This window comes from Halomonas sp. B23F22_20, assembly GCF_043496985.1.
GTDB lineage: Bacteria > Pseudomonadota > Gammaproteobacteria > Pseudomonadales > Halomonadaceae > Halomonas.
In genome coordinates this window covers 56125-110438 of record NZ_JBIEKH010000017.1, presented here as the reverse complement: position 1 = coordinate 110438, position 54314 = coordinate 56125, and the positions used below count along the sequence as shown (strand labels likewise).

Below are 54314 nucleotides of genomic sequence, written 5' to 3'. Positions count from 1 at the left end.
CTTCTAGACCGGCATCCCCATCCAGGTATTGCTGCACCACTTGCAACTTAAACTGGTCGCTGTACTGATTCCGCATAGAAACACCCCGAAGGTTGGATTGGGTGTCCAACTTTCGGGGTGCAGTTCAAAATGCCCGGGCGTCTTGCGTGGTCGACCTGTCGTGCGCGGTGATCAGCCGAGCCAGGTCCGGGCGTTGCGGAACAGACGCATCCAGGCCCCGTCCCGGGTCCACTCGGTGGGGCGCCAGGAGTTGGTCACCGCACGCACCACACGCTCGGGGTGCGGCATCATGGCGGTCACGCGGCCGTCCGGCGTGGTCAGCCCGGTAATGCCCGCAGGCGAGCCGTTGGGGTTGGCCGGATAGCGGGTGGTCACCTGGCCGTAGTTGTCCACGTAACGCAGCGCCACCTGGCTGGAGCCCTGCATGCTGCGCAGGTGGCCGCTGTCACGGAACTCGGCCCGGCCCTCGCCGTGGGCCACGGCGATCGGCAGCAGCGAGCCCTGCATGCCAGACAACAGGATCGACGGGCTATCCTCGACGCGCACCATGGCCACCCGGGCCTCGAACTGCTCGGACTCGTTGCGCACGAAACGCGGCCAGGCCTCGGCCCCGGGAATCAGTTCCTTGAGCTGGGACAGCATCTGGCAGCCGTTACACACGCCCAGGGCGAAGCTGTCGTCGCGACCGAAGAAGCCGGCGAACTGCTCGCGGGCCCGGTCGTTGAACAGCACCGACTTGGCCCAGCCGCCGCCGGCGCCCAGCACGTCGCCGTAGGAGAAGCCCCCGCAGGCCACCAGGCCCTTGAAGTCTTCCAGGCCGACGCGCCCTTCCAGGATGTCGCTCATGTGCACGTCGACGGCCTCGAAGCCGGCGTGGTCGAAGGACCAGGCCATCTCCAGGTGGCCGTTGACGCCCTGCTCGCGCAGCACCGCCACCGCCGGCCTGGCGGTGTTGACGAACGGCGCGGCGATGTCCTCGTTCACGTCGAAGCTCGGCTGGGCGGAGAGGCCCGGGTCGCGGCCGTCGAGCAGGCCATCGAATTCGCTCTTGGCGCACTCGGCGTTGTCGCGCAGCGCCTGCATCCGGTAGCTGGTCTCGCTCCAGGTGCGCTGGGCCAGCAGCCGGGTGGTCTCAAGCAGCGGCTCCTCGAACAGGGTCACGCGGACCTGGTCGTCGTAGCGCGGCCGGGCGATCACCCCGCAGGTCTCGATCCCGGCGCCGGCGAACTGCGCGAGCACCTCTTCGGTGTGCTCGCGGGCCACCTGGATCACCGCCCCGAGCTCCTCGGCAAAAAGCGCGTTGAAGGCCTCGGGGGTCTCGTCGATCAGCCAGTCGAGCTTGATCTCCAGGCCGGCATGAGCGGCGAAGGCCATCTCCAGCAGGGTGACCAGCAGGCCGCCGTCGCTACGGTCGTGGTAGGCCAGCAGCTTGCCGTCGGCGTTGAGGCCCTGGATCACCGAGAAGAACGCCTTGAGGTCCTCCGGATCGTCCAGATCCGGGCACTCGTCGCCCACCTGGCCATAGACCTGTGCCAACGCCGAGCCACCCAGGCGATTCTTGCCGCCGCCCAGGTCGATCAGGATCAGGTCCGACTCGTCCTGCTCCAGGTTGATCTGCGGGGTCAGTGTCTTCATCGCATCGGTGACCGGGGCGAAGCCGGTGGTCACCAGCGACAGCGGCGCGGTGACGCTCTTCTCCTCGGCCTCACCCTTGTCATTCTCTTGCTGCCAGGCGGTGCGCATGGACATGGAGTCCTTGCCCACCGGCACGGCGATGCCGAGCGCCGGGCACAGCTCCATGCCCACGGCGTGGACAGCATCAAACAGCGCCTGGTTCTCCCCCGGATGGCTGGCCGCGCTCATCCAGTTGGCGGAGAGCTTGATGTCGCCGAGCTTGGCAATGGGCGCCGCCGCCAGGTTGGTGATGGTCTCGGCCACCGCCAGCCGGGCGCTGGCCGCCGGGTCGATCAGCGCCACCGGCGGGCGCTCGCCCATAGCCATGGCTTCGCCGGCATGGGTGTCGAAGGTGGCGGTGGTCACCGCCACGTCGGCCACCGGCACCTGCCAGGGGCCGACCATCTGGTCGCGGGCCACCTGCCCGGTGATCGAGCGGTCGCCGATGGTGATCAGGAAGTTCTTGGAAGCCACCGTGGGCAGGCTCAGCACCCGGTCCATGGCCTCGCGCAGATCCAGGTTGTCGAGCATGATGCCCGGCAGCTCGCGGCTCTCGCGAGTAAACTCGCGAGTCATCTTGGGCGGCTTCCCGAACAGCACGCTCATCGGCAGGTCGACCGGCTTGGTGTCGAAATGGCCGTCGCGGACCTCCAGATGGTGGGCCTCGGTGGCCTCACCGACCACCGAATAGGGGCAGCGCTCACGAGCGCACAGGGCGTCGAAGGTGTCGAGATCCTGCGGGGCCACGGCGAGCACATAGCGCTCCTGGGCCTCGTTGCACCAGATTTCCAGCGGGCTCATCCCGGGTTCGGCGTTAGGCACCTCGCGCAGTTCGAAGCGCCCGCCCCGCTCGCCATCCTTGACCAGCTCCGGCAGGGCATTGGACAGCCCGCCGGCGCCCACGTCGTGGATGAAGCGAATCGGATTGTCGTCGCCCAGCGACCAGCAGCGGTCGATGACTTCCTGGACGCGACGCTCGATCTCGGGATTGTCGCGCTGCACCGAGGCGAAATCCAGATCGGCGCTGGAGGAACCGGACGCCATGGAGGAGGCAGCGCCGCCGCCCAGGCCGATCAGCATCGCCGGACCGCCCATCACGATCAGCTTGCCACCCACCGGGATCTCGCCCTTCTGGACGTGCCCCTCGCGGATGTTGCCGTAACCGCCGGCAAGCATGATCGGCTTGTGGAAGCCGCGGCGCTCGACGCCGTCGGCCCCCAGGGCATCCTGCTCGTAGCTGCGGAAGTAGCCGGCCAGGTTGGGACGGCCGAACTCGTTGTTGAAGGCCGCCCCGCCGATCGGCCCCTCGAGCATGATCTCGAGCGCCGAGACGATGCGTTCGGGCTTGCCGTAGTCGAACGCCTCCCAGGGCTGGACGAACTCGGGGATGCGCAGGTTGGAGACGGTGAAACCGGTCAGGCCGGCCTTTGGCTTGCCGCCGATGCCGGTGGCACCTTCGTCACGGATCTCGCCGCCGGCGCCGGTGGCCGCGCCCGGATGCGGGGCGATTGCCGTCGGGTGGTTGTGGGTCTCCACCTTCATCAGGATATTGACCGACTCCCGGTGGGTGCCATAGACGGCCTTCTCGGCGGCGGCCCCGGTCAGCGGCGTGGCGAAGAAGCGCCCCGCCTCGCTGCCGCGAATCACCGCGGCGTTGTCGCTATAGGCGGAGAGGATGTCGTCCGGCGAAGCCTCGAAGGTGTTCTTGATCATCTTGAACAGCGAGCGCGGCTGGGCCTCGCCGTCCACCACCCAGTCGGCGTTGAAGATCTTGTGGCGGCAGTGCTCGGAGTTCGCCTGGGCGAACATCATCAGCTCGACGTCGGCGGGGTTGCGCGCGAGCCCCTGGAACGCCTCGCAGAGATAGTCGATCTCGTCCTCGGCGAGTGCCAGGCCGAGGGCGACGTTGGCCTCCTCCAGCGCCGGACGGCCACCGCCGAGGATATCCACCTGACCCAGCGGTGCCGGCTCGTGATGGGCGAACAGCCGAGCGGCATCGGAGGCGTCGAACAGCACCGTTTCGGTCATGCGATCGTGGAGCGCCGCGACGACGGCCTCATAGGCCTCCTCGGATAGCTCACCGGCGAAGCGCACCCGATAGGCGATGCCGCGCTCCAGGCGCCGCACCCGAGCAAGGCCGCAGTTGCGGGCGATGTCGGTGGCCTTGGACGACCAGGGGGACTGGGTGCCGATGCGCGGCACCACCAGGAACAGGCGACCATCGTCCTGGGCACCGGTGTCATGAGCCGGCCCGTAATCCAGCAGCCGCTCGAGCAGGCGCAGATCCTCTCCGGCCAGCTCCCCCTCGTGGTCGACGAAGTGCACATAGTCGGCGCCGAGCGCCTCGACCTGGGGAGCCACGGCGTGCAACGCTTCGAGCAGCTTGGCATGACGGAAGGCGGATAGGGCGGGCGCGCCACGCAGTTCGAGCATATCCTGGGGCCTCTGAAACTAGCAGAATGCAGTAAAGACGGGGGCCGCGGCCGGCGGCAATGAGCGCACATGATACTGGAAAGCGCCGGCCGCGAGAAATCGGCGTGGATGACAGCCGTCGAGGGGCTGGGTAAGGTGGCACCACTCTTCGCATCCTGACATCACTATGCTGTCATCCCTTCTCGATCACCTCCGTCGCCGGCGGCGAGGCTACGCGGCCCTCTGCGTACTACTGGGGCTGTGGCTGTTTACCGACCGACCGAACCGCGCTCCCGGGCCACTGCTCGAGGACGTGCTGGCACGGGATTTCCTGAGCATCCAGACGCGCAACACCCCCACTACCTATTACGAGGGTCGCCAGGGCCCGACCGGCTTCGAGTATGAACTGATGCGTCGTTTCGCCGACCATCTCGGCGTCAGCCTCAATCTCGATGCCGACCAGAACATCGACGAGGTGCTCGCGGCGGTGCGAGAAAAGGGCGATCTGGGGGCCGCGGCCCTGCCCCTGGAGCCGACCCGTGACGGTTTGATGTACAGCCGGCCGATCATGCCGCTGCAGCCGCTGCTGGTCTATCGCCGCGGCCTGCCGGCACCGAGCGAGCTCGACGATCTCGAGGGCCTGGAGATCGGCACGCTGAGCGGCACGGGCACCGACCGGGTCATGCGCGAGCTGCAGGACGAGCATCCCTGGCTGAGCTGGCAGGAATCCGACGACATCGAGGTCTCGGCGCTGCTTGGCCGCGTGGCCGAGGGATCGCTGGACGCCGCGGTGGTCTTCGAGCACCAGTTCCGCCTCAACCGGCTGTTCTTTCCCGAGGTCGAGGATGGCTTTCGGCTCGGTCGGCCGCTATCGCTGGCCTGGGCCTTCCCCACCGGCCAGGGCCTGGGACTGCTGCGCGAAGCCAACCGCTTCCTCGACGGACTGCAAGGTAGCGGCCTGCTGGCCCGTCTCGAGACCCGCTACCTGGGCCGCGACGACTATCTGGAATACGTCGGCGCCCGCACCTTCATCGGCCACGTCCACGCGCGACTGCCAAAGTACGACAGCCTGTTCCGCGCCGCCGCCCGAGCCAGCGGCTTCGACTGGAAGCTGCTGGCGGCGGTGGGCTACCAGGAATCCCACTGGCGCCCCGACGCCACTTCACCGACCGGGGTGCGCGGCATGATGATGCTGACCAACGCCACCGCCGCCGACCTCGCCGTCGACAACCGACTCGACCCGGCCCAGAGCATCGACGGCGGCGCCCGCTACCTGCGCGAGCTGAAGGAACGACTGCCCGAATCCATAACCGGAGAGGACCGTTTGTTCATGGCCTTGGCCGCCTATAACGTGGGCCTGGGCCACCTCTACGACGCCCGCCGCATCGCCGAGATGCGCGGCGGCGACCCCGATGCCTGGCGCGATGTCCGCGAAGCTCTGCCGCTGCTGCAAGAGCGCGAATGGCACAGCAAGACCCGCTACGGCTATGCCCGGGGCGGTGAGCCGGTGATCTATGTTCGCAACGTCCGCCGCTACTACGAGATCCTCGCCTATGTGGACCGCAGCCGACAGCAATTCCACCAGCTCAACACTCGGCGATCGCTGTCCGAAGAGGACGGCCTCTTCGACCGGGTCCCGCCGAGCGGTTGAGGGCCAAGCATGAGGCACCGTGTCATCGCCTTGTCCCTGACGATCGCCGCCCTGCTGGTGGCCCTGCTCGGCCTGTTGGCAGGCGGCTCCGATGCACAGGGAAGTGCGGCGAGCGTCGTTCTGTGCGGCCTGCTCGGCGCCAGCCAACTAGCCTGGCACAGCCGTCGCCTGCGCATGTCGCGACTGCTGCTGTGGCCGGCACTGGGGTGGCTGGTCCTGGGCCTGCTCAGCTACCTGCTGCCTGAGCATTGGGTGGCACACGCCAGCTGGAATCGCTGGGCGACCCACCTGATACCGGGCAGCCACATCGACGACTGGCGCCCCCCGCTGCTGGTGATGCTGTGCCTGACACTGCTCGGGCTGGTGCTGCTGGTGCGTACCCGTGCCAATCTCGGCGCACCGCTGCTGTTGGGGGTCGCCGCCCTCTCGCTGGTGGGCCAGGGACTCGAGCAGGCCCACGACCACGAGCTATTGCCGCTGATCGCCGGCGGTCCGATGTTCGTCGCCCAGGCCTGTCTTCTACTCGGCCAGTTGGTCGATATCCTCGGCGGCTGGCGTGCCACCCGCGGCAGCGTCCAGCGTGCGCTGTGGCCCTCGCTGCTACTGGCGCTGCTGACGCTGGCGCTGTGGCACCACCAGCGCGAGGCCGACGAGCACCGGCTGAGAGCCGACATCGAAGCTCAGGGTCAGCGCCTGGCCGGTCGGCTATCGTCCGAGATCGACGCCCATCTGGCCGCCATGCGTCGTTTCACGGCCTCATGGGGCTGGCGCGACTCACCGCCCACCGCTACGCAGTGGACCCGTCAGGCCAAGCTGTATCACCATGATTTTCGTTATTTCCTGAACATCGCCTTCATTACCCCGGACAGCCGCATCCTGCGCGTGCACCCGGGTTCCAGGCTCAATAACGAACTGCTCGGCACCCGCCTGTTCGACGCCCAGCCAGAGGGGCGGGAAGCCCTGGGCCGGGCACTTCACGACGGGCGCATCGGCCGCACCGGCATCATCGGCCTACTGCAGGAGCAGCCCGGCCTCATCCACTATCTGCCGGTGATTCAGGACACCAGCGACCGGATCCTGGGAGCCGTGGGCGTGGTGGTAGGCCTGCAGGCAATGGCCGACCCCCTGTTCCGCCAGGTCGGTCCCGAGGCCACGGCGCTCTCGCTGCTCGATGGCGAACGACTGCTCGCCTACCAGGGCCCCGCCGAGCGCCAAGGCCCCTGGCGCCATGCCGCGACGCTGGACCTCAGCGGCCTAACACTGACCCTGGTCACTCGCCCCGGCCGCGACACCCTACTCGCCCGCCGCTCACGGCTGCCGGGCATCACCCTGACGGCAGGGCTCTCGCTGGCCTACCTGCTCTATCTGTCACTGTTCGCCCGACACCGCATGCTGGTGCAGCATCGCCAGGTCCGCCGCTCCAACCGCGAGCTGCGCCGCGAGGTACGTAGCCGCACCCAGCTGCAGCGGGAGATCGAGTGGCTGGCCGATCATGACGACCTCACCCGCCTGCCCAACCGCCGCCGCTTCATGCAGGTACTGGCGGAGCACGCCGAGACCCGGCCGCTGAGCGTGCTGCTGTGCGACGTCGACCATTTCAAGCTGATCAACGACCGCCATGGCCATCTGACCGGAGATCGTTACCTCGCTGAACTGGGCCGACTGGGTCAGGAAGTGATCGAGACAGCAGGGGGAACTTTCGCCCGCTTCGGCGGCGAAGAGTTCGTCGCCTGCCTGCCGGGCCAGGACGCCGATGGCGCAGCAGCCGTGGCCGAGCGGCTGCGGCTCGCCTTGACTGAGTCCGGGCTGCGCCACCGGAATGGCGCGTCCCTGACCCTCAGCGTCGGTGTCGCCACCCTGGAAACGGGATCGCTGGTCGCCGACGACCTGCTGCAGGATGCCGACGAGGCCCTGTATCGCGCCAAGTCTCGCGGACGTGACCGGGTCGAGCGGGCCGCGCCGCGCCCCGGGCTATCCACCAACAGTGTCTGAACGGCGTTCGGCGAAGAAGGCCTTGAGCAGCTTCGACACCCGAGAGGCCAGCACGCCGCCCTCCACCTCCACCCGATGGTTGTACCAGGGCTGGGCGAAGAGGTTGGCGCGCGACTCCACCATGCCGGTACGCGGCTCGGCAGCGCCATAGACCACCCGGGCCAGGCGCGCATGGATGATCGCCCCGGTACACATCAGGCAGGGTTCCAGCGTGACGAAGAGGGTACAGCCATCCAGGCGGTAGTTGCCGAGGCGCGCCCCGGCGTCGCGCAGGGCGCGAATCTCGGCGTGGGCGCTGGGATCGTGACCGGCCACCGGGGCATTGTACCCCTCGCCGACGATCTCCCCGGCCGCATCCACCACCACCGCGCCCACTGGCACCTCGCCGGCTTCCCCGGCCAGGCGAGCCTGGTCCAGAGCACGGTGCATGTAGAACTCGTCGCTGCGCATCGCCGTCGACTCCCGTAGACTGATCGCCATGAAACATGCGTATGACATCCTGGCGCCATCGTGCGCCATGCCTCCAGGAGGATACCCGCAATGAACGATGCCCTGAACGCCTTGGTGGATCTGCTGGGCCTCGAACCCCTGGAGGAAAATCTGTTCCGCGGCCGTAGCCAGGACCTGGGGCTGCCCCAGCTGTTCGGCGGACAGGTGCTCGGCCAGGCGCTGTCTGCCGCGACCCATACCGTGGACGCCAGCCGACGCGTCCACTCGCTTCACGGCTATTTCCTGCGCCCCGGGGATGCCAGTCGACCGGTCGTCTACCAGGTCGATGCGGTGCGCGACGGCCGCAGTTTCACGACCCGCCGGATCACCGCCATCCAGAAGGGACGCCCGATCTTCTTCTGCAGCGCCTCCTTCCACGGCGAGGAAATGGGCCTCGACCACCAGCCGCAGATGCCCGATGTACCCGATCCGGAAACGCTCGACGAAGCCGACCTGAGCCTGCGCTTCCCCGGCCACCCCATCGAGTTTCGCCACGTGCGAGACGAGTCCGAGCCCGGACAGCCGGCCCGCAAGCGGCTGTGGTTTCGCCTGGCCGGGGAGCTCCCCGAGGACCCCGCGCTGCATCGCTACCTACTGGCCTACAGCTCCGACTTCAACCTGCTGACCACCGGCCTGGTGCCTCACGACATCGGCTTCGGAGACCCCGGCCTGCAGATTGCCAGCCTCGACCATGCCCTATGGTTTCATCGTGACGTTCGCGTCAACGACTGGCTGCTCTACGACATGGACAGCCCCTGGGCCGGCGGCGCCCGCGCCTTCACTCGCGGCAGTATCTATGATCGCCAGGGGCGCCTGGTGGCCTCCAGCGCCCAGGAGGGGCTGACACGCCTGCGCGCCCCACAACAGTGAAATAGCCCCGCCGCCCTTGCGCACCGCTCCTCGTGTCGTCGCCGGGACACCCGGCGTCGTCACCGGAACACCAGCGACAAACGCCCTGCCTACCTTGAAAATAGCGGCGACCTTTCCAGTCGGTCGTCGCCGCACGGGTCAGGAACGAGGGTGCCTCGTCGACGGTCCCGAATGGCCGCCTCTCGCCCCTCGCTGCCCCTAGGCAACGAACGGGCGAGGAGTGCCGAGCCATGTCCCATCGAGCAAACGTGAACTATCAGGATTCCATCGACCAGGGCGACCGTCTGGTGCCGGTCAACCTGCGCCAGAGCGGCGATCCGGGCATCCAGATGCTGATCTCCAACCGCGTGCGCAAGTCGCCCTACTGGCACCTCTCGGTGGAAGCCGGCTGCTGGAAGGCCACCGTCTACAACCGCATGTACCACCCACGCGCCTACGTGCGCCCCGAAGACGGCGGGGCCATGGAGGAATACCGCGCGCTGGTCAACGACGTGACCCTGTGGAACGTCGCCGTCGAGCGACCGATCCGCGTCAAGGGGCCCGATGCCGAGGCCTTCTGCAACTATGTCTGCACCCGCGACGTGACCCGGGTTCCACCGATGATGGGCCGCTACGTGGTGCTCTGCGACGAGCAGGGCCACGTGCTCAACGACCCGGTGATGCTGCGCGTGGCCGAGGACGAATTCTGGTTCACCATCAGCGATTCCGACCTGGCCTACTGGTTCAAGGGCATCAATCACGGGCTGCGCTACGACGTGACCATCGACGAGATCGACGTCAGCCCGCTGCAGGTGCAGGGCCCGAAATCCGAGGACCTGATCGCCGACCTGGTCGGCGAGGCCGTGCGCGAGGTGCCCTACTACGGGCTGATGGCAGGCACCATCGAGGGCGCCGAGGTGCTGATCTCCCAGACCGGCTTCTCCGGCGAGAAGGGCTACGAGGTCTATGCCTTCGACTCCAGCCTGCATGCCGAAACCGTCTGGAACGCCATCCTCGCCAAGGGCGAGAAATACGGCCTCAAGGTCATCGCCCCGGCCCACCACCGGCGCATCGCCGCCGGCATTCTCTCCTACGGCCAGGACCTGGACCACGAGACCAATCCCTTCCAGTGCAATCTCGGCCACATGGTCCCCAAGGCCAAGGAGGCGGACTATATCGGCCGCGACGCCCTGGAACGCACCCGCGAGCTGGTCCAGCAAGGCACACCGCCCTTCACCCACCAACTGGTGGGGCTCAAGCTCGGCGGTCGCCCCATCGAGGACTATGCGCCAGATTTCTGGCTGGTCGGCCCGGATGCCGATAGCGCCCCCAGCGGCTGGATCACCTCGCCCTGGTACTCCCCCGAGCTCGGCACCAACATCGCCATGGCCTACGTGCCGGTGGCGTCGGCGGTGGTCGGCACCGTGCTGGTGGCCTGGCTGCCCGACGAGTTTCTCGACATCCCCGGGCAGCCGGTCGACGCCGTGGTCTGCGAGATGCCATTCCGCGCCTCGGTGAACCCCAGCTCCCGGGAACGCGCCAAGGCGGCAGGACGCGACTACGCCTACTGACGCGCCTTCGCTCACGACACAAAAAACCGCCACCCGTTCGGGTGGCGGTTTCGCGTGTCATGGTGCCGGTGAGTGGACTCGAACCACCGACCTACGCATTACGAGTGCGTGAACCCCATATTTCACCAGAAACCGAAAGAAACAAGAAACGCCTTTTATCACAGCAAAAACAAAAGGATATACATATATTGTAGATTGCTGCTTGTTGCCCGTTTAGGCCCGTCTTATCCTACCCGTGGAACCTATTTGGAACCTAGAAGCCGAGGCCAAGGGTATGAGCAAGAAGACAGAACGGCTGACAACGCGGGCGCTGGACCGTCTCGCCAAGGAGCTGCCCGAAGGTGACGAGGTGTGGGACAGCGAACAAACCGGCTACCACGTCCGCGCCGGCAAGCGTGGCCTTTCCATCCGGGTTTCCTACTACAACCTGTCCGGCAAACGCCGCGTGCTGACCCTTGGCCGCTATGGCGTCGGCAACATGACGGCCGCCAAGGCTCGCAAGGATGCCGGCGAGGTGCTGGGCATCGTGGCCCAAGGCGACGACCCGCGCGCTGTGCTGGAGGAGGCCAAGGCCGAGGAGAAGCGCCAGCAGCAGCAGACCTTGGGCGCCTACCTATCCGGCCCCTACACCGCCTACCAGCTTCGCAAGAAGGATGGTGCCGCCAACCTGCGTCGCATAGAGAAGGACTTTGCCGACTGGCTCGACAAGCCCATGGGCAGCCTGACCCGCGCCGATGTCGAGCACTGGCAAGCCCAGCAGGAGGCTGTGAAGGTACCGAAGGACAAAGATGCGCCGTCAGCCAGACCCCGCGCCCATGGCACCCTGAAGCGCTCCTATGACGCGCTGTGTGGTCTGCTGGCGCACGCCGCCGAACGCAAGGTGATACCGGCCCACCCGTTGAAAGGTATCAAGCTGCAACGGCCGGCCATGAGCGAGGAGGAGATGGCCGAGCAGGCATCCCAGCGGCGCTACCTGGAACCCGAGGAAGTGGAGGCGCTGTTTGCCGGCCTGGAGGCGTACCAGGAGGCCAAACGCGCCCAGCGCCGTAGCAGCCGCGCCCACGGCAAGGCGTATCTACCCGACTTGGAGAGCGTGGCCTACGTGGATCACGTTACCCCCTGGATTCTGGCCATGTACTACACAGGCTTCCGGCCCGGCGACCTGTTCGGCCTGCGATGGGATCACGTCAACCTGGCATTCCGCACCGTCCGTAAGGTGGTGGAGAAGACCGCCCACCATCGACCCGAACCGCAGACCTTCCCACTGTCCACCGATGCCGTGGACGTGCTCAAGACCTGGCACCGCCAGCAGGACGAGCCGAAAACCGGCCTGGTCTTCCCGTCTGGCAAGCATGGCAAGCGTATGAGCGCGACTGCGATGCAAAAGCCGTGGGCTGCCGTTCGCAAGCTGGCCGGCCTGCCCGAAGACTTGCAGTTGTACACCCTACGCCACAACTTCGCGTCCCAGCTTGTCATGGCCGGCGTCGATCTGCTGACCGTCTCCAAGCTGATGGCCCACGCCGATATTCAGACCACTATCAAGTATTACGCCCACCTGCGCCCCGACCATTCTCGCGATGCGGTCGAGGCGTTCGCCAAGGCGGTGCCCAGGGCGCCAGCCAAGGAAGCTGCCAGCAGCGAGGAGAGCGCCGCCCCGCTCAAGGTGGTGGATCACACCAAGGCCGCCCACACCGGCAATTGACGAGGAGAGACGACATGCAGCAGCCGATGACCACTTTCACCGTTCACCTGGCCCGCAGCGGCGAGTGCCAGCAAGTAGCCGCCCAGGATTGGCGATCCGCGCTCAAGGCCACCAGCCGGACTGACGCCTGCTGGCTCGAGCCGCAGGGCGATGGCGCGATTGATGCCACCTTCGACCCTGAGGCGCCAACCATGATCACCACCCGCTGCCGACAGGGCACCGCCGCCGAGCGCCTGGCCTTCGCCCTGGCCTGTGTCGCCAACCAACTGGATGCCGAAGCCAACGGCCGAGGGGATACAGCATGAACCATATCGACAGGGTCCCGAGAGCCTACCGGCTGCGTATGGTGGGCTCCAGTATGGTGCCGCGTATCAAGCCTGGTGAGCATGTCTATGTTGATCCAAACCACGAATACCGCCCCGGCGACGAGGTGATGGTTCAGACCCGGAACGGCCAGATGATGGTCAAGCTGTTCACCTACTGGCGCGATGGCCAGATTCGGCTAGATAACGTCAACTCCGGCTATGAGCCAATCTTCCTCCCGGATGAGGAGGTCGATTACGTCCACGCTATCGTGGCCATCGAGCGAGCAGCGCGCCGTCAAAGCAGTAAAGGCGGGAGGTGCGCTGATGACTGCCGAGACCTGCCCGCGTGAGGTGCTGGCCGGCTGCGGATTCTGCGGACTTGCGGAAACCCGCAGCACTACCGACCGCGCTGGGTGCGGACGTTCTGCGGACGATTGCGGAGAAAACCAGCTGACCGATCAAGGCCCAGTGATGGCGCTATTTTGCCTTCGGCCCCAGCAGAAGGCTGCCTACCGCCGATCACCACCACTCGACCTGCCGAGTATGAGGAAAGAGACTCATGGACAGCAGTGCCCCAAAGGTTAAGGACGCTTATCGGCGCTTCGCTGTTGCCGTAAGCCAGCATTTCGGATTATTCGAGTCTGAGGTTTCAGCGATCCAGGACGACTACTCCGAGAGGGTTGAGGCCGCATGCAATGGCGACCCTGTTGCAGCCAAGAAGCTGTTAGCCTACCTGCGACATTGCCTGATAGCTGGTAATGCGCCTGATCAGTCCGTTGCACGCTGGGCATCGCGATGCCTGTTCGAGATCGTTAACCACGGGATCAGTGCCGATAAGGCTTTTTCTCTGAAGCCTGAGACGGGCAGGCCGCCGAAGGGGCATGACTTGCTGGGCGCCTTGATCGTTTGGGAGTGTGTTGAGGTCATCCGCCATACTCATGGAGTCAACAAGACAGAAGCCGTAGCCGCTTATCGAGAAGACCGGGACCGGCTTGCCGCCACCCTGTGGGAGCAGTGCCGAGAGACCATGCATGTCCAAAGCGAAACCACCCTGACCCGCCTATATCGCCAGGGAGCGCGACTAGCGGGGAAGTTTGAAGCAGAGACCGGACAAAAACCCCCTACCTTTTAGTACGCCTAAAACCTTCGCGATTCACGAGCCTTGAAGCGTCAACCATCCACATGGGGACGCTTCCATGCCCACCAAGACGCAAGACCCCGGCGACATTCTCGCCAACGCCCTGGCCCGCTATCACGACGGCTTCGACCCGGCCCTGATCGAGCTGCCCGAGGCCGCCGTCTTCCCTGGCCTGATTCCTGCCCAGCCGGCCACCGCCCGTAAGGCCCGAACTACCGGCACCCTGCTAGGCCGCCCGGCCCCGCGCTTCGTGAAGCGTGGCCGCAGCGTCCGTTATCGCCTGAAAGACGTGCTGGACTGGCTGGCCGATGGCGATGCCTATGGCAGCACTGCCGAGGCAGGAAGGGCCGCATCATGAGCCCGACCACTGATCAGCGCTTGGCCCCGGCATTCGGCCGCCTGCGCGCCAAGCGATCCGCCCCTGTCTTCACCGTTCACCTGGCCCGCAGCGACGAGTGCCAGCAAGTAGCCGCCCAGGATTGGCGATCCGCGCTCAAGGCCACCGGCCGGACTGACGCCTGCTGGCTCGAGCCCCAGGCCGATGGCGCAATTGATGCCACCTTCGACCCTGACGCGCCAACCATGATCACCACCCGCTGCCGACAGGGCACCGCCGCCGATCACCTGGCGTTCGCCCTGGCCTGCGTCGCTAACCAACTGGATGCCGAAGCGATCGGGGCCCCCTGCACCGTCACCACCGGGGAGGGCGAGGCATGAGCTATTCCACCACTGCCGACCACATCGACACGCACGCCCGCCAGGCATGGGCCCTGGCTCAATTGCTGATCGACCATTTCGGCGGACAGGAAGATCACAACGTCCTGAGCGACGAGATCATGTCAGCCCTGATGGAAAACCTGAGCCACCACCTGGTGCGGATACAGACGATCAATGCTGAAAGGAGTGGCAATGACCTTTGAACACGCCGCCGTGCTGGTGGAGAGCGCCAGCGACCTGCTGGCGCTGGGCAACCGGCTGGACATCATCGCCCACGCCTTGGCCGAGACCGGCGAGCCCCAGGCGCACCAGCAACCGCTGATCGACGCGACCGGGCACATTGGCGACGCCATGCGCGCCGTATTCGCCGCCCTGGAAGCCGCTCACGCTGATGGAGGAGGGCCATTCCGTGAGAGATGAAACGCAAGCGCCCGGCCGTGGGGGCCGGGCACATGGTCACGCGAGAGCAGCCAACGCTCGCCATCATCATAGCATCGAGACCGCATTGGTCGAGGCCCTGGCCGCCCGAGGCATCACCGGCCTGGCAATCCGCGCCGATGGCGAGGTTCACCGCTTCGACGCTCCCGACAAGCGGCGGGGCAACCTGTCCGGCTGGTACGTCTGCCCCACGCCCGAGGTGGCCGTCTTCGGCTTTTGGCATACCGGCGAACAGCAGACCGTGACCCTAGCCGGCGAGCATGACCCCATCGCCGCCGAGCAGGCCCGACAGGCCGCCGAGCGAGCGCGCCACGAGCGAGACGCCCAGCGCCAGCGCGACCACGCCCAGGCCGCCAAGACAGCGCGCCGACTGTGGGCAGCCGCCCAGCCGGCCGACCACGCCCACCCCTACCTGCAAGCCAAGCGCACCGCGCCCCATGGACTGCGACAGCAAGGCGACGTGCTGCTGGTGCCGCTGTTCTGCGAGGGCGCGCTGGTCAACCTGCAACGCATCCACCCCGATGGCGGCAAGCGCTTCATGCCACGCGGCCGGCTCAAGGGCGCCGCGTCCCTGGTGGGCCGGCTGGCTGGCGCTGGGCGCGTCTACCTGTGCGAAGGCTGGGCAACCGCCGCCACGCTACATGAGGCGACCGGCCACCCGGTAGTGGCCGCCATGACCGCCAACAACCTGGCGACCGTGGGCCGCGCCTTGCGCCAACGTCTACCGGCCGAGGTGGCCATCACCGTGGCCGCCGACAACGACCACCACACTGAAGGCAACCCCGGCATCACGGCCGGCCGCGCCGCCGCTCAGGCGATCCGCGCCGACCTGACCTGGCCGCGCTTCCCCTGCCCCGGCTGTGCCTGCACGGACTTCAACGACTTGGCCCGGTGCCAGCCCATCGAGGAGGGCGCCGCATGACCATGGCCGCCGTGAAGCACCAGAGCGAGCAACCACCCGAGCGTGGCAGCCGTATCGAGCTGGCGCCGTTGCCCCTGGCCGAGCGTGAGACGCCACCCGACTACCCATTGGAAGCGCTGGGGCCGGTGCTGGGCGAAGCCGCCGAGCGCCTGGCCTACCATGTCCAGACTCCACGCGGCATGGCTGGCCAATCCGTGCTGGCGGCGGCTGCCCTGGCGGTGCAAGGCCATGTGGACGTGGCCCGAGGCCCCCACGGCAGCGGGCCGGTATCACTGTTCTGCATGACCGTGGCCAGCAGCGGCGAGCGCAAATCGAGCCTTGACCGGCTGGCGCTGGCGCCGATCCGCGAGATGGAGGCCGAGAAGCGCCAGCAGCAGCCCGAGGAGTTGGCCAAGTACAAGGCCGAGCGAGAGGCGTGGGAGATGCGCCGCGACTCCCTGGTGAACAGCGCCAAGCCCAAGGGCCGGCAGGCCATGAGTGAAGGCGAAGCCGCCTACCTGCAAGAGACCCTGGCCGCCATTGACGCCGAGGAGCCCCCGGCGCCGGCCGCGCCGGGCGTGACGTTCTCCGAGCCTACCGCCGAAGGCATCTATCGCCACTTGCAACACAACCACCCGAGCGCTGGCCTGTTCTCCGATGAAGGCGTGGGATTTTTCGGCGGCCACGGTATGAGCGAGGAGGGACGCGGGCGCACCGTGGCCATGGTCTCCAAGCTGTGGGATGGCGACCCGATCACCCGCACCCGAGGCGCGGCCGGAGAGTCCGGTGCGCTGGCTGGCCGCCGCCTGTCCGCCCACCTGATGTTGCAACCTGTGGTTGGCGCCAAGGTGCTGGCTGATCCGCTGCTTCAAGGCCAAGGCTTCCTGGCGCGCTTCCTGATCGTGCAGGAGCCCAGCCTGGTCGGCCAACGCCTGCTGAAAGGGCGCGATCCGAGCCAAGGGCCGCACCATGACCCGGCAATCGCCCGCTATTGGTCGGCGTTGTCCGAGCTGATCCGCGCGCCCCTGGCGCTAGATGATAACGGCAGCATCACCCCCAGGCTGGCGCGTATCGAAGGTGAGGCGTTCGCGGCGTGGGCACGGCTGCATGATGCCATCGAGGTGCAGAGCAGCGAGGAGGGTCGTTTTCGTGACGTGCGGCCGTTCGCGAGCAAGGCCGCCGAGAACGCCGCCCGCATCGCCACGGTGCTGGCGCTGGTGGAAGGCCATGACGCGCCCACCGTGGCCCATATCGAGCGCGCCGGCCGGCTGGTGGCCTACTACTTGGAGTCAATGGCAATCCGCACCGCCGAGGCCCGGCAGGATACCGAGGAGTTGCAAGCCCGCGACCTGCTGGAGTGGATCAAGGCCCACGGCGGCCGGCTGGACGCCAAGGACTTCAAGCGCCTGCCCAGCGAGTACCGCAGCGCCAAGAAGGCGCGCCCACTGCTGGCCTTCCTGGTGGATACCGGCCACCTGCAAATTGCCGGCAGCAGCCCGCGCGGTTTGCCGGCGAGCTGGCGCCTGGCCGAGGAGGTGTGAGCCATGATCGACCTGATGGAGATAGGCCGCCGCCTATGGGAAGGCGGTGAGCCCCTGCCCACTGAGTCTGAGCAGCCGTCCGCCCAGGGCCGGCCAGCCATCGACCTGATGACCATGGACAGCGAAGCGTGGGAGAAGCCGGCCGGCGATCCGCCGCCACTGCGGGAATCCGCAAGCGTCCGCAACACATCCGCAGCCGGCGAGCCCCAGCCCGCGCGGTTTTCCGCAAATCCGCAGAATCCGCAGCCCGCCACCCCCGCACCAGCCCATGAAGCCGAGGCGATCATCGCCGCCCTGGTGCAAAGAGCCGGCCGCGACCTTGGCCGCCCCCTGGTCAACCGGCTGCGCAACGTGTTGGCGCCGATGGATCGAGCCACCCGCGCCAGCCTGGCAGCGGCGATTGATGATGTCTTCGAGACCGCCCAGGACATTGAGGAGGGCCGGCAGCAGGTGGCCGGTCTGCTGGACGCCTGCACCCCCAGGCAGACCAAGCCCGAGCGACTGGCCGGTCAACCGGACTGGACCACCTGGATTGGCGAGCACTGCCCGCTGCTGCCCGAGGATCGAGCATTCATCCAGCGCCGCCTGCATACCCTGCCGCCCCGCGCCGCCGAGCGTGCCGCGCGCCGCTACGTGGAGACATGGCAGGCCGCCGCCGTGGCCGAACCCAAGCCGCACGCCAAGGACAATCAAGGGCGCGCAGCCGCCAACCGTTCACTACTGGCGCTGGTGCGCCGCTGACACAAGAGGAGATCGCCACAATGGCCACCATCACCCCCGAGACCCTGGCCCAAGCCGCCGAGCAAGGGGACGGCATCGCCCACTTGAGTCCCGCCCAGGCGTGGGCTGCCTGGAAGCTGGACATGCCGCCCGCACGCCTGCAACGGCCGCTGGCGCGGCATACGCTGCTGCTACTGGCCAACATCGACCGCAAGGCTCGCCGCGCCTTCCAGCGCGCTGCCACGACCCCTGACGCCATGATAGGTGCCGCCTTCGATGACCGGCACCCGCCTTATCTGCGGCTGCCGGTACAAGCCGAGCTTCGGCACGGCATGGCCGAGTGCTTCCCCGGCCTGAGCCCCGCCAGCCGAGATGCGGACGGTAATGCACTGTACAGCCTGACTGACCTGGCGACCGCGCTGGGCACCACCGAAGCCGAGATCGTCGACCACGCCAAGCATGAAGGCATGGCCGACATGATCACCACCGGCCCGGTCCGGCCGATCCACTGACCCGAATGAGCGGGTCCTCCTCAGCCACCTCTCAGGTGGCCACGGGGCAGCAGAGTCGCGGAATTCGACAAATTTTCGGCACCACCTGATCGTCAGCAGCACCTCAACACAACCCCCATGGTTGACGGGTTTAGCGGTGCTGAAGGTGCCGAAATCACGACGGCATGATGCCGACACGCCGGGCGAGCCGGCAGACGATTAGAGGAGACCTTCCATGACGACCACCACGAAGACCAAAGCACCGGCCAGCGCTGAATCATGGGCACAATGGCTCGAGGAGATGGACGCCCTGCAAGCCGAGCGCGCCGAGATAGTCGGGCTGGGGGAGGCCCGCGAAGCACAGACGCGGGCAGAGAACCATGCTCGCCACGTCATCCGCTTGGCCAATCAGACTGACGCCCTGCGCTTCCATCACTCGCCTGACGAAACCGACCACGACACCCTGCACAGCCTGGTGAGGAGCATCGGCAGCGCCGCCGCAAAGACACAGCAGGCCGATGGCTGGAAAATTCAGCCACGTGAGCGTCAGCAAGCCATCGTGGAGCTGGTGCGCCGTGCCAGTGAGGCCACTGATCAACTCGAGGAAAGCCGCCCCAGAGTGGCCGAGCTGGAGGAAGCCCGCGCCGAGGTGGAGCAGCGCCTCGAGGTTCTGGAGGGGCAGGCGCCCAAGGCGTCAGCGTCCGGGCTCGCATCGCTGCGCAAGGAGCGGGATGCAGCCCTCAATGAACGCGACCGGGTCGCCCGCGCCCTGGACAGCATGACCGCCGATGACAGCCCGCTGGCGATGGCACGCGAGGCAGAGCGCAGTGCTCAGGAACGGCTCGAGGAGGCAGAGGCCCTGGTGGCCATGGGAGAGGCCAGCACAGAGGAGGCGAAAGCCGCCCAGGCAGAGGCGAAGAAGGCCGCCCAAGCCCACGAGAAACAGCAGGCAGAGCACCGCCGGCAAGATGCCGCCCACCGTGGCCTGGCGCGCAAGCTGGAGGAGGCAGACAACCGCCTCGAGACCCTAAGTCGGGCCCATCGCCAGGCCCTCGGCAGAGTACGCCATGCGGAACTCGCCGCCCTCGAGTCGGAACTTGTCGCGGATCTGGAACGCATCGCTGCCGAACGCCTCGACGCACTAGCCAGAATCCATGACGATCTGGAGGAGGCGGAGCCGGGCCACAACTACGGTCCTGCCCGTATCGAGTTGAAGCTGCCTACCTTGCATCACCACCCGGACGCAGACTCACTGCGCCACGGCCTGACGATCACTGCCCACGGGCGGGAAGAGTGAACAGGGCAGAGTGTCTTTAAGGCACCCTGTTGGAGCCCCGCCCACGGGCGGGGCTACTGCGGGGATCCGCAAGCGTCCGCAACACATCCGCAGCCGGCGAGCCCCAGCCCGCGCGGTTTTCCGCAAATCCGCAAAATCCGCAGCACCTCCCCCACTCCACCCGCCCGCGCGCGAAGCCCCGGATGGCGAAAAGGTGGTGATTCCCACCTTTTCGCCGGCACCACCCTGATGTCGGAAAATCGGACTTCGGTCCCGCGATGACGCCGTTGGAGCGAGCGACCTTCAAGGCAGTCCGCCAGCAGGTGGCCGCCCGCTGGCGCCAGCCGGCGAGCCCTGGCCGGTGACTTTCTGACGCCTGGAACCTGTATGGAACCTAGAAAGGCAACAACGAGAAACGACCACCGCGATGATTCGCCAAGTGGCCGTTTTCATGGGTCTTTTTGGTGCCGGTGAGTGGACTCGAACCACCGACCTACGCATTACGAGTGCGTTGCTCTACCAGCTGAGCTACACCGGCGTGCCGAGCATCATACGACCCGCTCGCCAGGCTGCCAAGGGCACCTCGGCGGCCGATGTTCCACAGACGCGGTATCAGACTGTCATGTCGACGTCGTATGAGCGGGAGCGACGAGAACGGGTGTCGCTTCATGGGAAGAGAGGGACGTCGGGAGCAGAAATGCGACCATTCCCGGCTCGGCCGTCAGCCGGCCACCGGACAGTCGGCGCGACGCGGCCCGACGGGCGCGAGAAGCGCACGCCAGGCTCAGGCGCCATGCACTACGGGAGCATCAGATGTAGGCGTAGGGCATCCGAGCCTGAAAGCCGCGATAGGCGCTTTCGGTCATCACTTCCAGTACACGATAGGCACCCTTGCCGATACGCTTGAGCAGGGAAGGACGGGCGGTTGAAGTCGTCATGGGATCTCATGCCTGTGTCGATGAGTGTTGCGACATTATACCTTGGTCGTTAGACGTTAGTCTAATTCCCTCTCCCTTTCCTTCGCGCCACAGCGCTCTTCGATGCCACGCCAACGATCATCGGCGTGGCACTCAGCCCCGCATCAGGCCGTCGGCAACTCCGCCTCCCCCGCCACGGCGGCTGCCGGCGTCGGCCATTCCAGCCGACGACGCGCCAAGGCCACATCGTCACGTGGATCATGCTGCCAGAGCCAGTCGAAGCGTCGCTCCAGGTCCGCCGCCAGGCGCACTTCATCGGCGCCGATACCATCGCCACGGCATTCGTAGACATCCCCGGCTTCCCGAGACGTGGCCTGCACCCGGCAGGTACGCGCATGACGCGCCGTCTCGAAGGCCGCCAGCACCGCCGCGACATTGTCACGTTCGGCGTAAGGGTCGCTCAACAGGCTGGCCAGCACGTAGGCATCTTCCAACGCCTGGCCGGCCCCGGCGCCCTGATGGGGCAACATCGCGTGGGCGGCATCGCCCACGATCAGCACCCGGTCGCGGGCGTAGCGCGGCAGTTCGGGCAGCTCGTGCAGGGCCCAGCGGGTCGGCTGATCGATGCAGCCCAAAATCGCCTTCGACGCGGCGCCCCAGCCGGAGAAGTCGTCGAGCATCGCCTGCTGACTCACTTCCGCGACCCAGGGCGCACCCTCCGGCAGTTGCTGGTCCGGGCTCGACCGGTCGGTGACGAACGCCACCACATTGATCAGTGCCGCCTGCTTCACCGGGAAGGTCAGGATATGGCGATCGGTGCCCAGGTACATCTGCGGTACCACGGCCAGCCGCTCGTCACAATCGGCCTCTTGCAGCGCCCGGCGCAGGCGCTCGACGGGTACCAGGCCACGATAGGCCTGGGTACCGCTCCAGCACGGCCCGACCTCGCCGAAGTCCGCCACCGGCAGCACATGCTCGCGCACCGCCGACTTGATGCCATCGAAGCCGATCAGCAGGTCGCCCCGGAACTCGCTGCCATCGGCAAAGCTCACGCTGACGCCCTCGGCATCCTGAACCACGGCCTGACAGCGCTTGCCGAAATGGGCGATGCCTGCGGGCAGGTGGGCAACGATGGCATCCAGGAAATCCGCGCGATGGACCGAGGACTGGCCACAGCCCGGAGCCAATGAGGCGGTCAGGTAGGCCTCGTCCCGACCCCGTCGCCACTCGAACCAGACGTCCTCGAAGGGCGCCGGCGAGGCATCGGCGATGCGGCGATAGGCAGCTTCCAGGCCCAGCAGCGAAATGGCCCGTACGGCATTGGGTCCGAAGGAAACGCCGGCGCCGATCTCCGAAAAACGCTCGGCGGCCTCGAACAGATGCACCTTCAGGTCCGAACATCGGGAAAGAGCGACGGCGAGGGCCACGCCCCCGATGCCGCCGCCGACAATACCGATGCGGAGGCGGGATTTGCGGGTCGGCTGAGAGTCGGGGTGAGCGGGGGGCTTGTTAGTCGGCATGATGGCCACTCCTGTCGGGGATGGATGGTCTCCCACCACGCTAGGCGCCTACCGATATGACCCACAACGAAGACAGCTTCATGTCGTGAATAAACAGGATTAATATCACGACAAACCAGTTGCTTAGCGACGAATCTCACGCCCCCTTATCGACCATGGTCTAGGGCGATCGACGGTTCGGCGTTGCCCTCCTTCCCTGCCCCATCCGGAGGCGAACCACCATGCGCAAGCTGTCGGAAATCGATACCAACCTGCTGGTGGTGTTCGATCTTCTCTATCAGCGCCGCAACACCCAGCGGGTCGCCGAACAGCTCGGCCTGACCCAACCGGCGATCAGTCATGCCCTGAAACGGCTGCGCAAGCTGCTGGGCGACCAGCTCTTCGAGCGCACCTCGCGAGGCCTGATGCCCACGCCCTACGCCACGCGCATCCATGAACCGATCGCCCAGGCCCTGGCCGGGCTGCAGGAGGCGCTCAACCTGAGCCATGACTTCGATCCCGCTACCAGCCGGCGCAGCTTCCAGGTCGCCATGAGCGATATCGGCGAGATCTACTTCCTTCCGCGGCTGATGTCACGGCTGGCGTCACTGGCACCGCACGTCTCGCTCGGCACCGTGCGCAGCGAGCTCGGCGACTTGCCGCACGACATGGAGGAGGGGCACATCGATCTGGCGGTGGGCCTGATCCCGCAACTGGAAGCTGGCTTCTACCAGCAGCGGCTATTCGTGCAGCGTTACGTCTGCCTGATGAGAGAGGATCATCCCCTGGCGCAGCGCGCATTCTCCATGGAGGACTTCACCGCGGCCCGGCACATCGTGGTCGAGGCCAAAGGCACCGGTCACGGCCGGGTCGAGGAGTTGCTGGCCAAGGCTGGCATCGCCCGCCCGGTGCGACTTCAGTTGCCGCATTTCGTGGCCGTGCCCTATATCGTCAGCGGCACCGACCTGATCGTCACCGTCACCGACAAGCTGGCCGAGGCCACCGCGCCCCGCTTCGGGCTGCACGCCATGCCGCATCCCATGGCGCTGCCCGAGGTGCCGATCAACCTGTTCTGGCACCGACGCTTCCACCAGGACGCCGGCAATCGCTGGCTCCGGCGCTTGATCCACGAGATGTTCGCGGAGGGATGACGATCCGGCGGTCCGGCACGGTTCCTTCGGCGCTCAGCGAGCGCCGTCGGACGCCCTCTCCTCCGCCTTCTTGCCGGTGAAGCGACGATGCAAGAGATTGTAGGCGATGGCGCCAACCACCACGCCCCAGAAGGCCGAGCCGAGGCCCAGAAAGCTGACCCCCGAGGCGGTGGCGAGAAAGGTGATCACCGAGGCCTCGAGGTGCTCCTTGCGAGCGGCGAAGGCGCTGACGTTGCTGGCGATGGCGCCGACCAGCGCCAGGCCCGCCAGCACCGCCACGAACTCGCCGGGCAGCGAGGTGAACAGCAGCACGATGGTGCCGGCAAAGGTGCCGCCGATCAGGTAGAAGAGGCCGTTGGCAACCCCCGCCACATAGCGCTTGTCGCGGTCCGGGTGGGCCTCCTCGCCGGTGCAGATCGCCGCGGTGATCGCCGCGATCACCGTGGTAATGCCGCCGAAGCAGGCGGTGGCCAGCGACGTCAGGCTGGCCACGGTGACGATCGGCCGGGCCGGCGTGTTGTAGCCGGAGGTGCGCAGGATCGCCATGCCCGGCAGGAACTGCCCGGTGAGGCTGACCAGCACCAGCGGGATGGCCAGACCGAGCGTGCCCTGCCAGGTCCACTCGGGCGCGATGAAGGTCGGCGAGGCCAACTGCAGAGTCACGCCCTCGAGGCTCGCGCCTTCCAGGGTCACCGCCAGGCCGACGCCGACGACCAGCAGCCACACCAGGCAATAGCGCGGCGTCAGGCGCTTGAACACCAGGTAGGCCAGCAGCATGCCGATCATCAGCGCCGGCACCGTGGCCAGCGACTCGAAGACGCCGACCCCGAACTGGAACAGGATGCCCGCCATCATGGCGCTGGCGATGCCCGGCGGGATCAGCTGGATGATGCGGTCGAAGGAGCCGGTCACGCCGATCACCAGGATCACCGCCGCCGCGGTGAGGTAGGCCCCCACCGCCTCGCCGAGCGATAGCTCGGGAAACAGCGTCACCAGCAGCGCCGTGCCTGGTGCCGACCAGGCGGTGACTACTGGCACCTTGAGCCACAGGCTGAGGCCGATGCCGGACACGGCGGCGCCCATGGAGATCGCCCAGACCCATGACGTCATCATCGCCGGCGAGATCTCGGCGCTCTGGGCGGCCTGGAAGAAGATGGCCAGCGGGCCGGCATAGGAGACCAGCACCGCCACGAAGCCGGCGGTGACGGCGGGGATCGACCAGTCCTTGAAGCGTCGCATGGCGAGTTCCTTGGCTAAGGATGCAGTGGCGCCGGGCCGGCGACACTGCGAAAAGAAAAAAGGCCCGCGCTGACGGGCAGCGACGAGCCAACGGAGGATAACCTGGGCAGCGCCTGACGCGCGAAGGCCCGTCGTCAGGCGCTGGGCTCGTGGGCGACCCGGCGAATGAATTCGAAGTCCTTGGTCTCGAAGAGCAGCGAGATCAGCACCCCCAGCACCAGGGCCCAGAAGGAAGAGCCGATGCCCAGGATCTGCAGCCCGGAGGCGGCAATCAGGAAGGAAAACAGCCCGCCCATCTCGTGCTTGCCGCCGGCGAAGGTCATGTACATCGCCGAGGTGATCACCTTCAGCAGTGCCAGACCGGCGACGATGGCGACGAAGTAGCCCGGCATGGCCTCGATCAAGCTGATGACGAAGCCATAGAAGGGCGCCGCCACCACGAAGATGGCCCCGGCGATCACCGCTGCCACCCAGCGCTTGTCCAGCTTGCCGGCTTCGGGCGACGAGCAGATGCCGGTCATCGGCGCGGCGATGCAGGTGCTGTGCAGGTTGAAGAAGGCCGAGATCATGGTGCCGAAGCCGCCCACCGCGGTGATGGCGTTGGCCGGCACTTCCTTGTAGCCCATGCCCTTGACCAAGCCCACGCCGGCAGGGGTCTCCATGCCGATCAGGATCAGCGCCAGCGGCAGGCCATAGGCCAGGAAGGCCTCCAGTGTGAATTCGGGGACGATCACTCCGGGGAAGTTCACCGAGAACTCGACGCCGGAAAAGTCGATGCCGGCGTAGGCCATATAAGCGATGCCGGCCAGCATGGCCACGATCAGCGGCGGTACCCGGCGCAGGAAGCGCGCCGACAGGAAGAAGGCCAGGATCATGATCGCCGCCGGCAGGATGGCGTTTTCCAGCGGCGCGACCATGTTGAGGCCGAACTTGAGCAGAATGCCGCCGACCATGCCCATGACGATCGGCATGGGAATCAGCTTCATGACGATGCCCATGACCCCGGCAAGCCCGGCCACCAGCGAGATGGCCCCGGCGATCAGGGACGCGCCGAGGGCTGCCTCCACGCCGACCACGGGAATGATCGAAGCGAACAGCAGCGCTCCGGGAATGGAGTTGGCCATCGGCAGCGGCAGTCGGTAGTAGGCCGGCATGAACAGCCCGAACAGGCCGTTGATCAGCAGGTAGCTGATGACCCAGATCATGATGAACTGGGGATCCAGCCCCGCGGCAGTACCGGCACCCACGTGGATCACGCTGGCGCTGATGCCGAAGATACCGGCCACGACGCCCGCACTGGCGTTGTCGACGTTGAGGTCGCGGATGAAGTCAGCCGGCGCATGCCGAAGGCTGACCCCCTTCTCGATATGTTTCATGCTGTACTCCGGGTGTTGTTGTCATTGGTATCAGGGGCTTGCTGTCGAAGGCCGCCCCTGCCGGGACGGCGTTTCGCTTCGCTGGCGCTATGGCGTTAACGGGTTGGCCTCGACGGAAAAGTCGCCGAGCCAAGCGCAGGCCTTTTCAGCGAGGCCTAACCGAGGTCTCCCCCGGCCACCGGCAATACGCTGCCGGTGATGTAGCTGGCCTCGTCGGAGGCCATGAACAGGATCGGCGCGGCCATCTCGTCCAGGGTGCCGTAGCGGCCGAGCAGGCAGCTCTGCTGGGTCTGGTCGATGTGGGCCTGGAACCAGGCCTGCTCGGTCTCGTTGCGAGGCTCCGGGGTGCCGCGCGAGATACGCCGCGGCGGTGCCTCGGTGCCGCCGGGGGCGGTGGCCACCACGCGGATGCCATGCTCGGCGACCTCGAAGGCCAGCGACGCAGTCATGGCGTTGACCCCGCCCTTGGCCGCCGAGTACGGAATGCGATGGATGCCCCGGGTCGCCGCGGAAGAGACGTTGACGATCACGCCGCCGCCCTGCTCGACCATGGCCGGCAGCACCGCCCGACAGCACCACAGCGTCGGCATCAGCGAACGGGTGATCTCGGCCGAGATCTCGGTGGCGGTGAACTCGGTGAACGGCTTGAAATTGATCGCCCCGCCCACGTTGTTGATCAGGATGTCGAGCCGACCGAAGTGCGCACGGGCGTCCGCCATGGCGCGCTCGGCGCCCTCGAAGGTCTCGAGGTCGGCCAACAGGGCGATGGCCTCGACGCCCTGCCCTTGCAGCTCGGCCGCCACCTCCCGGACGATCTCGGCGCGATCCACCAGCGCCAGGCGGGCGCCCTCGGCGGCCGCCTGCTCGGCGACGCGCCGGCCGATGCCCTGGGCGGCGCCGGTGATCACCATCACCCGGTCCTGGAAACGTTGACGGTTCATGCGGCCTCCCCGGGCGCCTGGTTGGGCGTGAACTTCTCGTAGTGGAAGCTCTGCGGTGCGATGCCCTGCTCATCGAAGTGCTTGAGCACGGCATCGACCATCGGCGGCGGCCCGCACAGGTAGACGTCGACGTCGCCGTCGTACAGCACCTCGGCGTCCATGTGATGGGTGACGTAGCCCTTGCGAGGATGGTCACTTGCCTCGTCCACTACCACGGTGGCGTAGGTGAAGTTCGGCAGCGCCTCGTCGAAGGCGTCCAGGACCTCGGTCTTGACCAGGTGGTCGTCCTTGTTGACGCCGTAGATCAGGTGCACGGGCTGCTCGCAGCCCTTCTCCACCAGCTGCTCGAGCATCGACAGGAAGGGCGCCAGGCCGGTGCCGCCGGCCAGCATCAGCACCGATCGGGTGATCTCGCGCAGGTAGAAGCTGCCCATCGGCCCGGTCAGGCCGAGGCGCTCGCCGGGCTTGCACCGCTCGGTGAGATAGCCGCTCATCAGGCCGCCCGGCACGTTGCGGATCAGGAAGGTGGTCCGCGCGGCGCCCGGCCGGGAGCTGAAGGAGTAGGAACGATGCGCGTCGGTCCCCGGCACGTCGATATGGATGTACTGGCCGGGCAGGAAGGCCAACTCGGCGCCCTCGTCCAGGTCAATGGCAAGCTCGATGCTGTCTTCGGAGAGTTGCTCGACCGTGGCCACGGTACCCTCGAGCTTGCCGACCGCGGTCTTGCACAGGGTCGAGGCCACCGGCACCTGGATGACGCAGTCGGTGGACGGCACCATCTGGCAGGTCAGCACCTGGCCCTCGGCGGCTTCCTCGTCGGACAGCGCCTCCTCCAGGTACTCGTCGCCCAGGTCGAACGCGCCCTGCTCGCAGTGGCCCTTGCAGGTGCCGCAGACGCCGTCGGAGCAGTCCATCGGCAGGTTGACCTTCTGCCGGTAGGCCGCATCGAGGACGGTCTCGCCTTCCTTGCAGCCGATGAAACGGGTCACCCCGTCTTCGAAGTTGAGGGCAATGGTATAGCTCATGGTCGTTCTCCTCCCCACCGGTCAGCGTGACCCGGTCAGCGTGACCCGGTCAGATGTGATAGACGTCAATGACCTGGTGGATGTAGTCGTTGTTCAGGATCACCTTCTTGCGGGTGATCAAAGGCGCCTCTCCGGACACGTCCAGGGTGTAGAAGGAGGTGCCGAAGAACTGGTTGGTCTGCTGGTAGCGATGGCTCAGGGTGTGCCAGTTGAAGCGCAGCTCCACCGCATCGCCGTCCCGGCTCAGCACCTCCAGGTTGCTGATCAGGTGGGTAGTGCGCGGTTCGGGAATGCTGGTCGCGCCGCTGCGCTCGGTCTTGATGCGGTAGACCCGGTCCTCCAGCCCCTCGCGGCTCGGGTAGTAGATCAGCGAGATCTCGGACTGCGGGTCCTCGGTCAGCCGGTCATCGTCGTCCCAGGCCGGCATCCAGAACTCCACATCCTGGCGATAGCAGGTCAGCCACTCGTCCCACTGGCGGTCGTCGAGCAGGCGCGCCTCGCGATGCACGAAGGCCTGAATGTCTTCGAAAGTCATGCTCATGGTGTGCTCCCCCTGTTCTCGGGCAATCAGGCCGACTCGCCGGCGGGTTCGGTGGCGATAAACTGGCCGCGCTCCTTGTCGATGGCGCGCAGCATCTCCTCGACCCAGTGCTGGTGGTGCAGCACGTAGAGCCCCTCGTCCTCCGGCGACGCCCCGCTGAGCAGCGGTTTCATGTCGATCGCCTTGGCGTTCTCGTCGGCGCCCTCGATCCACTGCTTGGCGCCGCGGGACAGGTCGTTCCACTCGGCGTCCAGGCCCTGGTAGCCGTTCTGGCAGGCGCGGAACTCTTCCAGGTCGTCCGGCGTGCCCATGCCCGAGACGTTGAAGAAGTCCTCGTACTGGCGGATGCGCAGCGCGCGGTTCTCCTTGGATTCGCCCTTGGGCGCGAAGCAGTAGATGGTCACCTCGCTCTTGTCCACGGCCAGCGGGCGGATCACCCGGATCTGGGTGGAGAACTGGTCCATCAGGTAGACGTTGGGATACAGGCAGAGGTTACGGGTCTGGTTGACGATGGAGTCGGCCCGGGCTTCGCCCAGCTCGGCCTCGATCTCGTCCTTGCGGGTGTAGACCGGGCGCACCTCGGGGTTGAGCAGCCGGGTCCACAGCATCATGTGGCCGTTTTCATAGGAGTAGAAACCGCCCTGGCTCTTCGACCAGCCATCGGCATCCACGGCCTTGGTGCCGCCGGCGTCGTAGTTGCGGCGGTCCATGGTCGAGGCGTAATTCCAGTGCACGGTGCTGACGTGATAGCCGTCGGCGCCGTTCTCCGCACCCAGCTTCCAGTTGCCGTTGAAGGTGTACGACGAGGTGCCGCGCAGGATCTCCAGGCCTTCCGGGGCCTGGTCGACGATGTTGTCGATCACCTTGCGGGTTTCGCCGAGATAGTCGTCCAGCGGCATCACGTCGGCGCTCAGGCTGCCGAACAGGAAGCCCTTGTAGTTCTCGAACACCGGCAGCCGCTTGAGGTCGTGGGAGCCCTCGCTCTTGAAGGCGTCCGGGTAGGCGCCGGTCTTCTCGTTCTTGGCCTTGAGCAGCCGGCCGTCGTTCTTGAATGTCCAGCCGTGGAACGGGCAGGTGAAGGTGCCCTTGTTGCCGCGTTTCTTGCGGCACAGGGTGGCGCCGCGGTGGGCGCAGGCGTTGATCAGGGCGTGCAGCTCGCCGGCCTTGTCACGGGTGATGATCACCGGCTGGCGACCCAGGGTGACGGTCATGTAATCGCCGGGCTCGGCGATCTGGCTCTCGTGGGCCAGGAACAGCCAGTTGCCCTCGAAGACATGCTTCATCTCGAGCTCGAAGAACTCGGGGTCAGTGAAGATGCTGCGATGCACGCGGAAGGTGCCGGCCTCGGCGTCGTCCTCGACGGCACCGCGGACGCGTTGTTCGAGACGATCGAGCTTGCTGGTCATGATCGGACTCCTCGCGTTAGTCATGGGGTCAGGGAAGCAGAGACGATGCGGGTCGCCTCAGACCTTGGCGGTGCCCGCCTGCTGGCTGGCCTGGTCCTGCGCGTCTTCCTTGGCCCGCGGGCGCTTGTGGCGGTGCTGCAGCTCGGCGGCATTGGTCACCGACAGCGCGACGTCGAACACCACCTCGGTGAAGGGGCCCTCGAAGCCGCGTGCCGCGATGGCCGCGTCGTCCTCGATGCGCCGCCCTTCCACCACCAGCTCCTCGCGGGTGGCGAAGGCGAAGTCGTCGAAGGTGTAGGGGTCGCCGGCCAGGTTGATCTGGGTCGTCAGGTGCTGGTGCCCCGGGGCGGAGACGAAGTAGTGGATATGCGCCGGGCGCTGGCCATGGCGCCCCAGGGCCTTGAGCACCTGATCGGTGGGCGCGCCTTCGGGCACGCCATAGCCGGAGGGGACGATGCTGCGCACCGCGTAGCGACCCTCGGCGTCGGTGATGATCGAGCGGCGCAGGTTGTACTCCGCCTGCGACGGGTCGAAGAAGGAGTAGCCGCCCTTGGAGTCGGCGTGCCAGATCTCGACCTTGGCCCCGGCGATCGGCTGGCCGTCGGTGTCGCGCACCTGGCCGGTCAGCCACATCGCCTCGCCGTCGGTATCGGTGCCGTCGTCCATGCGCCCGCTGCCCTGCAGTTCCGGAGCGCCGGCCACGTACAGCGGGCCCTCGATGGTGCGCGGCGTGCCGCCGGTGCGGCCGGCCTCGGCGTCGGCCGCGTCCATGCGCATGTCCAGGTAGTGGTCGAAGCCGAGCCCCGGGGCCAGCAGCCCGAACTGGGTGCCCTGGCCGAGCGCGTTGAGCACGCTGACGCTGCTCCAGAATTCCTCGGGGCTGACGTCGAAGTCGTCGATCAGCCGATACAGGTCGGAGAGCAGGCGATGCATGATCTGCTTGGCGCGCTCGTTGCCGCCGTCCTTGTCGAAACCGCTGACGGCCTTCAGAAAGTCCTGAACCTCGGGAGTGTCGAAAATCTTCACGGTCATGCTGGCGTCCTCATGGTTGTTATAGCGAGTCATCGATGAACGGCGTATCAGCTGTCGTCGTCGCGGATCGACGAGGGATGGCGGCACAGCGGCTTGACGGCGATCTCCATGTAGGGGAACAGCGGCAGGTTGGAGACCAGCTCCTGCAGCTCGGCGTTGTCCTCGACGTCGAAGATGCTGACGTTCGAGTAGCTGCCGGCCACCCGCCACAGGTGGCGCCACTTGCCGGCGCGCTGCAGCTCCTGGGAGTAGGCCTTCTCGGTCGCCTTGATCTCGGCGGCCTGCTCGGCGGGCATCTCCGGCGGCAGTTTCACGGTCATTTCTACCTGGAACAGCATGCGAGTCTCCTTGTCTGGAACAATGTCAGCGCCCGGACTTACTTGCGCGAATAGTGGGTCAGCTTGTCTTCGTCGAGGGCGATGCCGAGGCCAGGACCGGCCGGCAGGTCGACGCCGAAGTCGTGGTAGCGCAACGGCTCGGCGACGATGTCGTCCTTGAGCAGCAGCGGGCCGAACATCTCGGTGCCCCAGGTCATCTCGGGCAGGGTCGCCCAGGCGTGCAGCGAAGCGGCGGTGCCGATGGTGCCCTCGAGCATGGTGCCGCCATACAGGCCGACACCGGCCGTCAGCGCCAGCTGCGCCAGCTCCAGCGCCGGCCGCGGCCCGCCGGCCTTGGCGATCTTCAACGCGAAGGCGCCGCTGAAGCCGTCTGCCACCAGGTCCAGTCCGTCCCGGGCATCGGCCACCGCCTCGTCGGCCAGCATCGGCACCCGGAAGCGCTCGGCCAGGCGAATCAGGCCGGCCTGCTCGCGGGCCGGGATGGCCTGCTCGATCAAGGCGATGCCGGCCTCCTGCAGGGCGGCGATGCCGCGCACCGCGGTGGCCTCGTCCCAGGCCTGGTTGACGTCGACGCGCACGCTGGCCCGATCACCCAGCGCCGCCTTGATGTCCGCCACGTGGCGCACGTCCTGTTCCAGGGCGTTGGCGCCGATCTTGAGCTTGAAGTCGCGGTGGCGCCCGTCGTCGAGGCGCTGGAAAGCTTCATCGATATCCTTCCGGGTATCGCCGGAGGCCAGGGTCCACAGTACCGGCAGGTGCGTGTGGCGGGCGCCGCCCAGCAGCTCGGCCACCGACAGCCCCAGCCGCTTGCCCTGGGCGTCGAGCAGCGCGGTCTCCAGCGCCGACTTGGCGATGGGATTGCCGCGCACATGACGATTCAGCCGCGCCATCAGGGCGTTGAGATTGCTCGAAGACTGACCGACCAGCAGCGGCGCCAGATAGGCGTCGATGTTGCGCTTGATGCTCTCCGGGCTCTCTGGCCCGTAGCTCAGGCCACCGATGGTGGTGCCCTCGCCCAGCCCCTCGATGCCGTCGCTCGTACGCAGGCGCACGATGACCATCGTCTGGCAGGCCATGGTGGCCATGGAAAGCTTGTGGGGGCGGATGGTCGGCAGATCGACCAGCAGCGTCTCAATGGACTCGATCACGGCGGGCATGAAGGCTCCTGGACTACGCACAAAAGAAGTGTTCGCAGTCTGATTGCCTCCAGGCCCGGCAACCAATATGGTTTGAGTCCTTAGCCATACCTTGGAGGTATCATGGAGCTACGCCATCTCCGCTACTTCTGCGTCGCGGCCAAGGAGTTGAACATGACGCGGGCGGCCGCCAAGCTGCACATCGCTCAGCCGCCATTAACTCGACAAATCAACAATTTGGAGAAGGAGCTGGGCGTCAGGCTGTTCGATCGCGGGCCCCGTGGCCTGGCGCTGACGGCGGCGGGACAGTTCTTCTATGAACATACCCTGCAGATACTCGAGAAGGTCGACACCACGGTGACCGATACCCGGCGCATCGCCCGCAGCCACCGCCAGCTGTTCGGCATCGGCTTCGTGCCCTCGGTGTTCTACGGCCAGCTGCCGCTACTGGTGCGCGGCTTGCGACAAAAGGATGACGTCGAGCTGACGCTGGTCGAACTGACCACGGTGCAGCAGATCCAGGCGCTCAAGGCCGGACGCATCGACATCGGCTTCGGCCGGCTGCGCCTCGACGACCCGGAGGTCAAGCAGGAGGTGCTGTTCGAGGAGCCGCTGATGGCGGCGCTGCCCAAGGGCCATCCGCTGGAGGGCACCACGCCGAGCATGGCGCAGCTGGCCGAGTACCCCTTGATCCTGTTTCCCGCCACGCCGCGGCCGAGCATGGCGGATACCGTGCTCGGTATGTTCCGGCGCCGAGGGCTCAAGATCACGGTCTCGCAGGAAGCCAACGAGATGCAGACCGCTTTGGGCCTGGTGGCCTCTGAGATGGGGATCACCCTGGTGCCGGAGCAGGTGAAGCGCGTCCAGCGCGACGGCATCAGCTACGTCTACCTGGCGGAAAAGCACATCACCATTCCGATCCTGTGCAGCCGTCGACGCGGCGAAGTGCCCTCGCCGGTCATGCAGGAAGCCAACGCCATCCTCGAGGTTCTGGTGGAGAATCGCCGCAGCGGCCGCTACCCATGAGCCGGCTCAGCGTGCCTTGGACGCGCATCAGCTCATCCCAGCGGGTGGTATAGCGCGAGCCGAGGGGCTCGCAGCACAGCGCCCGGGCGGCCTCTTCCCCGGGCAGGCCGAAGCGGCACGGTATCGCGTCCCATGCGACCACCAGATCATGAGCGCCGCCCATCAGCGCCGGCGGCGGGTCAAGCACAGGCCCGAAGGAGCTCCATCCCCACCCCACAGCAGGCACGTCGACACTCGATCATGAGACAAATTTGTTTTCATCATGAGGATATTCAGTTTGCCTCATGTCTCCATGAAATCGACAATTCCGTCATTCGATCGTCAGTGGAGAACATCCCATGGCATTGGCCCACGACCACGGCCGACCGCGCATCGAACGTGACGGCGCGCGACACCCACCGTCACCGTAAGGCCAGCGGCCGCGACATCATCGAGAGCGTCGGAAAAGCGCGTTGTGGCCTGTTCCCATCCCATGGGTGGATCGTGGCGCCTGGGCATATCGACAAGTATCAGCGAAAAGGGATTCGCTGATGCGCTTGTGAGGATCCGGAAAAGACACCGGGGAGACTCCGATAACCCAACACGGCTTAAATTTAGCTTTCAGACATCAGGACGGCAGGTCGCGATGAATAACGAATTTGCATTTACCATCAAAAGCATTTGTTTCGATGAAAACTATCGCCCGTCGGACAATACGCGCATCACTACCAACTTTGCCAACCTGGCCAGAGGAGAGAGTCGCCGGGAGAACTTGCGCAACACCTTGAAGATGATTGACAATCGCTTCAATGCCCTGGCGCACTGGGACAACCCGAAAGGCGACCGTTACGGTGTCGAACTTGACATCATTTCCGTTGAAATGACCATTGATGCCGCGCGTACGGATGCTGCCCTGCCCCTGATTGAGATATTGAAGACAAATATTATCGATCGAAAAACCAACGAGCGTATCGAGGGGGTGGCAGGAAACAACTTCTCCTCTTACGTGCGGGATTACGACTTTAGCGTCCGGCTATCCGAACACAACAAGAATCAGACCGAATTCAGCACTCCAGATGACTTTGGAGACCTGCATGGAAAGCTATTCCAGCGCTTCGTAAACTCAAGCGCTTACAAAGAAAACTTCAAAAAACCGCCCGTGATATGCATCAGCGTATCAAGCAGCAAGACCTATCATCGGACGGAAAACCAGCATCCCGTTCTGGGCATTGAGTACCAGCAGGACGAGCACTCTTTAACCGATGAATATTTCAAAAAGATGGGGCTGAAGGTTCGCTACTTCATGCCTCCTGGCAGCGTCGCTCCTTTAGCCTTCTACTTCTCCGGCGACTTGCTTGGTGATTACACTAACCTTGAGCTCATCAGCACTATCAGCACGATGGATACTTTCCAGAAGATCTATCGGCCCGAAATTTATAATGCGAATTCTCAAGCAGGAAAATCCTACCAGCCAAGCCTGAAGCAACAGGATTATTCACTGACTCGAATCGTCTATGATCGAGAGGAACGTAGCCGGCTGTCGATCGAGCAGGGAAAGTTTGTCGAGGAGCATTTCATCAAGCCTTACCAGGCCATCCTCGAGCAATGGTCCGCCAACTACGCTCTTTGATCAACCAAAGCACAAGGTCATCTCTCATGAAAAAGCTGTTGCCCACATCCACTGCCGGTAGCTTGCCCAAGCCCTCCTGGCTTGCACAACCGGAGAAACTCTGGTCACCCTGGAAATTGCAAGGCGAGGAATTGATCGATGGCAAGCAAGATGCCTTGCGCTTGTCATTGCAGGAGCAGCAGCAAGCGGGCATCGATATCGTCAGTGATGGCGAACAGTCACGCCAGCACTTTGTCACTACCTTTATCGAGCACCTCAACGGCGTCGATTTCGAGAAACGTGAGACCGTTAGAATTCGTGATCGCTATGATGCCAGCGTGCCCACGGTCACTGGTGCTGTGTCTCGCCAGAAGCCGGTTTTTGTTGACGATGCAAGATTCCTGCGTCAGCAAACCAGTCAACCCATAAAATGGGCTCTGCCTGGCCCCATGACCATGATTGACACGCTGTATGACAGCCATTATAAAAGCCGCGAAAAACTGGCCTGGGAATTCGCCAAGATTCTCAACCAGGAAGCCAGGGAACTGGAGGCTGCTGGCGTCGATATCATCCAGTTTGACGAGCCCGCATTCAATGTCTTCTTCGATGAGGTAAATGACTGGGGAATTGCCACCCTGGAAAAGGCAGTCGAAGGGCTCAAATGCGACACTGCCGTGCACATTTGCTATGGCTATGGCATCAAGGCCAATACGGATTGGAAAAAGACACTGGGGTCAGAGTGGCGGCAATATGAAGAAACCTTCCCCAAGTTGCAAAAATCCAACGTCGACATCATCTCACTGGAGTGTCACAACTCTCATGTCCCCATAGATCTCATCGAACTCATTCGCGGGAAGAAAGTGATGGTAGGTGCTATCGATGTCGCCACCAACACCATCGAAACACCAGAGGAAGTCGCCAACACCCTGCGAAAGGCACTTCAGTTTGTCGATGCCGACAAACTCTACCCTTGTACCAACTGCGGCATGGCGCCCTTGCCGCGTGAAGTATCACGGGGCAAGCTACGTGCTTTAAATGAGGGAGCAGACATCGTCCGTAGAGAACTCTCCCAGTCGTACTGAGCTAGAGCCGAAAGCGGTGTTCTCAGGGGTGAAGGTGACGGCTCTGCAAGACAGAAAACGGTCGGCGCGAGAGGCTCGCGGCGGCCAATAGCAGAGAACTGAACGGGCCACCTTTCGACGCTCATCGATGGGCCGCTTTCCCAGTCGGAAAGGTTGAAGTCAGAAAAATCACCGCGCCGCCTCAGGCCTCTCTTGACACTCTCGCGTTCCACCCAACCTTCAGGACCCGCCATGCCTCTTCCTGATACTGCCATCGAGCCATTGAGCTTTCGCGAAGCGCTCGGGCACTACGCCTCCGGTATCACGGTGATCACATCACACATCGATGGCGATCCAATTGGCTTCACTTGCCAGTCGTTCTATAGCGTGTCGATGAGCCCGCCACTGGTGTCGTTCAGCGTCAAGGCCAGTTCGTACAGCTATCCCAGGATTCGCCAGGCAGGCCGGTTCGCCGTGAATATCCTGTCGGATGAGCAGACCAGGGTTTCCAACCAGTTCGCCCGGCAAGGCACGGATAAGTGGCACGGCGTCGAGTGGCAGGAATCGCCGCTGGGCAATCCGATCATTGCCGGTAGCCTGCACTGGCTTGATTGCGAAATTCACGCCGAACATGCCGCCGGTGATCACCTGATCGTGATTGGTGAAGTGAAGGCGTTAAACCCGACAGAAGCGGCTGCCACACGGCCACTATTGTATTTCAAGGGACAATACTGCGATCTCGCTGCATCTGCCGAGTGAACTGGCCACACATCGCCCTGCCGATCCTGTTCGGCCAGCGCCATCCTCGAGGTGCTGGTGGAAAACCGCCGCAGCGCCCCCTATCCATGAGCCGGCTCAGCGTGCCTTGACGCGCATCAATTCGTCCCAGCGAGTGGTATAGCGCGAGCTGAGATGCTCACAGCGCAGCGCCCAGGCGGCCTTTTCCCCGGGCAGGCCGAAGCGCACGGTATCGCGTCCCATGCGGCCGTTGAGCCGGTCCAGGGTTGCCATCAGGCGCTGACTGCGGCGGCGTTCGGCCGCGTCCCCCTCGCTCAGCAACGACAGCTGGTGACGCTCGGCATCCACCAGGTCCAGCAGCATCACCCCGCACTTCTGGTAGCGCACGCCCTCGAGAAAGACCGCCGACAAGGCACGGCCGGCGGCATCGAGCAGCTCCCGGGTATCGTCGCTGGGGCCGGGCAGCGCCACCACCTGGCTGTTGCGATACTGACGCTCGCCGAGCCGGTGCGGGTCGCTGCGCACGAACACCAGCACCGCACAGGCCAGACTGCCCTGGCGGCGCAGCTTCTCGGCGGCCCGGGCGCCGTGCTGGCGGAGCGCCGCCCGCAGGTCGGCCAGCTCGCCGGTCAAGCGGCCGAAGGAGCGCGATACCATGATGCGCTGACGCGGTTCGGCGAGATCCTCCAGGGCGATGGCCGGCCGGCCGCGCAGTTCCCAGACGATGCGTTCCAGCACCACCGAGAAGGTCCGGCGGATCTGCTTGGGATCGGCCTGGCGCAGCTGCCAGGCGGTGTGGATGTCCTGCAGCGCCAATCGCTCGGCGCTACGCCGGGCAATGCCCCACAGCTCATGCACCGGCAGCGCCTCTAGCACGCGGCGGGTCTCGGGTGCCTCGGCCTCCAGGCAACACACTCCGCCCAACCCGGGCATCCGCTTGGCGACGCGATTGGCGGTCTTGGCCAGTACCCGGGTCGGCGCCAGGCCCACGCAAGTCGGCAGGCCGGTGTCGCGCAGCACCGTCGCCCGCAGCCGCCGCCCCCACGCCTCGAGGTCGTCGGGCTCATGGCCCTCGAGGCCGACGAAGCTCTCATCGATGGAGTAGGCCTCCACGTCCGGCGAGAAGTCGCCGAGCACCCGGTTCACGCGCCGGCTCATGTCACCGTAGAGGGCGTAGTTGCTGGACAACAGCGTCGCTCGGCGGCGGATCGACGCGGGGATCTGGTGCGTCGGCATCCCCATGGCCACACCCAACGCCTTGAGCTCCTCCGAGCGCGCCACCACGCAGCCGTCGTTGTTGGACAGCACCCCCACCGCCCGGCCCTCGAGATGGGGATCGAAGACCCGCTCGCAGCTGACGTAGAAGTTGTTGCTGTCGACCAGCGCGATCATGGCGTCGCCCCCGGCAGAGCATGCAGCACATGGGTCACCACGCCCCAGACCTGGCATTCCCGACCGGCCAGCGGAATCGGCGCGAAGCGCGGGTTGCTGGCCTCCAGCACCAGGTCGTCACCGCGGCGGGCCAGCCGCTTGACGGTGGGCTCGCCATCCACGGCGATGATCACCACCCGCCCGGGCAACGGCTCCAGGCTGCGGTCCACCACCAGCAGGTCGCCGTCGTGGATGCCGTCGCCGAGCATCGAGTCGCCCTCGGCGCGCACGAAGTAGGTGGACGTCGGGCGACGCACCACATGGGCGTGCAGGTCGAGCTCCACGTCCAGGTGGTCGTCGGCGGGACTGGGAAAGCCGGCCCGCACCCGGCAGCCCAGCAGCGGCTGGCCCGCCCGGTCGGACCGCGGCCCGGCGACGGCCGGCAGGCGGGCGAGAGACGGCCTCGGCAGTGACATGGCGCCTCCTGAAAATGCTGTATTTATAAACAGTATCTGACAGCTTCGCACGGGGGGCAAGTGTCACGAGGCAACTTGACGCCCGCGCCGCACCCTACCTATACCCAGATAGCCCCTCCGCTGCCCGCCGCGGGCACGGAGCTCTCGTCACAGCCAGCGGCAACCGACGGCACCGGGCCGGCCATGAGGGTCGCTCCGGCCTGCCCGGCGCCCCGCGAGGAGTCCGACATGGCCCATGCGTCCGACAGCGAGCCCGCCACAGGCCGCGATCGCATCAATCCCGTGGTGTTCTACGGCTCGGCCATCGGCATCGTCGCCTTCGCGCTGTGGACCATGTTCTTCACCCAGGCGGCCGGCAACGTCATCAACACCGTGCTGGCCTGGATCTCGGACAGCTTCGGCTGGTTCTACTTCCTCGCCGTGGTGGCCTACCTGGTGTTCGTGGTGTGCATCGGCCTGTCCCGCTACGGCAAGCTGCGCCTGGGGCCGGCGCACTCGACACCGGACTTCAACGTCGTCACCTGGGCGGCCATGCTGTTCTCCGCCGGCATCGGCATCGATCTCCTGTTCTTCTGCATCGCCGAGCCGGTGACGCAGTTCCTGGCACCGCCGGTCGGCGAAGGTGGCACCCAGGAGGCGGCCCGCCACGCCATGGAGCTGACCTTCCTGCACTGGGGGCTGTCCGGCTGGGGCATCTACACTCTGGTCGGCATGTCGCTGGCCTTCTTCAGCTATCGCCACGGCCTGCCTCTGACCATCCGCTCCGCCCTCTATCCGCTGTTCGGGCGCCGCATCCACGGGGCCATCGGCCATAGCGTGGACATCGCCGCGGTGCTCGGCACCGTGTTCGGCATCGCCACCAGCCTAGGCATCGGCATCATCCAGCTCAACTTCGGCCTCCACTACATGTTCGGCCTGCCGGAAAACACCGTCACCCAGGCGGCGCTGGCGGTGCTGATCGTGGTCTTCTCGGCGATCTCGGCGGTGACCGGGGTCGACAAGGGCATTCGTCGGCTGTCCGAGTTCAACATGCTGCTGGCGGTGCTGCTGATGCTGTTCGTGCTGTTCACCGGCAAGACGCTGTTCCTGCTCAACGCCCTGGTGATGAACGTCGGCGACTACCTGGCCCACTTTGCCCGGCTGTCCTTCGACACCTACGCCTTCGACCCGCCGTCGGACTGGCTCAACGCCTGGACGGTGTTCTTCTGGGCCTGGTGGATCGCCTGGGGCCCCTTCGTCGGGCTGTTCCTGGCGCGCATCTCGCGGGGCCGCACCATCCGCCAGTTCGTCGCCGGCACCCTGATCCTGCCGCTGACCTTCATGATGGCGTGGATGTCGATCATGGGAAACAGCGCCATCGACCTGGTGATGACCGGCACCGCCAGTGTCGCCGACTTCGGCGAGCAGGCCATGAACAATCCCGGTTCGTCGATCTACCTCTTCCTGCAGAACTACCCCTGGATATGGCTGACCACGGGGGTAACCACGGTGCTGGCCATCGTGTTCTTCGTCACCTCCGGGGATTCCGGCTCGCTGGTGCTCTCCAACCTGACCTCGGTGCTCACCGACCCCAACCACGACGCCCCCTCCTGGATGCGCATCCTGTGGGCGGCGATCATCGGCATCCTGACCCTGGCGCTGCTGATGGCCGGCGGGCTGGGAGCCCTGCAGAGCACGGTAGTGATCATGGGTCTGCCCTTCGCCTTCGTGCTGTTCCTGATGATCCTCGGCCTGTTCAAGGCGCTGAAAGTGGAAGGCCTCAAGGAGGACAGCCTGCGCGGCAGCATGGCCGGCCACCTGTCGGGCCGCCTGCCCGGCGAGGGCGCCGGCCATCACTGGCGCCAGCGGCTCTCCCGGGCCATGCACTTCCCCAACCACGAGCAGGCACGGCGCTTCCTCGGCGAGACGGTCCGGCCGGCCATGGAGGAGATCCGCGAGGTGCTCGGCGAGCAGGGCGTCAGCGCGGCGCTGGTCGAGGACAACGGCGCCTCGGAGCACCTCGAGCTCAACGTCGACCTCGGCGGCGAGCCGAACTTCACCTACCAGGTGTGGCCGCACCGCAGCGCCATGCCGGCCTTCTCGATCCGCGCCACCCGCGCCGGCACCCACTACTACCGGCTGCAGGTGCATATCGGCGAGGGCGGCCAGGGCTACGACATCTACGGCTACACCAAGGAACAGGTGATCGCCGACATCCTCGACCAGTACGAGCGTCACCTGTTCTTCCTGCACACCCAGCGGGAGCTGCCCGGCAGCGAGGCGATCATGCCGGACACGCCCTCCGCGCGCGGCGACTGACCGCGAGACGAGGAGCGAGGCCATGAACGATGTCACCTTCGACCGGGTCGTCGACTACGTGATCGTCGGCGCTGGCTCGGCCGGCTCGGTGCTGGCCGACCGACTGAGCGCCGACGGCCAGCATCAGGTGCTGGTACTGGAGTTCGGCGGCAAGGACGATTCCCTCTACATCCAGATGCCCATCGCCTTCTCGATCCCGCTCAACAAGCCACGCTTCGACTGGGGGCTCTACACCGAGCCGGAGCCCGGCCTCGGCGGACGGTGCATCCACCAGGCCCGCGGCAAGGTGATCGGCGGCTCCTCCTCGATCAACGGCATGGCCTACGTGCGCGGCTGCGCCGGCGACTTCGACGAGTGGGCCGAGCGCGGCGCCGTGGGCTGGAGCTACGCCGAGGTGCTGCCCTACTTCAAGCGCGCCGAGGACTGCCTCTACGGCGAGGACGACTACCGCGCCAGCGGCGGCCCGCTGGGAGTGTGCAACGGCAACAACATGGAAAACCCGCTCTACCGCGCCTTCATCGAGGCCGGTCGCCAGGCCGGCTACGGCGAGACCGCAGACTACAACGGCTATCGCCAGGAAGGCTTCTGCCGCATGGACATGACGGTGCGCGATGGGGTGCGCTGCTCCACCGCCAACGCCTATCTCAAGCCGGCGCTCGCCCGCGACAACCTGAGGCTCGAGATGCACGCCCTCACTACCCGAGTGCTGATGGATGGCAAGCGCGCCGTGGGCGTCGAGTATCGCCAGCGGGGCAGGACCGTGCGAGTCCGGGCGCGGCGCGAGGTGATCCTCTCGGCCAGCGCCTTCAACTCGCCCAAGCTGCTGATGCTGTCCGGCATCGGGCCGGCCGAGCACCTCCGCGAGCACGGCATCGAGGTGGTCCACGACCTGCCCGGCGTGGGCGAGAACCTCCACGATCACCTGGAGGTCTGGGTGCAGCAGAGCTGCACCCAGAAGATCACCCTCAACGGCTGGCTCAACCCCCTGGCGCGGCTGTGGATAGGCGCCCGCTGGTTCTTCTTCAAGCGGGGCCTGGGCGCCAGCAACCAGTTCGAGTCCAACGGCTACATCCGCAGCCGCGAGGGGCTGCGCTACCCCGACATCCAGTATCACTTCCTGGCCGGCGCTATCGCCTACGATGGCTCCAGCGCCGCCGAGGGCCACGGCTTCCAGGTTCACCTCGGCGCCAACAAGCCCCGCAGCCGCGGACGCGTGCGCCTGACCTCCGCCGACCCCGAGGCGCCGCCGTCGATGATCTTCCACTACCTGCAGGACGAGGAAGACAAGGACGACTATCGCCGCGCGCTGCGCCTGACCCGGGAGATCTTTGCCCAGCCCGCCTTCGATTCCTACCGCGGTGAGGAACTCTCTCCCGGCCCCGGCGTGCAAAGCGACGCCGAGATCGACGCCTGGGTCGCCGCCACCGCCGAGACCGCCTACCATCCCTGCGGCTCCTGCCGCATGGGCACCGACGCCATGGCGGTGGTCGACCCCGAGTGCCGGGTCCACGGCATCGAGTCGCTGCGGGTGATCGACTCCTCGATCATGCCCAGCGTCACCAACGGCAACATCAACGCCCCGACCATCATGATCGGCGAGAAGGGCGCCGACCACGTGCTGGGCCGCGACCCGCTGCCGCCATCCACGGCGCCGGCCTTCTCGCTGGAGGCCTGGCAGGTCAAGCAGCGCGAGGCCACGCCCGAACGCCCGCGGGACTGATCGTCCCGGTCATGATCCGGCCAAGGCGCTCGCGATTCGCGGGGTTCCCGACATCGACCGCGACGCAGGAGCGCGCGAATGGAAGAGGTCACCGCCCAGTTCATCACCGCCCACGAGGCGGCCCTGCGGCTGACCGTCGCCCTGCTGCTCGGAGCGCTGATCGGCATCGAGCGCGGCTGGGCCGCGCGCGAGAAGAAGGCCGGAGAGCGCATCGCCGGTATCCGCACCCACGCCCTGGTCGGCCTGCTCGGCGGCCTCGCCGCGCTGCTCTCCGTAGCCGTCAGCGAGTGGGTCTTCCCCTTGCTGCTGCTGGCCGTGGCCGCCATTGCCCTGGTCGCCCAGCGTGCGAGCATGCCGCACAGCCGCGACTACAGCATTACCGGCCTGATCGGCCTGCTGCTGACCTTCTGCCTTGGCGCCGTGGCCGTGGCCATGGATCCGGTGCTGGCCGCCGCCTGTGCGGTGGTGACGGCGCTGATCCTCGACAACAAGCGCGAGATACATGGCCTGCTCAACAAGCTGCAGGCCCACGAGCTGGACGCAGGACTCAAGCTACTGCTGATCTCGGTGGTGATGCTGCCGCTGCTGCCCGATCGCGGCATGGGTCCCGGCGACGCCCTCAACCCTCACCAGATCTGGTGGATGGTGGTGCTGATCGCCTCCACCTCCTTCATCGGTTACTTCGCCATGCGCCTGGGGGGTGCCGAGAAGGGCATACTGTTCACCAGCCTGTTCGCCGGCCTGAGCTCTTCCACCGCCCTGACGCTGCACTTCGCCCGCCTGTCGCGGCGCAACCCCGAGCTCTCGCCGCTGCTGGCCGCCGGTATCCTGATCGCCTGCGGCACCATGTTCCCGCGCATCCTGTTCTACTGCCTGCTCATCCGGCCCGAGCTGCTGCCACGGCTGGCCCCGCCGGTCGCCGTAATGGGCGGGCTGCTCTACGCCTCGGCCCTGGTCATCTGGCGCGGCCAGCGCCAGGACGCCAAGGTGGATCGACCGGCGCTGCGCCAGAACCCGCTGGAGCTGCGCATGGCCCTGATGTTCGGCGCGCTGCTGGCGGCGATCATGCTGCTCGGCCGGTGGCTCGAGGAGGGGCTCGGCGATACCGGCATCTACCTGCTGGCGGCCTCCTCCGGCGTGGCCGACGTGGATGCCATCACCCTGTCGCTGACTCGCATGTCCCAGGACACCATCGGGATGTCCACGGCGGTGCTCGGGATCATCATCGCCGCCTCGGTCAACAACGCCATCAAGAGCGGCATGGCGGCCGGCCTGGGCACGACGGAACTGGGCCGCCGGGTCGCCTTACCCATGGCGGCGTCACTGCTGGCGGGCCTGGCGCTGGCCTGGGGGCTCACCCCCTGAATCCAGCGCCATCACCGCCAACTACATCGTCATTAACGCCAACTACATCGCCACCTCTGCCGGCTTCACGAGACGCTCGAAAACACCGTAGGGAAGCTGCATCACCTCTCTATGATTGCCGGCACTGAAGGCAATCAGATCGGCCTCGGCCAGGTGCGGCGAGACGAAGACCTCCATGTCGAAGAGGTTGCCGAAGGGCGGCATCGCCCCGGGCTCGCAGTCGGGAAAACGCTCGCTGAAATCGGCTTCTTCGGCCAGTTCGACGGACTGGGCACCCAACGACTGGGCCAGTTTCCGCAGGTCGACTCGGTCGGTGGCCGGCAGCACCGCCAGGGCGAGGCGCCCATCGACGATGACCATGACGCTCTTGGCGAAGTGGCGGCCGGGCACATGGGCCGCCTCGGCCACCTCCTGAGCGGTGTAGGCGGGAGAATGCTGCTCGATGACATATTTCACGCCGTTCTCGTCGAGAAAGCGTTTGACGCGTTCCATGGACATGGCTTCACCCTCATCATCAATCGTTCAAGGGCCTGTAAGTAAGTCTAGTCCGCGTCGCCCGACGGGGGGAGGATAGATACCCTGCCAGCGAGCCCCCCCGTCTGCGCTGGCTAGGCTTCCTTCCGTTTGCTCCGGTGAGCCTGTATCAACTCACGCTGCACCGCTTCCGGAGCCGGCTCGTAGTGGCTGAAACGCAGGGCATAGCGCCCGCTGCCACCGGTCAGGGCATTGAGTCGCCTGGAGTAGTCGGCGATCTCGGCCAGCGGCACCACCGCCTGAATGCTGACCAGATCGCCCAGGGTCCGGGTGTCCTGGATCCGCCCGCGGCTGGCGGCCAGGTCTGCGGAGAGATCGCCCATGGCCGAGCCGGGCCCCTCGACCTCCAGCTCGACCAGGGGTTCGAGCACCTGGGATCCGGCCTCCTCCACGGCATTCAGGAAGGCCTTGCGCCCGGCGATGACGAAGGCGATCTCCTTGGAATCCACCGGATGGGTCTTGCCGTCTTCGACCACCACACGAACGTCCTGCAGCGGGTAGCCGGCGGCGACGCCCTCCTGCATGGCCTGGCGTACACCCTTCTCCACCGCCGGCAGCAATGACGACGGGATGGCTCCCCCACGGATGGTATCGGCAAACTCGAAGCCGCTTCCCCGCGGCAGCGGCTCGACCCGCAGGAACACCTCACCGAACTGACCGGCCCCGCCGCTCTGCTTCTTGTGCCGGCAATGTCCCGAAGCCGAGGCACGGATGGTCTCGCGATAGGCGATGGAAGGGGCACTGGTGTCCACCTCGATCCGATAGCGCTCGCTCAGGCGCTCAAGGGCCATGCGCAGATGCAGTTCGCCCTGCCCTCGCAGCACCGTCTCTCGGGTCGCCGAATCCTGCTCTACCCGCAGGCCCGGATCCTCCTCGGTCATTCTCGCCAGGGCCTCGGTGAGCTTCTGGTCGTCCCCATGGCGCCGCGTGTGGAGTGCCAGGCCGAACACCGGCGCGGGCAGTGCCACCGGGCGCAGATAGATATGATCTTCGTCATGGGAGTCGTGCAGCACGCTGTCGAGGCCGGCCTCTTCGACCTTGGCCAGGGCAGCGATCTCTCCCGGCCCGCAGCGCTCCACCTCGAGGTGGTCTCGGCCCTGGAGGCGATACAGCGTGCCCACGCGAAAGGCCTTGCGGGCATCACCGGCGAACAGTCGGCTCTCCCGGGTCACGGTGCCCTGATGGACGCGAAAGACGGCCAGCTTGCCGAGGAAGGGATCGTGTTCGACCTTGACCACATGCGCCAGCACATGGGCTTCGGGATCGGGGATGGCGACATGCTCGTGGGTGCCTTCGGCGTCCTGGCGCAGGAAAGGCGGCGGATTGCCCTCCAGGGGGCTAGGCATCAGCCGTTCGAACACCGTCAGCAACTCTCGCACTCCGGCGCCGCTGGTCGCCGAGGTGAAGCACACCGGTATCAGATGGCCCTCGCGCAGCGCCGCCTCGAAGGGGGCATGGAGCTGCTCGGGGCTGAGTTCCTCGCCTTGTTCCAGATAAAGCGCCATCAGCGCCTCATCGACTTCCACCACCTGATCGACCAGCATCTCGTGAGTCGCCGCTACCGACGAGAAGTCGGCCTCGCCTTGGGGATCGAAGAAACAGTCCACCACCCGCGAGGCTCCCTCGGCGGGCAGGTTGAGGGGCAGGCATTCGGCCCCCAGCAGCTGGCGGACGTCCTCGAGCAGCGCCTCGAGCCGGGCGGAAGCGGCATCGATACGGTTGATCACCACCAGACGACACAGCCCACGATCAAGCGCCCACGGCATCATGCGTCGGGCGGTGGTATCGACGCCGTTCTCGGCATCGATCACCACCGCCACCGTCTCCACGGCAGGCAGGATGGACAGCGCGGCCGCCTGGAAGTCGGCATACCCCGGGGTATCGAGCAGATTGATCCAGACGTCACCGGATTCGAGCCCCAGCACCGAGGCACTGATCGAATGATGGAGGGTCTTCTCCTGGACCCCGGCATCGCTCACCGTCGAGCCCCTCTCCACGCTGCCGAGCTGCCCGATGGCGCCGGCCGCCGCCAGTAGCGCCTCGGCCAGGGTGGTCTTGCCCGTGCCCGCCTGGCCGGTCAGCGCCAGGTTGCGAATCCGCTCGGGAGATCGTTCACTCATGGCCCCTGCCCCCGTGAACTCGTCGCTCATCGCCTACCTATCCAAGTTAGCAGGCCGGCGGACGGCGGCGACGTTAGCGAGTGGCGAGTGGCGAGTGGCGAGTGGCGAGTGGCGAGTGGCGAGTGGCGAGTGGCGAGTGGTGCATGTCGGCACCCCAAAAAGGGGGCCTCATCTACAAGATTACAAGAGGCTTTCCAACGTTTTCCACACGCTGTGGATAAGTCATCAGGGAAGCTCGACATGTGTCACGGGGCCCGGTGCAGGCCCGTTTGAGGTCCCATGCCAAGGCTGGCAACTCGTCGTCTGGCACCCCGCCCATCGAATCGCAAGCATGCCGTGGCGACTTTCCCACCCTGCCTCGAGCACCCAGAATATAAGTCAGTGTTTTTGCATCGATCCCGCATGAGCGCGACGAGAGCGACCCGGCCATGGAAGAGCTCACCAGCCAGTTCATTACCAACAATGAAACGGCCATCCGGCTAACGGTGGCCCTGTTGCTGGGGGCCCTGATCGGTATCGAGCGAGGCTGGGTGGCCCGAACGCGAGACGCCGGCGAGCGCATCGCCGGGATACGCACCCATGCGCTGGTAGGGCTGCTCGGAGGCATCTCCGCCCTGCTCTCGACAACCGTCACCGAATGGGCCTTTCCCCTGATCTTCCTGTCCGTGGCCGGTTCTGCCCTAGTGGCCTACCGGGCTCGCATGCCGCTCAGCCAGGATTACAGCATCACCGGCCTGATGGGGTTACTGCTGACCTTCTGTTTCGGCGCCATCGCGGTGGCCGTGGACCTGGCCCTGGCCACCGCCTGCGCAGTGGTGACGGCGGTCATCCTCGACAACAAGCGGGAAATCCATGGCCTGCTGAACCAGCTGCAGTCCCACGAGATGGACGCCGGCCTCAAGCTGCTGCTGATCTCGGTGGTGATGCTGCCGCTGCTGCCGGACCGCGCCATGGGGCCCGGGGCGGCCCTCAACCCCTACGAAATCTGGTGGATGGTGGTGCTGGTCGCAGCGATCTCCTTCATCGGCTATTTCGCCATCCGCCTTGGAGGGCCGGAGAGAGGCGTCCTGTTCACCAGCCTGTTCGCCGGGCTCAGCTCTTCCACCGCCCTGACCCTGCATTTCGCTCGACTGTCGCGGCAGCACCAGGAATTCTCGCCACTGCTGGCGGCCGGCATCCTGATCGCCTGCGGCACCATGTTCCCGCGCATCATGCTCTACTGCCTGGTCATCAATCCGGCGCTGATCGCGCCGCTGGCACTTCCGGTGACGACGATGGCCGTGCTGCTCTACGCGGCAGCGCTGCTGATCTGGCGCTCGCACCGTCGGGCGGCCAAGGTCGACCGGCCGGCACTGAACCAGAACCCCCTGGAACTGCGCATGGCGCTGCTGTTCGGGGTGCTGCTGGCGATCATCATGCTGCTCGGCCACTGGCTCCAGGACTGGCTGGGCAATGCCGGGGTCTACCTGCTGGCGGCCACCTCCGGCATGGCCGATGTGGGCGCCGTCACCCTGTCGCTGGCCCGGCTGTCCCACGGCACCATCGCCCCGGACACCGTCGTCCTCGGTATCGTCATCGCCGCCTCGGTCAACAACATCATCAAGGCGGGCATGGCTACCGGCCTGGGAACGCGGGGGCTGGGCCGACGGGTCGCCCTGCCCATGGCAGTATCGCTGCTGACCGGCCTGGGACTGGCCTGGTGGCCATGAGGCCGACCTGGCGGCCGACGCCAGGCCAATTCAGTCGACGCCCTCGCCGGCCAAACGAGAAACGCGGGCCTCGAGCGCCTCGGCGAGGTGCGCCATGAAGGCCCGGACCCGCTCCACTCGACGCAGGTCGGGGTGGGTCAGCAGCCACAGGCCGGTGGCGAGCTCGGGGATCGGCGCGCCGAGACGCTCGAGGGCCGGCTCGGCATCGGCGAGGTAACAGGGCAGCACCGCCCGGCCCAGCCCGTCGCGCACCGCCGCGAACATGCCGAGCAGGGTATCGATGCGACAGGCCGCGCCCGGAGTGCGGGCCGCCATCCAGGCCTCAAGGGCGGCGTCGCCCAAGTGACGGTCGGGCCCCACCCAGGCGCTCTCGGTCGCCGCCCCGCGACGCACGTAGACCGCCTGGGCGATGTCGCCCAGCCGCCGGCCGACCAGGTGCTCCGGCGGCGAGCGGGTCGGCCGCAGCGCCAGGTCGGCATCGCGCCGCGAGAGGTTGAAGAGCTGGTTGGAGACGGCGATTTCCAGCTCGATCGCCGGGTGTCGTTGCCGAAAGTCGGCCAGGATCGGCGACAGCAGCCCCATCAGCAGGGTATCGGTGGTGGTCAGCCGCAGGGTGCCGGCCAGCCGCAGGTCACGCCCCGCCAGCCGACGCTCGGCCGCCGCCACCTCGGCGGCGACCCGTGACGCCGTGGCGGCCAGCTCCTCGCCGGCCGGGGTGGGCACATAGCCGGACCGCCCGCGTTCGAACAGGCGTACGCCCAGGCGCCGTTCGATGGTCCCCAGCCGCCGGAAGACCGTGGCATGGCTGACGCCCAGCCGGCGTGCCGCCCCGGACAGCGACCCCGTCTCGGCGATCGCCAGGGCCACCCTCAGATCGTCCCAAACGAGCCCCTGTTCATCCATGCAAATTCCATTTGAAATAATGGGGAATGTTCGTTCACTGATGCAAAGACTAGCCTGCCGGGACATTCCTTGCGACCCGGAGGCCGCCATGCGAGTCCTGATCGTCCACAGCCATCCCGAGCCCCGCTCCTTCAACGGCGCCATGACGGAGACCGCCGCCGACACCCTGCGCCGCCTGGGCCATGAGGTAGAGGTCGCCGACCTCTACGCCGAGAACTTCGACCCGGTCGAGCGCGCGGACCATTTCGCCCCGCGCGCCGCGCCCGAAAGCTTCTCGGCGCTGACCGAGCAGCGCCACCACTTCGAGGCCGGCACCCTCCCCGACCCGGTGCAGCGCGAGCTGTCGCGGCTGCTGCAAGCCGAGCTGGTGATCTTCCAGTTTCCGCTGTGGTGGCACGGCCCGCCGGCGATGCTCAAGGGCTGGTTCGACCGGGTCTGCGTCTACGGCGGCCTCTATTCCGGCAGCATGCGCTACGACCGCGGACGCCTGGCCGGCGTACGAGCGCTGTGCGCGGTGACCACCGGCTCGCCGGCCGCGGCCTTCTCGCCGCGGGGCCGCGGCGGCGACATGGCCACCCTGCTGTGGCCCCTGCACTGCTCGCTCTATTACCTGGGCATGACGGTGCTGCCGCCCCAGGTGGTCTACGGCGTCCAGGGCGGTGGGCTGCGCTACCAGGACGAGGCTGGTTTCCGCGCCCGGCTCGAGGACGAAAAGGCCGCCTGGGCAGAGCGGCTGACGCGGCTCGATACGGAGTCGCCGATTCCCTTCAGCGGCTGGCAAGACTGGGATGAGAAAGGCGTGCTGCGCCACGACCATCCGCTCGCCTGGCGCCCCTGAGCCCGATGCACCGCGGCATCAGCCTGGCACGTTGGTAGCTGCCGCTCGCTCCTCGACCAGCGCCAGCCAGGTCTCGGCAAGCCAGCGGCCGGCGCGCCGGATCTCGTCGTCGCGGGTGCCGGCGTAGCCCAGTACCAGCCCTGGCCTTCCCGGCGCCTCCAGATAGAAGCCCGACAGCGGCGACAGGGTGACGCCTGCCGCCGCACCGCGCGCGACCAGTTCCGCCTCCAGGGCCCGGTCGCCAAGCCAGGCCACCAGATGCATGCCGGCCTGCCCCTGAGACAGCTCGAGCCCCCGCGCCACGGCCGGCGCCAGTGCCCGGCGCAGCAGCGCCTGACGCCGGCGATAGCAGTCGCGCATCCGGCGCACGTGGCGCGAGAAGTGGCCGGCGGCAATGAACTCGCCCAGCGCCGCCTGCACCGCATACTGCCCCTCGCGATGCAGGCGGGCATTGGCGCGCCGGAAGGGCTCCACCAGGGACTCGGGCAACACCAGGTAACCGAGCCTCAGCCCCGGATAGAGTACCTTGCTGAGCGTACCGACATAGATCACCCGTGCCGACTCGCTGAGCCCCTGCAGGGCGGCGATGGGGCGCTGGTCGTAGCGGAACTCGCTGTCGTAGTCGTCCTCCACGATCCAGGCACCATGCGTCTCGGCCGCCTCGAGCAGCGCCAGGCGCCGCGCCAGGCTCATGGTCACGCCGCTGGGATACTGATGGGAGGGCGTCACGTAGATCAGCCGCGGCGCCGCATGACCGGAAGGCACCCGAGCGGGATCCAGGCCCTCGCCGTCCACCGGGACCGGCACCAGCGCGAGGCCGGAGGCATCGAAGCACGCCTGGGCGCCGCCGTAACCGGGTTCCTCCATCCACACCGTGTCGCCGGCATCGGCCAGCATCCGAGCGATCAGCTCGAAGCCCTGCTGGGCCCCCTGCACCACCAGCACCTGCTCCGGACGACAGCGCACCGAGCGCGACAGCCGCAGATAGTCGCACAGCACCTCACGCAGCGCCGTCACGCCGCCCTGGGTGCGGTAATCAAGCCATGCGTCGGGGGCACGCCGCTGGTGGCGCCTGAGCAGCCGCTCCCAGAGCTCGCGGGGAAAGCGGTCGAGGGCCGGCACGCCCGGCGGGAAGGCTTCGTGATGGCCGCCCGAGGCGGCACTGAACCTCAGCAGGCGCTCGCCGCGGGGGGACAGCGCCGCCCGCGGTGCGCCACCGCCCGAGGCCTCCTCGGCCGGTGCCTCGATACGACCGAACGGCAGGTCGGCGACGAAGGTGCCAGCACCGGGACGGGTCTCCAGGAAGCCCTCGGCGACCAGCTGGTCGATGGCATCCAGCACGCTGTTGCGCCCCACGCCCAGCTCGCGGGCCAGCCGGCGCGACGACGGCAGCCGACAGCCGCTGGCCAGGCGCCCCGACTGTACCCAGCTGCGCAGCGCCCGATACAGGCGGCGTGCCAGCGGCAACGAAGAGGTTCGGGTCAGCGCGATGCCCAGCGCCTCGCCGACCCAGTCGGCATGCACGGTGGCAACCGGTTCCATCATTTTCCCCATAACTGGCTCTTACTGGGGAACCACTATGCCCACAGACTCAGACGGTGTCACCGTTGCCAACAGAAAGGAGGTCACCATGGCCATCCGTCACGCCCGTCTCGCCGACGTCGAAGCGCTCGGCGATCTGCTCGATACCTATCGAGTCTTCTACGGCCAGCCCAGCGAGCCTGACGCCGCCCGCCGCTTCGTTGCCCGGCGCCTGGGACTGGGCGATTCCCACCTGCTGGTGCACGAGAACGACCGTACCCTGGAAGGCTTCGTCCAGCTCTATCCCTCCTTCAGCACCGTGCGACTCGCCCGGCAATGGCGTCTCAACGACCTGTTCGTGGCGCACCAGGCCAGAGGCCGAGGCATCGGCCGGGCCCTGATGCAGGCCGCGGCCGAGCTGGCCATGGCCGAAGGCGTCCACCATCTGCAGCTGGCCACCGGCATCGACAACCGGACCGCCCAGTCCCTGTACGAATCCGAAGGCTGGCAGCGCGACCGGGCGTTTCATCACTATGCCCTGAGCCTCGGCTAGGCACACGGCACACTCACGGAGCCCCCCCATGACCCGACCCCGCGATACCCGCATGCCGCTGGCACAGGCCCAGGCGCTGATCGATGCCCACGGCTTCGCGAGCCTGGTGGACGACAGCCTGCAGGCCAGTCACCTGCCGCTGGTGCTGGCGCGCGACGAAGGCGATCTGGGCACCCTCTACGGCCACTTCGCCCGCGCCAATCCCCACTGGCAGGCGCTGGAGGGCCGGCGCGTGCTGGCCATCTTCCAGGGCCCCCACAGCTACGTTTCCCCCCGCTGGTACGCCGCCAGGCCGGCGGTGCCGACCTGGAACCATGCCACCGTGCATGCCGGCGGCACCCTGGAACGGCTCGACGACGCCGCCACCCTGACGGCACTCGACGCGCTGGTGGCCAAGTACGAGCCCGAGCTGCTCGATGAACCGGACATCATGAGTCCCGCCTATCGCCAGCGACTGCTCAAGGGCGTCGTCGGCTTCCGGATCCGCCTGGACGAGCTGCAGGGCAAGGCCAAGCTGGGATTGAACCGTTCTCGGGAGGACCAGGCCGGCGTGCTGACCGGCCTGGCCGACAGCGCCGACCCGCTGGCCCGGCAGCTGGGGCGCTATACCGAACGCTATGCCAAGACCCTGATCGAGACGGAGAGCGAGAATGACCACTGATACCCCTGGCACCTCGACGCGTTCACGGACGCCCTTCGGCCAACCCGTTGGCGAGGCGGTGCCCGGCTGGCAGGGAGCGACGCCGCTCCCGGACGTCACCCTCACCGGCCACCGGGTGCGCGTCGAGCCGCTGGAGACCGACCGCCACGGCGACTCACTGCATGCGGCCCTGGGCGAGGCGGGAACGGCGCCCGGCGACGCCGCCGAAGCGCGCTGGACCTACCTCGGCGGTGTCCCCTACCGGGACAGGCACGGCTTCGACGCCTGGCTGGCCGAGCGGACCGACAGCCGGGACCCGCGGTTCCATGCCATCGTCGAGCGGGCCAGCGGCCGAGCGCTGGGCGTGGCCGCCTACCTGAACATCGTGCCCGAGCAGGGCAGCATCGAGGTGGGTCACCTGCATTTCTCGCCGCGCCTGCAGCGCACGCCGGCCGCCACCGAGGCCATGGCGTTGATGATGCGGCACGCCTTCGCCCTGGGCTATCGCCGCTACGAGTGGAAGTGCGATGCCCTCAACGCCCCGTCACGGCGGGCCGCCGAGCGGCTGGGCTTTCGCTTCGAGGGCGTCTTCCGCCAGCATCGAGTGGTGGCCGGACGCAACCGGGATACCGCCTGGTTCTCGATTCTCGACGGCGAATGGCCGGCGCTGGAAGCGATCCTCCAACGCTGGCTGTCGCCGGACAACTTCGATGCCGAGGGGCGCCAGCGAAGCTCGCTGTCGGCACTGACGGCCCGCCCGTCCGCCCTGGACTGACCGCAGCCGCTAGCCGCTGGCGGTGCCGAAGGCCTCGACCACGCGCGTCGCCAGGGCCTCCCCGGCATCGCCCAGCCCCTGCCGACGCGCCAGTGCCAGCTGGTAATCCCCCAACGGCGGCAGGGCACCGCCGTCGATCCGACGCAGCGGCGGGCGCACCAGCCCCAGCGGGAAAGGAGCGACCGCCAGGTCGGCCAGCATGGCGGCCTCCTGCCCCGCGCAATGCTCGCAGGTGTAAGCGATCCGATAGCTCAGACCGGCATGGTCCAGGGCATCCAGCGCCGCCTGGCGCCACGGGCATCCCTGATGGGCCAGGGCCACCGGCAACGGCGAGCGCTGGGCGGCCATCCCGCCCTCGCGCCCGGCCCACACCAGGGGTTCGCTGTGCACCCATTCGACCGGCATCGAGGGGTCCTGGGTGCCGGCGGTGCACACCACCAGGTCCAGTTCGCCGGCGTCGAGGCGCGCCAGCATTTCCCGGCTGCTGCCGACCACCACGTTGACTTCCACGGCCGGATGCGAGCGGGCGAACTGCGCCAGGATGCCGGGCAGCGTGCGCGCCCCGACGTCATCGGTCGTGCCGAGACTGACGCGCCCCTCCAGGGAAGGC

General features: G+C 66.7%; 50 protein-coding genes and 1 tRNA gene (1 of these 51 running past the window's edge). 30 read left to right on the top strand and 21 right to left on the bottom strand.

The features are described from left to right. Window positions 1-171 precede the first annotated feature (171 nt). On the bottom strand, window positions 172-4107 hold the full coding sequence (purL, locus tag ACGTN6_RS15055; protein WP_394592982.1) for a phosphoribosylformylglycinamidine synthase: 3936 nt from the start codon (window positions 4105-4107) through the stop codon (window positions 172-174). Window positions 4108-4273: 166 nt separating this feature from the next. Here purL and mltF point away from each other — a divergent pair, with 166 nt between their 5' ends. After that, a complete protein-coding gene (gene mltF, locus ACGTN6_RS15050; protein WP_394592980.1) occupies window positions 4274-5737 on the top strand; it encodes a membrane-bound lytic murein transglycosylase MltF in 1464 nt (487 codons plus the stop codon). Between the two features lie 9 nt (window positions 5738-5746). Then, window positions 5747-7729: a GGDEF domain-containing protein gene (locus ACGTN6_RS15045; RefSeq protein WP_394592977.1), complete on the top strand. Its 1983-nt coding sequence runs from the start codon at window positions 5747-5749 to the stop codon at window positions 7727-7729. Here ACGTN6_RS15045 and tadA read toward each other — a convergent pair. Further along, the gene (gene tadA / locus ACGTN6_RS15040; RefSeq protein ID WP_394592995.1) at window positions 7709-8179 is read right to left on the bottom strand and encodes a tRNA adenosine(34) deaminase TadA; all 471 of its coding nucleotides are present in this window, start codon (window positions 8177-8179) and stop codon (window positions 7709-7711) included. The two genes, ACGTN6_RS15045 and tadA, sit on opposite strands and share 21 nt — an antisense overlap. 90 nt (window positions 8180-8269) lie before the next feature. On the opposite strand from tadA, the gene ACGTN6_RS15035 reads away from it, so the two are divergent. From ACGTN6_RS15035 to ACGTN6_RS14965, 15 genes are all read left to right on the top strand, one after another. Next, window positions 8270-9088: an acyl-CoA thioesterase gene (locus ACGTN6_RS15035; RefSeq protein ID WP_394592976.1), complete on the top strand. Its 819-nt coding sequence runs from the start codon at window positions 8270-8272 to the stop codon at window positions 9086-9088. A gap of 230 nt (window positions 9089-9318) precedes the next feature. Then, on the top strand, window positions 9319-10638 hold the full coding sequence (locus ACGTN6_RS15030; protein WP_394592973.1) for a glycine cleavage T C-terminal barrel domain-containing protein: 1320 nt from the start codon (window positions 9319-9321) through the stop codon (window positions 10636-10638). 274 nt (window positions 10639-10912) lie between these two features. Then, window positions 10913-12340: a tyrosine-type recombinase/integrase gene (locus ACGTN6_RS15025; protein ID WP_394592970.1), complete on the top strand. Its 1428-nt coding sequence runs from the start codon at window positions 10913-10915 to the stop codon at window positions 12338-12340. A 14-nt stretch (window positions 12341-12354) separates the two neighbouring features. Continuing rightward, window positions 12355-12645 carry a hypothetical protein gene (locus ACGTN6_RS15020; protein ID WP_394592968.1) on the top strand — a complete coding sequence of 97 codons (291 nt, stop codon included), beginning with the start codon at window positions 12355-12357 and terminating at the stop codon, window positions 12643-12645. Then, the gene (locus ACGTN6_RS15015; protein ID WP_394592965.1) at window positions 12642-12995 is read left to right on the top strand and encodes a S24 family peptidase; all 354 of its coding nucleotides are present in this window, start codon (window positions 12642-12644) and stop codon (window positions 12993-12995) included. The genes ACGTN6_RS15020 and ACGTN6_RS15015 overlap by 4 nt, the downstream gene beginning before the upstream one ends. Before the next feature lie 209 nt (window positions 12996-13204). Further along, a complete protein-coding gene (locus ACGTN6_RS15010; RefSeq protein WP_394592963.1) occupies window positions 13205-13777 on the top strand; it encodes a hypothetical protein in 573 nt (190 codons plus the stop codon). A gap of 64 nt (window positions 13778-13841) precedes the next feature. Beyond that, window positions 13842-14141 carry a hypothetical protein gene (locus ACGTN6_RS15005; RefSeq protein WP_394592960.1) on the top strand — a complete coding sequence of 100 codons (300 nt, stop codon included), beginning with the start codon at window positions 13842-13844 and terminating at the stop codon, window positions 14139-14141. Further along, the gene (locus tag ACGTN6_RS15000) at window positions 14138-14500 is read left to right on the top strand and encodes a hypothetical protein (RefSeq protein ID WP_394592958.1); all 363 of its coding nucleotides are present in this window, start codon (window positions 14138-14140) and stop codon (window positions 14498-14500) included. Before ACGTN6_RS15005 ends, ACGTN6_RS15000 begins: the two co-directional genes overlap by 4 nt. Next, the gene (locus ACGTN6_RS14995) at window positions 14497-14703 is read left to right on the top strand and encodes a hypothetical protein (protein ID WP_394592955.1); all 207 of its coding nucleotides are present in this window, start codon (window positions 14497-14499) and stop codon (window positions 14701-14703) included. Before ACGTN6_RS15000 ends, ACGTN6_RS14995 begins: the two co-directional genes overlap by 4 nt. Then, window positions 14693-14920 (top strand): hypothetical protein, encoded by a 228-nt coding sequence (locus tag ACGTN6_RS14990; protein ID WP_394592953.1) that lies wholly within the window; start codon window positions 14693-14695, stop codon window positions 14918-14920. The genes ACGTN6_RS14995 and ACGTN6_RS14990 overlap by 11 nt, the downstream gene beginning before the upstream one ends. A gap of 85 nt (window positions 14921-15005) precedes the next feature. Beyond that, window positions 15006-15860, top strand: a complete 855-nt coding sequence (locus tag ACGTN6_RS14985; RefSeq protein WP_394592950.1) for a toprim domain-containing protein — start codon at window positions 15006-15008, stop codon at window positions 15858-15860. Further along, entirely contained in the window at window positions 15857-17380 is a 1524-nt protein-coding gene (locus tag ACGTN6_RS14980; RefSeq protein ID WP_394592948.1) for a YfjI family protein, read from the top strand. Before ACGTN6_RS14985 ends, ACGTN6_RS14980 begins: the two co-directional genes overlap by 4 nt. 3 nt (window positions 17381-17383) lie before the next feature. Next, on the top strand, window positions 17384-18121 hold the full coding sequence (locus ACGTN6_RS14975; RefSeq protein WP_394592946.1) for a hypothetical protein: 738 nt from the start codon (window positions 17384-17386) through the stop codon (window positions 18119-18121). 20 nt (window positions 18122-18141) lie between these two features. Next, window positions 18142-18612 (top strand): hypothetical protein, encoded by a 471-nt coding sequence (locus tag ACGTN6_RS14970; protein ID WP_394592944.1) that lies wholly within the window; start codon window positions 18142-18144, stop codon window positions 18610-18612. Between the two features lie 214 nt (window positions 18613-18826). Then, window positions 18827-19888, top strand: a complete 1062-nt coding sequence (locus ACGTN6_RS14965; protein WP_394592941.1) for a coiled-coil domain-containing protein — start codon at window positions 18827-18829, stop codon at window positions 19886-19888. A 441-nt stretch (window positions 19889-20329) separates the two neighbouring features. On the opposite strand, the gene ACGTN6_RS14960 is transcribed toward ACGTN6_RS14965, so the two are convergent. The 3 genes from ACGTN6_RS14960 to salA form a co-directional block, all read right to left on the bottom strand. After that, a tRNA-Thr gene (locus ACGTN6_RS14960) sits at window positions 20330-20405 on the bottom strand. A gap of 271 nt (window positions 20406-20676) precedes the next feature. Then, window positions 20677-20805 carry a hypothetical protein gene (locus ACGTN6_RS14955; RefSeq protein ID WP_281378388.1) on the bottom strand — a complete coding sequence of 43 codons (129 nt, stop codon included), beginning with the start codon at window positions 20803-20805 and terminating at the stop codon, window positions 20677-20679. 143 nt (window positions 20806-20948) lie between these two features. After that, entirely contained in the window at window positions 20949-22304 is a 1356-nt protein-coding gene (salA, locus tag ACGTN6_RS14950; protein ID WP_394592938.1) for a salicylate 1-monooxygenase, read from the bottom strand. Window positions 22305-22525: 221 nt separating this feature from the next. Between salA and ACGTN6_RS14945 the strand changes: the two genes are divergently transcribed. Beyond that, window positions 22526-23434: a LysR family transcriptional regulator gene (locus ACGTN6_RS14945; protein ID WP_394592935.1), complete on the top strand. Its 909-nt coding sequence runs from the start codon at window positions 22526-22528 to the stop codon at window positions 23432-23434. Window positions 23435-23467: 33 nt separating this feature from the next. Here ACGTN6_RS14945 and ACGTN6_RS14940 read toward each other — a convergent pair whose 3' ends face one another. The 9 genes from ACGTN6_RS14940 to ACGTN6_RS14900 form a co-directional block, all read right to left on the bottom strand. Further along, the gene (locus ACGTN6_RS14940) at window positions 23468-24772 is read right to left on the bottom strand and encodes a benzoate/H(+) symporter BenE family transporter (RefSeq protein WP_394592992.1); all 1305 of its coding nucleotides are present in this window, start codon (window positions 24770-24772) and stop codon (window positions 23468-23470) included. Between the two features lie 35 nt (window positions 24773-24807). After that, window positions 24808-26049: a benzoate/H(+) symporter BenE family transporter gene (locus ACGTN6_RS14935; protein WP_394592933.1), complete on the bottom strand. Its 1242-nt coding sequence runs from the start codon at window positions 26047-26049 to the stop codon at window positions 24808-24810. Window positions 26050-26204: 155 nt separating this feature from the next. Further along, a complete protein-coding gene (gene benD, locus ACGTN6_RS14930) occupies window positions 26205-26990 on the bottom strand; it encodes a benzoate diol dehydrogenase BenD (RefSeq protein ID WP_394592931.1) in 786 nt (261 codons plus the stop codon). Further along, entirely contained in the window at window positions 26987-28015 is a 1029-nt protein-coding gene (benC, locus tag ACGTN6_RS14925; RefSeq protein ID WP_394592927.1) for a benzoate 1,2-dioxygenase electron transfer component BenC, read from the bottom strand. The genes benD and benC overlap by 4 nt, the downstream gene beginning before the upstream one ends. Window positions 28016-28064: 49 nt before the next feature. After that, the gene (gene benB, locus ACGTN6_RS14920) at window positions 28065-28556 is read right to left on the bottom strand and encodes a benzoate 1,2-dioxygenase small subunit (RefSeq protein ID WP_394592924.1); all 492 of its coding nucleotides are present in this window, start codon (window positions 28554-28556) and stop codon (window positions 28065-28067) included. 26 nt (window positions 28557-28582) lie between these two features. Then, window positions 28583-29962 carry a Rieske 2Fe-2S domain-containing protein gene (locus ACGTN6_RS14915; protein ID WP_394592921.1) on the bottom strand — a complete coding sequence of 460 codons (1380 nt, stop codon included), beginning with the start codon at window positions 29960-29962 and terminating at the stop codon, window positions 28583-28585. A gap of 57 nt (window positions 29963-30019) precedes the next feature. Continuing rightward, window positions 30020-30994 carry a catechol 1,2-dioxygenase gene (catA, locus tag ACGTN6_RS14910; RefSeq protein WP_394592919.1) on the bottom strand — a complete coding sequence of 325 codons (975 nt, stop codon included), beginning with the start codon at window positions 30992-30994 and terminating at the stop codon, window positions 30020-30022. A 47-nt stretch (window positions 30995-31041) separates the two neighbouring features. After that, window positions 31042-31332 carry a muconolactone Delta-isomerase gene (gene catC, locus ACGTN6_RS14905; RefSeq protein ID WP_394592916.1) on the bottom strand — a complete coding sequence of 97 codons (291 nt, stop codon included), beginning with the start codon at window positions 31330-31332 and terminating at the stop codon, window positions 31042-31044. Window positions 31333-31370: 38 nt separating this feature from the next. Beyond that, window positions 31371-32489 (bottom strand): muconate cycloisomerase family protein, encoded by a 1119-nt coding sequence (locus tag ACGTN6_RS14900; protein WP_394592913.1) that lies wholly within the window; start codon window positions 32487-32489, stop codon window positions 31371-31373. A 102-nt stretch (window positions 32490-32591) separates the two neighbouring features. Here ACGTN6_RS14900 and ACGTN6_RS14895 point away from each other — a divergent pair, with 102 nt between their 5' ends. From ACGTN6_RS14895 to ACGTN6_RS14880, 4 genes are all read left to right on the top strand, one after another. Beyond that, window positions 32592-33494, top strand: coding sequence for a LysR family transcriptional regulator (locus tag ACGTN6_RS14895; RefSeq protein ID WP_394592910.1), 903 nt, complete (start codon window positions 32592-32594; stop codon window positions 33492-33494). A gap of 625 nt (window positions 33495-34119) precedes the next feature. Further along, window positions 34120-35103, top strand: coding sequence for a DUF1852 domain-containing protein (locus ACGTN6_RS14890; RefSeq protein ID WP_394592908.1), 984 nt, complete (start codon window positions 34120-34122; stop codon window positions 35101-35103). Window positions 35104-35129: 26 nt separating this feature from the next. After that, window positions 35130-36164 carry a methionine synthase gene (locus ACGTN6_RS14885; RefSeq protein ID WP_394592906.1) on the top strand — a complete coding sequence of 345 codons (1035 nt, stop codon included), beginning with the start codon at window positions 35130-35132 and terminating at the stop codon, window positions 36162-36164. Between the two features lie 231 nt (window positions 36165-36395). After that, entirely contained in the window at window positions 36396-36902 is a 507-nt protein-coding gene (locus ACGTN6_RS14880; protein ID WP_394592904.1) for a flavin reductase family protein, read from the top strand. Between the two features lie 96 nt (window positions 36903-36998). Here ACGTN6_RS14880 and ACGTN6_RS14875 read toward each other — a convergent pair whose 3' ends face one another. After that, complete coding sequence (locus ACGTN6_RS14875; protein WP_394592902.1) at window positions 36999-38273, bottom strand: Y-family DNA polymerase; 1275 nt, start codon at window positions 38271-38273, stop codon at window positions 36999-37001. Further along, window positions 38270-38728, bottom strand: coding sequence for a LexA family protein (locus ACGTN6_RS14870; protein ID WP_394592900.1), 459 nt, complete (start codon window positions 38726-38728; stop codon window positions 38270-38272). Before ACGTN6_RS14870 ends, ACGTN6_RS14875 begins: the two co-directional genes overlap by 4 nt. 228 nt (window positions 38729-38956) lie before the next feature. Here ACGTN6_RS14870 and betT point away from each other — a divergent pair, with 228 nt between their 5' ends. The 3 genes from betT (at window position 38957) to ACGTN6_RS14855 (ending at window position 44111) form a co-directional block, all read left to right on the top strand. Next, a complete protein-coding gene (gene betT / locus ACGTN6_RS14865) occupies window positions 38957-41026 on the top strand; it encodes a choline BCCT transporter BetT (RefSeq protein ID WP_394592897.1) in 2070 nt (689 codons plus the stop codon). 22 nt (window positions 41027-41048) lie between these two features. Beyond that, window positions 41049-42746, top strand: a complete 1698-nt coding sequence (betA, locus tag ACGTN6_RS14860) for a choline dehydrogenase (RefSeq protein WP_394592895.1) — start codon at window positions 41049-41051, stop codon at window positions 42744-42746. 78 nt (window positions 42747-42824) lie between these two features. After that, window positions 42825-44111, top strand: a complete 1287-nt coding sequence (locus ACGTN6_RS14855; RefSeq protein ID WP_394592892.1) for an MgtC/SapB family protein — start codon at window positions 42825-42827, stop codon at window positions 44109-44111. 42 nt (window positions 44112-44153) lie between these two features. On the opposite strand, the gene ACGTN6_RS14850 is transcribed toward ACGTN6_RS14855, so the two are convergent. Together ACGTN6_RS14850 and fusA are read right to left on the bottom strand one after the other, a co-directional pair. Beyond that, entirely contained in the window at window positions 44154-44609 is a 456-nt protein-coding gene (locus ACGTN6_RS14850; RefSeq protein WP_394592890.1) for an aminoacyl-tRNA deacylase, read from the bottom strand. 110 nt (window positions 44610-44719) lie between these two features. Continuing rightward, the gene (gene fusA, locus ACGTN6_RS14845) at window positions 44720-46765 is read right to left on the bottom strand and encodes an elongation factor G (RefSeq protein WP_394592888.1); all 2046 of its coding nucleotides are present in this window, start codon (window positions 46763-46765) and stop codon (window positions 44720-44722) included. 428 nt (window positions 46766-47193) lie between these two features. On the opposite strand from fusA, the gene ACGTN6_RS14840 reads away from it, so the two are divergent. Further along, window positions 47194-48474, top strand: a complete 1281-nt coding sequence (locus ACGTN6_RS14840; RefSeq protein WP_394592886.1) for an MgtC/SapB family protein — start codon at window positions 47194-47196, stop codon at window positions 48472-48474. Window positions 48475-48504: 30 nt separating this feature from the next. Here the strand turns inward: ACGTN6_RS14840 and ACGTN6_RS14835 are convergent, their stop codons facing one another. Further along, entirely contained in the window at window positions 48505-49377 is an 873-nt protein-coding gene (locus ACGTN6_RS14835; protein WP_394592885.1) for a LysR family transcriptional regulator, read from the bottom strand. Window positions 49378-49465: 88 nt separating this feature from the next. Between ACGTN6_RS14835 and ACGTN6_RS14830 the strand changes: the two genes are divergently transcribed. Then, window positions 49466-50215 (top strand): NAD(P)H-dependent oxidoreductase, encoded by a 750-nt coding sequence (locus ACGTN6_RS14830; protein ID WP_394592882.1) that lies wholly within the window; start codon window positions 49466-49468, stop codon window positions 50213-50215. Between the two features lie 18 nt (window positions 50216-50233). Here the strand turns inward: ACGTN6_RS14830 and pdxR are convergent, their stop codons facing one another. After that, window positions 50234-51757 carry a MocR-like pyridoxine biosynthesis transcription factor PdxR gene (gene pdxR, locus ACGTN6_RS14825; protein ID WP_394592989.1) on the bottom strand — a complete coding sequence of 508 codons (1524 nt, stop codon included), beginning with the start codon at window positions 51755-51757 and terminating at the stop codon, window positions 50234-50236. Between the two features lie 88 nt (window positions 51758-51845). Here pdxR and ACGTN6_RS14820 point away from each other — a divergent pair, with 88 nt between their 5' ends. The 3 genes from ACGTN6_RS14820 to ACGTN6_RS14810 are packed head-to-tail and all read left to right on the top strand — an operon-like array spanning window position 51846 to window position 53704. Further along, entirely contained in the window at window positions 51846-52289 is a 444-nt protein-coding gene (locus ACGTN6_RS14820) for a GNAT family N-acetyltransferase (RefSeq protein ID WP_394592880.1), read from the top strand. Between the two features lie 28 nt (window positions 52290-52317). Next, window positions 52318-52950 carry an FMN-binding negative transcriptional regulator gene (locus ACGTN6_RS14815; RefSeq protein ID WP_394592878.1) on the top strand — a complete coding sequence of 211 codons (633 nt, stop codon included), beginning with the start codon at window positions 52318-52320 and terminating at the stop codon, window positions 52948-52950. Continuing rightward, entirely contained in the window at window positions 52940-53704 is a 765-nt protein-coding gene (locus tag ACGTN6_RS14810) for a GNAT family N-acetyltransferase (RefSeq protein WP_394592876.1), read from the top strand. Before ACGTN6_RS14815 ends, ACGTN6_RS14810 begins: the two co-directional genes overlap by 11 nt. Window positions 53705-53713: 9 nt before the next feature. Here ACGTN6_RS14810 and ACGTN6_RS14805 read toward each other — a convergent pair whose 3' ends face one another. Further along, window positions 53714-54314, bottom strand: partial view of a LysR family transcriptional regulator gene (locus tag ACGTN6_RS14805; RefSeq protein ID WP_379685113.1) — the 3' portion only. 293 nt of this gene lie beyond the right edge of the window; only the last 601 of its 894 coding nucleotides appear in the window; its start codon lies off the right edge, out of view — the gene reads right to left on this strand; its stop codon occupies window positions 53714-53716.

What these genes read in the sequence shown, in the direction of transcription:
- purL (WP_394592982.1), bottom strand. Translation starts at nt 4,107, where the DNA reads ATGCTCGAACTGCGTGGCGCGCCCGCCCTATCCGCCTTCCGTCATGCC.
- mltF (WP_394592980.1), top strand. Translation starts at nt 4,274, where the DNA reads ATGCTGTCATCCCTTCTCGATCACCTCCGTCGCCGGCGGCGAGGCTAC.
- ACGTN6_RS15045 (WP_394592977.1), top strand. Translation starts at nt 5,747, where the DNA reads ATGAGGCACCGTGTCATCGCCTTGTCCCTGACGATCGCCGCCCTGCTG.
- tadA (WP_394592995.1), bottom strand. Translation starts at nt 8,179, where the DNA reads ATGCGCAGCGACGAGTTCTACATGCACCGTGCTCTGGACCAGGCTCGC.
- ACGTN6_RS15035 (WP_394592976.1), top strand. Translation starts at nt 8,270, where the DNA reads ATGAACGATGCCCTGAACGCCTTGGTGGATCTGCTGGGCCTCGAACCC.
- ACGTN6_RS15030 (WP_394592973.1), top strand. Translation starts at nt 9,319, where the DNA reads ATGTCCCATCGAGCAAACGTGAACTATCAGGATTCCATCGACCAGGGC.
- ACGTN6_RS15025 (WP_394592970.1), top strand. Translation starts at nt 10,913, where the DNA reads ATGAGCAAGAAGACAGAACGGCTGACAACGCGGGCGCTGGACCGTCTC.
- ACGTN6_RS15020 (WP_394592968.1), top strand. Translation starts at nt 12,355, where the DNA reads ATGCAGCAGCCGATGACCACTTTCACCGTTCACCTGGCCCGCAGCGGC.
- ACGTN6_RS15015 (WP_394592965.1), top strand. Translation starts at nt 12,642, where the DNA reads ATGAACCATATCGACAGGGTCCCGAGAGCCTACCGGCTGCGTATGGTG.
- ACGTN6_RS15010 (WP_394592963.1), top strand. Translation starts at nt 13,205, where the DNA reads ATGGACAGCAGTGCCCCAAAGGTTAAGGACGCTTATCGGCGCTTCGCT.
- ACGTN6_RS15005 (WP_394592960.1), top strand. Translation starts at nt 13,842, where the DNA reads ATGCCCACCAAGACGCAAGACCCCGGCGACATTCTCGCCAACGCCCTG.
- ACGTN6_RS15000 (WP_394592958.1), top strand. Translation starts at nt 14,138, where the DNA reads ATGAGCCCGACCACTGATCAGCGCTTGGCCCCGGCATTCGGCCGCCTG.
- ACGTN6_RS14995 (WP_394592955.1), top strand. Translation starts at nt 14,497, where the DNA reads ATGAGCTATTCCACCACTGCCGACCACATCGACACGCACGCCCGCCAG.
- ACGTN6_RS14990 (WP_394592953.1), top strand. Translation starts at nt 14,693, where the DNA reads ATGACCTTTGAACACGCCGCCGTGCTGGTGGAGAGCGCCAGCGACCTG.
- ACGTN6_RS14980 (WP_394592948.1), top strand. Translation starts at nt 15,857, where the DNA reads ATGACCATGGCCGCCGTGAAGCACCAGAGCGAGCAACCACCCGAGCGT.
- ACGTN6_RS14975 (WP_394592946.1), top strand. Translation starts at nt 17,384, where the DNA reads ATGATCGACCTGATGGAGATAGGCCGCCGCCTATGGGAAGGCGGTGAG.
- ACGTN6_RS14970 (WP_394592944.1), top strand. Translation starts at nt 18,142, where the DNA reads ATGGCCACCATCACCCCCGAGACCCTGGCCCAAGCCGCCGAGCAAGGG.
- ACGTN6_RS14965 (WP_394592941.1), top strand. Translation starts at nt 18,827, where the DNA reads ATGACGACCACCACGAAGACCAAAGCACCGGCCAGCGCTGAATCATGG.
- ACGTN6_RS14955 (WP_281378388.1), bottom strand. Translation starts at nt 20,805, where the DNA reads ATGACGACTTCAACCGCCCGTCCTTCCCTGCTCAAGCGTATCGGCAAG.
- salA (WP_394592938.1), bottom strand. Translation starts at nt 22,304, where the DNA reads ATGCCGACTAACAAGCCCCCCGCTCACCCCGACTCTCAGCCGACCCGC.
- ACGTN6_RS14945 (WP_394592935.1), top strand. Translation starts at nt 22,526, where the DNA reads ATGCGCAAGCTGTCGGAAATCGATACCAACCTGCTGGTGGTGTTCGAT.
- ACGTN6_RS14935 (WP_394592933.1), bottom strand. Translation starts at nt 26,049, where the DNA reads ATGAAACATATCGAGAAGGGGGTCAGCCTTCGGCATGCGCCGGCTGAC.
- benD (WP_394592931.1), bottom strand. Translation starts at nt 26,990, where the DNA reads ATGAACCGTCAACGTTTCCAGGACCGGGTGATGGTGATCACCGGCGCC.
- benC (WP_394592927.1), bottom strand. Translation starts at nt 28,015, where the DNA reads ATGAGCTATACCATTGCCCTCAACTTCGAAGACGGGGTGACCCGTTTC.
- benB (WP_394592924.1), bottom strand. Translation starts at nt 28,556, where the DNA reads ATGAGCATGACTTTCGAAGACATTCAGGCCTTCGTGCATCGCGAGGCG.
- ACGTN6_RS14915 (WP_394592921.1), bottom strand. Translation starts at nt 29,962, where the DNA reads ATGACCAGCAAGCTCGATCGTCTCGAACAACGCGTCCGCGGTGCCGTC.
- catA (WP_394592919.1), bottom strand. Translation starts at nt 30,994, where the DNA reads ATGACCGTGAAGATTTTCGACACTCCCGAGGTTCAGGACTTTCTGAAG.
- catC (WP_394592916.1), bottom strand. Translation starts at nt 31,332, where the DNA reads ATGCTGTTCCAGGTAGAAATGACCGTGAAACTGCCGCCGGAGATGCCC.
- ACGTN6_RS14900 (WP_394592913.1), bottom strand. Translation starts at nt 32,489, where the DNA reads ATGCCCGCCGTGATCGAGTCCATTGAGACGCTGCTGGTCGATCTGCCG.
- ACGTN6_RS14895 (WP_394592910.1), top strand. Translation starts at nt 32,592, where the DNA reads ATGGAGCTACGCCATCTCCGCTACTTCTGCGTCGCGGCCAAGGAGTTG.
- ACGTN6_RS14890 (WP_394592908.1), top strand. Translation starts at nt 34,120, where the DNA reads ATGAATAACGAATTTGCATTTACCATCAAAAGCATTTGTTTCGATGAA.
- ACGTN6_RS14885 (WP_394592906.1), top strand. Translation starts at nt 35,130, where the DNA reads ATGAAAAAGCTGTTGCCCACATCCACTGCCGGTAGCTTGCCCAAGCCC.
- ACGTN6_RS14880 (WP_394592904.1), top strand. Translation starts at nt 36,396, where the DNA reads ATGCCTCTTCCTGATACTGCCATCGAGCCATTGAGCTTTCGCGAAGCG.
- ACGTN6_RS14875 (WP_394592902.1), bottom strand. Translation starts at nt 38,273, where the DNA reads ATGATCGCGCTGGTCGACAGCAACAACTTCTACGTCAGCTGCGAGCGG.
- ACGTN6_RS14870 (WP_394592900.1), bottom strand. Translation starts at nt 38,728, where the DNA reads ATGTCACTGCCGAGGCCGTCTCTCGCCCGCCTGCCGGCCGTCGCCGGG.
- betT (WP_394592897.1), top strand. Translation starts at nt 38,957, where the DNA reads ATGGCCCATGCGTCCGACAGCGAGCCCGCCACAGGCCGCGATCGCATC.
- betA (WP_394592895.1), top strand. Translation starts at nt 41,049, where the DNA reads ATGAACGATGTCACCTTCGACCGGGTCGTCGACTACGTGATCGTCGGC.
- ACGTN6_RS14855 (WP_394592892.1), top strand. Translation starts at nt 42,825, where the DNA reads ATGGAAGAGGTCACCGCCCAGTTCATCACCGCCCACGAGGCGGCCCTG.
- ACGTN6_RS14850 (WP_394592890.1), bottom strand. Translation starts at nt 44,609, where the DNA reads ATGTCCATGGAACGCGTCAAACGCTTTCTCGACGAGAACGGCGTGAAA.
- fusA (WP_394592888.1), bottom strand. Translation starts at nt 46,765, where the DNA reads ATGAGTGAACGATCTCCCGAGCGGATTCGCAACCTGGCGCTGACCGGC.
- ACGTN6_RS14840 (WP_394592886.1), top strand. Translation starts at nt 47,194, where the DNA reads ATGGAAGAGCTCACCAGCCAGTTCATTACCAACAATGAAACGGCCATC.
- ACGTN6_RS14835 (WP_394592885.1), bottom strand. Translation starts at nt 49,377, where the DNA reads ATGGATGAACAGGGGCTCGTTTGGGACGATCTGAGGGTGGCCCTGGCG.
- ACGTN6_RS14830 (WP_394592882.1), top strand. Translation starts at nt 49,466, where the DNA reads ATGCGAGTCCTGATCGTCCACAGCCATCCCGAGCCCCGCTCCTTCAAC.
- pdxR (WP_394592989.1), bottom strand. Translation starts at nt 51,757, where the DNA reads ATGGAACCGGTTGCCACCGTGCATGCCGACTGGGTCGGCGAGGCGCTG.
- ACGTN6_RS14820 (WP_394592880.1), top strand. Translation starts at nt 51,846, where the DNA reads ATGGCCATCCGTCACGCCCGTCTCGCCGACGTCGAAGCGCTCGGCGAT.
- ACGTN6_RS14815 (WP_394592878.1), top strand. Translation starts at nt 52,318, where the DNA reads ATGACCCGACCCCGCGATACCCGCATGCCGCTGGCACAGGCCCAGGCG.
- ACGTN6_RS14810 (WP_394592876.1), top strand. Translation starts at nt 52,940, where the DNA reads ATGACCACTGATACCCCTGGCACCTCGACGCGTTCACGGACGCCCTTC.